Annotated in this window: 51 protein-coding genes (1 of these 51 cut by a window edge); 21 read left to right on the forward strand and 30 right to left on the reverse strand. The window is 58.9% G+C overall.

The annotated features are described in order from the left end of the window. A partial coding sequence (locus EYB53_RS14925) for a glycosyltransferase family 4 protein (RefSeq protein ID WP_254151088.1) occupies positions 1-1,326 on the forward strand: 1,326 nt, incomplete at its 5' end. 34 nt (positions 1,327-1,360) lie between these two features. On the opposite strand, the gene EYB53_RS14930 is transcribed toward EYB53_RS14925, so the two are convergent. The 5 genes from EYB53_RS14930 to EYB53_RS14950 all read right to left on the reverse strand — a co-directional run bounded on the left by EYB53_RS14930 (position 1,361) and on the right by EYB53_RS14950 (position 6,626). Next, a complete protein-coding gene (locus EYB53_RS14930; RefSeq protein WP_135479237.1) occupies positions 1,361-1,846 on the reverse strand; it encodes a CvpA family protein in 486 nt (161 codons plus the stop codon). 976 nt (positions 1,847-2,822) lie between these two features. Further along, positions 2,823-4,775, reverse strand: a complete 1,953-nt coding sequence (locus EYB53_RS14935; RefSeq protein WP_135479238.1) for a DUF4838 domain-containing protein — start codon at positions 4,773-4,775, stop codon at positions 2,823-2,825. A gap of 38 nt (positions 4,776-4,813) precedes the next feature. Further along, complete coding sequence (locus tag EYB53_RS14940) at positions 4,814-5,719, reverse strand: DMT family transporter (RefSeq protein WP_135479239.1); 906 nt, start codon at positions 5,717-5,719, stop codon at positions 4,814-4,816. Between the two features lie 130 nt (positions 5,720-5,849). Next, positions 5,850-6,065, reverse strand: coding sequence for a hypothetical protein (locus EYB53_RS14945; RefSeq protein WP_135479240.1), 216 nt, complete (start codon positions 6,063-6,065; stop codon positions 5,850-5,852). Positions 6,066-6,479: 414 nt separating this feature from the next. Next, complete coding sequence (locus EYB53_RS14950; RefSeq protein WP_167857420.1) at positions 6,480-6,626, reverse strand: hypothetical protein; 147 nt, start codon at positions 6,624-6,626, stop codon at positions 6,480-6,482. 66 nt (positions 6,627-6,692) lie between these two features. Here EYB53_RS14950 and EYB53_RS14955 point away from each other — a divergent pair, with 66 nt between their 5' ends. From EYB53_RS14955 to EYB53_RS14970, 4 genes are all read left to right on the forward strand, one after another. Then, positions 6,693-7,823 (forward strand): 5-(carboxyamino)imidazole ribonucleotide synthase, encoded by a 1,131-nt coding sequence (locus EYB53_RS14955; RefSeq protein ID WP_254151089.1) that lies wholly within the window; start codon positions 6,693-6,695, stop codon positions 7,821-7,823. Continuing rightward, positions 7,823-8,311: a 5-(carboxyamino)imidazole ribonucleotide mutase gene (gene purE / locus EYB53_RS14960; RefSeq protein ID WP_135479241.1), complete on the forward strand. Its 489-nt coding sequence runs from the start codon at positions 7,823-7,825 to the stop codon at positions 8,309-8,311. The genes EYB53_RS14955 and purE overlap by 1 nt, the downstream gene beginning before the upstream one ends. A gap of 26 nt (positions 8,312-8,337) precedes the next feature. Beyond that, entirely contained in the window at positions 8,338-9,357 is a 1,020-nt protein-coding gene (rfbB, locus tag EYB53_RS14965; RefSeq protein ID WP_135479242.1) for a dTDP-glucose 4,6-dehydratase, read from the forward strand. A 225-nt stretch (positions 9,358-9,582) separates the two neighbouring features. Next, a complete protein-coding gene (locus EYB53_RS14970) occupies positions 9,583-10,509 on the forward strand; it encodes an AfsR/SARP family transcriptional regulator (RefSeq protein WP_135479243.1) in 927 nt (308 codons plus the stop codon). Between the two features lie 3 nt (positions 10,510-10,512). Here EYB53_RS14970 and crcB (EYB53_RS14975) read toward each other — a convergent pair whose 3' ends face one another. The 3 genes from crcB (EYB53_RS14975) to EYB53_RS14985 are packed head-to-tail and all read right to left on the reverse strand — an operon-like array spanning position 10,513 to position 12,636. Then, a complete protein-coding gene (gene crcB / locus EYB53_RS14975) occupies positions 10,513-10,884 on the reverse strand; it encodes a fluoride efflux transporter CrcB (RefSeq protein ID WP_135479244.1) in 372 nt (123 codons plus the stop codon). Next, entirely contained in the window at positions 10,881-11,330 is a 450-nt protein-coding gene (gene crcB / locus EYB53_RS14980) for a fluoride efflux transporter CrcB (protein WP_167857421.1), read from the reverse strand. The genes crcB (EYB53_RS14975) and crcB (EYB53_RS14980) overlap by 4 nt, the downstream gene beginning before the upstream one ends. 10 nt (positions 11,331-11,340) lie before the next feature. After that, positions 11,341-12,636, reverse strand: coding sequence for a DUF190 domain-containing protein (locus tag EYB53_RS14985; RefSeq protein WP_135479246.1), 1,296 nt, complete (start codon positions 12,634-12,636; stop codon positions 11,341-11,343). Positions 12,637-12,780: 144 nt separating this feature from the next. Between EYB53_RS14985 and EYB53_RS14990 the strand changes: the two genes are divergently transcribed. Both EYB53_RS14990 and EYB53_RS14995 read left to right on the forward strand, forming a co-directional pair. Beyond that, a complete protein-coding gene (locus tag EYB53_RS14990; protein WP_135479247.1) occupies positions 12,781-13,296 on the forward strand; it encodes a gamma carbonic anhydrase family protein in 516 nt (171 codons plus the stop codon). 42 nt (positions 13,297-13,338) lie between these two features. Further along, positions 13,339-14,973 carry a tetratricopeptide repeat-containing diguanylate cyclase gene (locus tag EYB53_RS14995; protein ID WP_135479248.1) on the forward strand — a complete coding sequence of 545 codons (1,635 nt, stop codon included), beginning with the start codon at positions 13,339-13,341 and terminating at the stop codon, positions 14,971-14,973. Here EYB53_RS14995 and EYB53_RS15000 read toward each other — a convergent pair whose 3' ends face one another. The 12 genes from EYB53_RS15000 to EYB53_RS15055 all read right to left on the reverse strand — a co-directional run bounded on the left by EYB53_RS15000 (position 14,974) and on the right by EYB53_RS15055 (position 31,144). Beyond that, positions 14,974-15,510, reverse strand: coding sequence for an OsmC family protein (locus EYB53_RS15000; RefSeq protein ID WP_135479249.1), 537 nt, complete (start codon positions 15,508-15,510; stop codon positions 14,974-14,976). Between the two features lie 120 nt (positions 15,511-15,630). Then, entirely contained in the window at positions 15,631-16,833 is a 1,203-nt protein-coding gene (gene tsaD, locus EYB53_RS15005) for a tRNA (adenosine(37)-N6)-threonylcarbamoyltransferase complex transferase subunit TsaD (RefSeq protein WP_135479250.1), read from the reverse strand. Between the two features lie 64 nt (positions 16,834-16,897). Next, entirely contained in the window at positions 16,898-17,521 is a 624-nt protein-coding gene (locus EYB53_RS15010) for a histidine phosphatase family protein (protein WP_135479251.1), read from the reverse strand. Positions 17,522-17,553: 32 nt separating this feature from the next. Then, positions 17,554-18,603: a [LysW]-lysine hydrolase gene (locus tag EYB53_RS15015; RefSeq protein ID WP_135479252.1), complete on the reverse strand. Its 1,050-nt coding sequence runs from the start codon at positions 18,601-18,603 to the stop codon at positions 17,554-17,556. 70 nt (positions 18,604-18,673) lie between these two features. Continuing rightward, positions 18,674-20,668 (reverse strand): diguanylate cyclase, encoded by a 1,995-nt coding sequence (locus tag EYB53_RS15020; protein ID WP_135479253.1) that lies wholly within the window; start codon positions 20,666-20,668, stop codon positions 18,674-18,676. A gap of 352 nt (positions 20,669-21,020) precedes the next feature. Further along, complete coding sequence (locus EYB53_RS15025) at positions 21,021-22,175, reverse strand: VWA domain-containing protein (RefSeq protein WP_135479254.1); 1,155 nt, start codon at positions 22,173-22,175, stop codon at positions 21,021-21,023. A 104-nt stretch (positions 22,176-22,279) separates the two neighbouring features. Continuing rightward, a complete protein-coding gene (locus EYB53_RS15030) occupies positions 22,280-24,532 on the reverse strand; it encodes a DUF5682 family protein (protein ID WP_135479255.1) in 2,253 nt (750 codons plus the stop codon). A 6-nt stretch (positions 24,533-24,538) separates the two neighbouring features. Next, a complete protein-coding gene (locus EYB53_RS15035) occupies positions 24,539-25,618 on the reverse strand; it encodes an ATP-binding protein (protein WP_135479256.1) in 1,080 nt (359 codons plus the stop codon). A 130-nt stretch (positions 25,619-25,748) separates the two neighbouring features. Further along, on the reverse strand, positions 25,749-27,326 hold the full coding sequence (locus EYB53_RS15040) for a DUF5691 domain-containing protein (protein WP_135479257.1): 1,578 nt from the start codon (positions 27,324-27,326) through the stop codon (positions 25,749-25,751). 60 nt (positions 27,327-27,386) lie between these two features. Continuing rightward, positions 27,387-28,700 carry an SWIM zinc finger family protein gene (locus EYB53_RS15045; protein WP_167857422.1) on the reverse strand — a complete coding sequence of 438 codons (1,314 nt, stop codon included), beginning with the start codon at positions 28,698-28,700 and terminating at the stop codon, positions 27,387-27,389. Positions 28,701-28,885: 185 nt separating this feature from the next. Next, positions 28,886-29,923: a sigma-70 family RNA polymerase sigma factor gene (locus tag EYB53_RS15050; RefSeq protein ID WP_135479259.1), complete on the reverse strand. Its 1,038-nt coding sequence runs from the start codon at positions 29,921-29,923 to the stop codon at positions 28,886-28,888. Positions 29,924-30,211: 288 nt separating this feature from the next. Next, positions 30,212-31,144 (reverse strand): pseudouridine-5'-phosphate glycosidase, encoded by a 933-nt coding sequence (locus tag EYB53_RS15055; protein ID WP_135479299.1) that lies wholly within the window; start codon positions 31,142-31,144, stop codon positions 30,212-30,214. A 462-nt stretch (positions 31,145-31,606) separates the two neighbouring features. On the opposite strand from EYB53_RS15055, the gene EYB53_RS15060 reads away from it, so the two are divergent. The 3 genes from EYB53_RS15060 (at position 31,607) to EYB53_RS15070 (ending at position 37,090) form a co-directional block, all read left to right on the forward strand. Further along, entirely contained in the window at positions 31,607-33,148 is a 1,542-nt protein-coding gene (locus EYB53_RS15060; RefSeq protein WP_135479260.1) for a hypothetical protein, read from the forward strand. A 317-nt stretch (positions 33,149-33,465) separates the two neighbouring features. Then, positions 33,466-34,728 carry an ArgE/DapE family deacylase gene (locus tag EYB53_RS15065; RefSeq protein WP_135479261.1) on the forward strand — a complete coding sequence of 421 codons (1,263 nt, stop codon included), beginning with the start codon at positions 33,466-33,468 and terminating at the stop codon, positions 34,726-34,728. A gap of 139 nt (positions 34,729-34,867) precedes the next feature. Next, positions 34,868-37,090 carry a 3-hydroxybutyrate oligomer hydrolase family protein gene (locus tag EYB53_RS15070; RefSeq protein ID WP_135479262.1) on the forward strand — a complete coding sequence of 741 codons (2,223 nt, stop codon included), beginning with the start codon at positions 34,868-34,870 and terminating at the stop codon, positions 37,088-37,090. Positions 37,091-37,231: 141 nt separating this feature from the next. On the opposite strand, the gene EYB53_RS15075 is transcribed toward EYB53_RS15070, so the two are convergent. Both EYB53_RS15075 and EYB53_RS15080 read right to left on the reverse strand, forming a co-directional pair. Continuing rightward, the gene (locus EYB53_RS15075; protein WP_135479263.1) at positions 37,232-38,059 is read right to left on the reverse strand and encodes a DUF92 domain-containing protein; all 828 of its coding nucleotides are present in this window, start codon (positions 38,057-38,059) and stop codon (positions 37,232-37,234) included. A 132-nt stretch (positions 38,060-38,191) separates the two neighbouring features. Further along, complete coding sequence (locus EYB53_RS15080) at positions 38,192-38,671, reverse strand: SRPBCC family protein (protein WP_135479264.1); 480 nt, start codon at positions 38,669-38,671, stop codon at positions 38,192-38,194. A 353-nt stretch (positions 38,672-39,024) separates the two neighbouring features. Here EYB53_RS15080 and EYB53_RS15085 point away from each other — a divergent pair, with 353 nt between their 5' ends. The 6 genes from EYB53_RS15085 to EYB53_RS15110 are packed head-to-tail and all read left to right on the forward strand — an operon-like array spanning position 39,025 to position 45,138. After that, the gene (locus EYB53_RS15085; RefSeq protein WP_371879117.1) at positions 39,025-39,774 is read left to right on the forward strand and encodes a (Fe-S)-binding protein; all 750 of its coding nucleotides are present in this window, start codon (positions 39,025-39,027) and stop codon (positions 39,772-39,774) included. Positions 39,775-39,786: 12 nt separating this feature from the next. Next, the gene (locus EYB53_RS15090) at positions 39,787-41,961 is read left to right on the forward strand and encodes a sensor histidine kinase (protein ID WP_135479266.1); all 2,175 of its coding nucleotides are present in this window, start codon (positions 39,787-39,789) and stop codon (positions 41,959-41,961) included. Positions 41,962-41,974: 13 nt separating this feature from the next. Then, positions 41,975-42,967, forward strand: coding sequence for a homoserine kinase (locus tag EYB53_RS15095; RefSeq protein WP_135479267.1), 993 nt, complete (start codon positions 41,975-41,977; stop codon positions 42,965-42,967). 42 nt (positions 42,968-43,009) lie between these two features. Then, positions 43,010-43,564, forward strand: coding sequence for a Uma2 family endonuclease (locus EYB53_RS15100; protein ID WP_135479268.1), 555 nt, complete (start codon positions 43,010-43,012; stop codon positions 43,562-43,564). A 24-nt stretch (positions 43,565-43,588) separates the two neighbouring features. Beyond that, entirely contained in the window at positions 43,589-44,104 is a 516-nt protein-coding gene (locus EYB53_RS15105; RefSeq protein ID WP_135479269.1) for a hypothetical protein, read from the forward strand. Further along, on the forward strand, positions 44,101-45,138 hold the full coding sequence (locus EYB53_RS15110; RefSeq protein WP_135479270.1) for a CehA/McbA family metallohydrolase: 1,038 nt from the start codon (positions 44,101-44,103) through the stop codon (positions 45,136-45,138). The genes EYB53_RS15105 and EYB53_RS15110 overlap by 4 nt, the downstream gene beginning before the upstream one ends. A gap of 292 nt (positions 45,139-45,430) precedes the next feature. Here the strand turns inward: EYB53_RS15110 and EYB53_RS15115 are convergent, their stop codons facing one another. Next, the gene (locus EYB53_RS15115) at positions 45,431-46,318 is read right to left on the reverse strand and encodes an NAD(P)-dependent oxidoreductase (protein WP_135479271.1); all 888 of its coding nucleotides are present in this window, start codon (positions 46,316-46,318) and stop codon (positions 45,431-45,433) included. A 337-nt stretch (positions 46,319-46,655) separates the two neighbouring features. Between EYB53_RS15115 and EYB53_RS15120 the strand changes: the two genes are divergently transcribed. Genes EYB53_RS15120 through EYB53_RS15135 form a run of 4 tightly spaced genes read left to right on the forward strand, consistent with a single transcriptional unit; the run spans position 46,656 to position 51,285 of the window. Continuing rightward, on the forward strand, positions 46,656-48,194 hold the full coding sequence (locus EYB53_RS15120; RefSeq protein WP_135479272.1) for a B12-binding domain-containing radical SAM protein: 1,539 nt from the start codon (positions 46,656-46,658) through the stop codon (positions 48,192-48,194). Next, positions 48,187-49,110 (forward strand): class I SAM-dependent methyltransferase, encoded by a 924-nt coding sequence (locus EYB53_RS15125; protein ID WP_167857423.1) that lies wholly within the window; start codon positions 48,187-48,189, stop codon positions 49,108-49,110. Before EYB53_RS15120 ends, EYB53_RS15125 begins: the two co-directional genes overlap by 8 nt. Continuing rightward, positions 49,082-50,134: a lipid II:glycine glycyltransferase FemX gene (locus EYB53_RS15130; protein ID WP_167857424.1), complete on the forward strand. Its 1,053-nt coding sequence runs from the start codon at positions 49,082-49,084 to the stop codon at positions 50,132-50,134. Before EYB53_RS15125 ends, EYB53_RS15130 begins: the two co-directional genes overlap by 29 nt. Positions 50,135-50,142: 8 nt before the next feature. Then, the gene (locus EYB53_RS15135; protein WP_167857425.1) at positions 50,143-51,285 is read left to right on the forward strand and encodes a glycosyltransferase family 4 protein; all 1,143 of its coding nucleotides are present in this window, start codon (positions 50,143-50,145) and stop codon (positions 51,283-51,285) included. On the opposite strand, the gene EYB53_RS15140 is transcribed toward EYB53_RS15135, so the two are convergent. The 3 genes from EYB53_RS15140 to EYB53_RS15150 all read right to left on the reverse strand — a co-directional run bounded on the left by EYB53_RS15140 (position 51,282) and on the right by EYB53_RS15150 (position 53,749). Next, a complete protein-coding gene (locus EYB53_RS15140; RefSeq protein WP_135479276.1) occupies positions 51,282-52,388 on the reverse strand; it encodes a DegT/DnrJ/EryC1/StrS family aminotransferase in 1,107 nt (368 codons plus the stop codon). The genes EYB53_RS15135 and EYB53_RS15140 overlap by 4 nt on opposite strands. An 86-nt stretch (positions 52,389-52,474) precedes the next feature. After that, positions 52,475-53,290, reverse strand: coding sequence for an alpha/beta fold hydrolase (locus tag EYB53_RS15145; protein ID WP_135479277.1), 816 nt, complete (start codon positions 53,288-53,290; stop codon positions 52,475-52,477). Between the two features lie 90 nt (positions 53,291-53,380). Next, positions 53,381-53,749 carry an ArsR/SmtB family transcription factor gene (locus tag EYB53_RS15150; protein WP_135479278.1) on the reverse strand — a complete coding sequence of 123 codons (369 nt, stop codon included), beginning with the start codon at positions 53,747-53,749 and terminating at the stop codon, positions 53,381-53,383. 59 nt (positions 53,750-53,808) lie between these two features. Between EYB53_RS15150 and EYB53_RS15155 the strand changes: the two genes are divergently transcribed. After that, on the forward strand, positions 53,809-55,959 hold the full coding sequence (locus tag EYB53_RS15155; RefSeq protein WP_135479279.1) for a hypothetical protein: 2,151 nt from the start codon (positions 53,809-53,811) through the stop codon (positions 55,957-55,959). Between the two features lie 115 nt (positions 55,960-56,074). Here EYB53_RS15155 and EYB53_RS15160 read toward each other — a convergent pair whose 3' ends face one another. The 4 genes from EYB53_RS15160 to EYB53_RS15175 form a co-directional block, all read right to left on the reverse strand. Beyond that, on the reverse strand, positions 56,075-56,488 hold the full coding sequence (locus EYB53_RS15160; RefSeq protein ID WP_135479280.1) for a gas vesicle protein K: 414 nt from the start codon (positions 56,486-56,488) through the stop codon (positions 56,075-56,077). 81 nt (positions 56,489-56,569) lie between these two features. After that, entirely contained in the window at positions 56,570-57,268 is a 699-nt protein-coding gene (locus EYB53_RS15165; protein ID WP_135479281.1) for a GvpL/GvpF family gas vesicle protein, read from the reverse strand. A gap of 21 nt (positions 57,269-57,289) precedes the next feature. Further along, complete coding sequence (locus EYB53_RS15170; RefSeq protein WP_135479282.1) at positions 57,290-57,514, reverse strand: gas vesicle protein; 225 nt, start codon at positions 57,512-57,514, stop codon at positions 57,290-57,292. Beyond that, on the reverse strand, positions 57,507-57,671 hold the end of the coding sequence (locus tag EYB53_RS15175; RefSeq protein WP_135479283.1) for a GvpL/GvpF family gas vesicle protein. The gene runs 708 nt beyond the window's last position; only the last 165 of its 873 coding nucleotides appear in the window; the start codon falls outside the window, past its right edge; the stop codon is at positions 57,507-57,509. The genes EYB53_RS15170 and EYB53_RS15175 overlap by 8 nt, the downstream gene beginning before the upstream one ends.

A 57,671-nucleotide genomic window follows, 5' to 3' on the forward strand; every position in this document is an offset into this window, starting at 1 on the left:
GAGGAGGCGTCGCCACGGCACCGCCGACGGAGGAGGCGTCGCCACGGCACCGCCGTGGTTCTACTGATGCGTATTCTGCTGCCAACAGATGTGTTTCCGCCCGATGGCCGTGGGGGAGCTGCCTGGAGTAGCCACGCCCTGGCGCGTGCGTTGCTAGCCAGGGGTCATCAGGTGACAGCACTGGTGCCTGTGCGTGGTCGGCGAGGTGTGGTTCACGCTGATGCACTTGGGGTGCCTGCCGTGCGCATCGGGTATACTGCCCCTTCGCTTCCTGTTGTTCAGAACTATTTCCGGCACGAGCGCTTCTGGCCCGTGCTGGCTAAAGCTATTGTCGCCGAGGCACGCCGTGGGCCGCTACCACAGGTGTTGCATGCCCAGCATGTGCAGACTGCTCCCGGTGCCGTGCTGGCGGGCAAACAATTGGGGGTTCCAGTCGTGGTCACGGTGCGCGACCACTGGCCCTGGCACTATTTTGCCACTGGTCTCCACGGTGATCAGGTCCCCTATGGTCGCCCCGGCTGGCCTGGGCTGGCCACCGAGCTGCCCGCACGCCTTGGGCCATTGCGTGGGATTCTGGCCCTGGCGGGGCTTCCCTATATGCTGGCGCATCAGCGACGACGGGCACAGTATCTCGCCCGTGCCGATGCCGTTATCGCGGTGAGTACCTATATTGCCGAACGCCTGGCCGGGATAGTACAACCTGAACGCTTGCATGTCTTGCCCAATATGCTTGATATGGCGGCAAATGAAACGATTGCAGCTGCCCCGCCAGAAACGAGGTGGGAAGGTGGACTGCTGCTCTTTGTGGGTAAGCTCGAAGCCAACAAAGGGGCAGGGTTGCTTCCGGCGATCTTTCGTGAACTGCGCGCACCTGGCATGCCCAACGTACCACCTTTCACGCTCGTTATCGCAGGTGATGGGGCACTGCGTGACCGTCTGACGACTGAACTAGGTACACTGGGCCTCCAGATGCAGATGCTCAACTGGGCCAGCCATGATGAAGTGTTGCGTCTGATGAAACAGAGTACGCTGTTGCTCTTTCCGTCGACCTGGGGCGAACCGCTCAGTCGGGTCTTGTTGGAAGCCTCGGGGATGGGCACGCCGATTCTGGCGATGCCAACTGGTGGTACGCAAGATATCATTCATCACGGCATCACGGGGGCAATCGCCGCGACACCACGTCTCTTTGCCCAGCGTATGGCCGAACTTTTGCTTGACCCCGTTGCACGGAACAGGCTCGGCGAGGGTGCGCGTGCTTTTGCGCACACCCATTTTGCGTACGAGGCGGTGTTACCGCGCTACGAACGACTCTACCAGGCGTTGTAGGTATCGTTTTTTCGACGAACGAAGCAGCGGGTTTTTAAGCAAGTGATGGTAGGACAAAGGGCAAGAAGACTTGAAAAATACCGCCGATACGTAAGAGATTTTCAGCCAGAAGCGAACCCTCGATGGCGTTTGACCAGGTCGGCAGGGGGAAGGCAACCATCGCGACAATGATGATGGCAGCAGCTAGGATCGCCTGGATGAGGCCGAGAACGCCACCAAGCAAGTGATCAAGCCAGCCAAGAAAGAGCAGGCCAACAAACATGCGGAGAACCGAGGCAAGTAGACTTGCCAGGCTACTCACGAGGAGCAGAACACCAACAAAGCCGAGCACACCTGCAACGAGCGGATCGGCGATAAATGAGGTGAGCCAATCGGCAACCTCGGGGCCGTAGCGCCCGGCCATCGCAATGCCAACGACGAGACCGACAAGCGAGAGAACCTGCCTGATCAAGCCCCAATAGATTCCAAGCAGAACAAAAACACCACTTCCAAGCAGAATTGCATAATCAAGCGTATTCATAGGTGTATCCAGTGATCATCTATGCCTTATATCAATGACGATTGAAGATACCCCTTTCCTGCGCCACGATCCTGCGCTGCGCTCGGGGTGACAATCCGATATGGGCCACGGTAACATGGTCTTAGATTGTACTAAACGCCAACTGCGCTAGCATTTGGCACAAGCTAAGACACAATGCTAGGGAACCAGAGGCTTCAAAGGGTTTCGCAATGGCAACATGCGCTCAAAGGGTTGCACCTGTTCAGGCACGGGCGTTCCCGTGCGGTTCACCGCTGCGTGGGTACGTGCCAACCCATGCGCCTTGCGGAGAACGGGAGCGCTCCGTCAAACCTGCCAGGTGGACGGCCTCCTGCGGGTAGCGGAGGATCCCTGCGACCCCTGGGATTCCTGGGTGCCCGCATGCGCGGGCATGACAGCGGGGGGCCGCCGTTTGGGGGCCCCCTTTGATGGAGGTGACGCCATCCTTGGATGCGTGCGTATCCGTCACGACGACCGGAGGGCCGAAACACCGCCCCATGGCCGTGCATGCACGTCCGTAGGGGCGGTGCTTCGGCCTTACGAGGGGCATGACGCCAGCGTGGGGCATGACGCCAGCGTGGGGCATGACGCCAGCGTGGAGCATGACGCCAGCGTGGGGCGCCGCAGCACCAGGGCAGGGGAGGGCGATAGCGGTCGCGGTGCGCCGCGCAGCCTGGACAAACGTCTTGACCCACCGAACGCGCTTGCTGGCGCCGCTGTATCGCATCAGCAAGCGGTGTCGCAAAAACGCTCTACCTGAGAGGGGCCGTGGGTGCCCGCGTGCGTGGGCATGACAGCGGTGCGCCCCGCCATCTGGTGACACTCGTTGACAGATGGCGGGATCCTCCACGGAACGGCCTGGACATCCCCGGGTGCCCTAGGTGCCCGCGTGCGTGGGTATGACAGCGGTGGGCCGCCGTTTGGTGGGCGGGTGCAGAGGCATTGCGGCAAGACCATGTTAGGGCCGGATGACACGGGAGAGCATGAGGGCAAGGTCGCTGGCACGGCGAGCGCGTAGCCCGAGGCGGTGCCAGGGCTTGAGCAAGTGCAGATCGGCGATATGGTCGAGGTGCAGTTGAAAGATAGTGCGGAGCAAGCGATGCCCTGGTTGTGCTGCCGGGGGCACGTGTTGCTGAGCCCAGGCATACAGGCGATCGAGGCTTGCCTGGGCTTCATGCACCGTTTCGTAGAGGGTCGCAGGGGCAGCTTTGCGGGCCGCGAGCACATAGAGTTGGTGACGGAGACGAAAAAACTGGAGTAACTCGGCCGCCAGTTGCCATTCGGCGGCTTCGGCAGCGAGATCAGGGTCAGACACTGATGCGAGGCTGGCCCAGGCTTGCTGGCCTTGTTGCAGCTGGCTTGCGATGGCAAGCATTGCTTCAAGGCGTTGCTCGGCGGTGCGCTGCGGCTCGGTGAGCATATCAAGGACATCCATCGGCGGTGCATTGACGGGATCACGCGATGGGATGAGGTTCAGGCGCATCGCATGGTCGCTTGCGGGGTCGCGGGCAAGCACTGGTTGCCAGGCAGCTTCGAGAGCGTCATAGGCCTCAACAAGATGGGTCGCCAACGCGGGCGACGTGGTACGCGCTAGGGCGTAGGTTTCACGGAGGGCGAGGGGATCGCTATCGGGGGCCCAGGCGAGCCGGGCAAAGAGGTAGGCGTTGAGAGGCGTCCAGGCAAAGGGACGATCACCAGTGAGCAGGGCATGCACCGAACTCACCCCGTTGGCACGGTAGGCTTGCAGGTCAGCGGCAATGATCCTGGTAAGCGGGGGCGGGCTTGCTTTAAAAAGAAGACCATCGAGATAATATTCAAAGACAGCCTGGTGCGCAAAGAGCGGACGATTGCCAGTCAGGTGTGCGGTGACAATCTGGTTGACCGGGGCATCAATAGCAGCGGCATAGCTACGCAAGCGCGGCGCGGTGAGCAACTGGATGGCGGGATGGGGCGAGGCAGATGTCGGGGGAGCCTCGGTATCGTGATAAGCCAGATAGCTAACCATGGCCTGGGGTTGGTGCGTACGAACTGCTTCGGCCACAGCATTCGTCGCGATCAGGGCCTGATCAGAGGGCGTGAGCCGGGCACAGGCCGGACAGTGGCACCACCCCCCGTCACGCAGATCATCAGGCCAGAGATGGTAGATCTCGGCTTCGGGATACGCGCGGGCGAAAGCCGCGGCGGACTGTTGCACATAGGCAAGCGCCTGGGGGCTAGAGACGCAGAAATTGTAGTCGGGGGTACGACGGGTGCCATCGTAGCGAAAGAGCTCGGGGGCCTTGCGAAAGAAACGGCGGGGCAAAAGATCGCGCAAGTGATGGCCGCCAATTTCGAGGCGCAGCGCACGATCATGGATCAACGGCAACAGTTGGCGACGGCAGGCACGCCAGGTCGCAAGGCGGCAGGCTCCAAAAGCCGGTTCGTGGATCGTAGTATGGATAAAGAGCGTGTTGAGGCGATTCCGGACAGCCCAGATGATCCATGCTTCGGCCTGAGCCAGGAAGAGATCGTGCCCAATGATCAGGCTCCGGTGGGCAAAAGCGGGGCGATCAGCAACAGCGAGACCGGGGAGGCAAACGGTAGAGTGAGCGGGAACGTGGGTACCGTCCGGATCAGGCGTCAGCCAGCGACAACCGAGGGCCTCGAGGAGATCGTAGACCGCGTAGAGCAAGCCGCGAGGACCATCGCCACGCAGGCGAAGGCCGTGGGCATCGGTGGTACGGACAAAAGCATCGCCCGAGGGGCCATGATCGAGCAAAATACGCGAGCCATGGGGGGCAGATGTGACCGGCAACGCGGGGGCACCAAGCTGCACAAGGAAGGTCTGCAATTCTGTTGCCGCGAGACGGGCCGTACGATGGTCACTGGTCAATTGAAGTGACCAACTAGCATCGAGGCAGAGATCGAGCATAATTTCTTCCTAGCGAGCAAGCGAGCGCCAGCGGCACCTCAGCGGCGACTGAGCAGCACACCCGCCACAATCAAGATAGCACCAAAGCCCTGGAGATAGGTTGGGGTTTCGCCGAGGACAGGCCAAGCGACGAGGGTTGCGACGAGAGGGATGGCGCAGCCATAGATGGCGGTTCGATTACTGCCTGCAACGCGGACACTATTATTCCAGAGCACATAGGCGACCACGATACCGAGCACCATTGAATAGGCGAGGCCAGCCCAGACATTGAGACTAACAGTTGACCAATTGGTGCGTAGCATATCAGGAAGGGCGGCCAGGACCAAACCGGGCAGACCGGCAACCATTGTCCAGGTTGTAATTGCCAGGGGCGACAGGCTTCCACCAAGGGTACGTACCCCGAGGGTATAGATCGTCCAGGCGATCGCACAGCCAATCAAGAGCAGATCGCCAACGATGCTCTCGCTACGAAATTGGAGGCCTTGCGCAACAAGGATAAGAGCGACACCACTGATCGCCAGCAAGATCCCAATGACCCCGATACGGCGCACGCGCTCGATGCCAAGCAGCGCACCAAAACCAGCGACGAGGGCGGGGGTCGTCGCAATAATCAGCGACGCATTCGCGGCAGTCGTCAACTTGAGGCCATAGGTGAACGCGACCTGATAGATCGTATTGCCGGCAATACCGACCCAGGTAAGTTTCCAGAGCAGCCCTCTGGGGAGAGACTGGGGGCCTTCGCGGAAGCGCAGAATGAGCCAGAGCAGGATGGCGGCACCAGAAAAGCGCAGGGCCGCAAAAGGGAGCGGAGGGATCTCTTGCAAGACAATTTTCACAACGGTAAAGTTAATGCCCCAGATCAAGACCACCAGCAGCATGGTGAGATCGGTGATGGGGAGACCAAGGCGAGTAACGGGTTGTTCAACCCTGGTGGAGACTGCCATAGAGATCCTGGTATGCGTAGACATTGATCACAAGATTGTTATTATACAACTGATTGCAACGTAGGCAACAACAGCCAGCTAAGCTGGCTGTTGTTGCCTACGTTGCAATCAATCTGTGTCTTGGGGTAGTCTACAAGGAGCGACGTTGACCGTTATGTGCGCTGCGGTGAGGTGCATAGGCGAGTTCCTGCTCGTCACGCTCGTCTAATGACATGCGATCGGTAGTAGGTGTCTGGCTCTCGAGGGTTTCATAGGCTTCCCAGAGCTCAAGAACCAGGCTATCGGGTAGCTTCCAGCCTCGCCGCAGGTGGCTAAGAATACGCTCGCGCTGACTGGCGGTAAGCATGGCGATGTACCTCCTCGTGTTCGTCGCAGTAACAGGCGACTGGCACGTTATACTTGCATAGTAAAAGCGACCTTGTTTGACGCAGTGCGCTATTTTGTCTCTACAGGAATAGTGTAGCGCCAGGAGTTACAAGGAGTTATCAGAAGTTACCAGAAATTACCAGGAGTTACATTTCACACAGCAGGACGTGAGGTTTACCAGCAATTGCTGGCAAACCTCACGTCCTGCGCTGTGAAAGCTGAGATGGTGTTGATATCAGAGGGTTTACCGGCGGATAACAAAGGGAAGGTAGACGCGGTTGGAGAGTTCGGCGAGATTGGAAGTAGCAACAGGAAGGAGGGTAAGGGGCGTATTCGTGGCACGCGATCCCATTGCACCGGTGAAGAGCACGCGTGTTGTAAGTTTGAAGGTGAGTTAGCTTGAGGCGTGATTATCCTGCATGTTTTCGCGGAGGCGGTAGGTTGCACTGGTGCCGCCTGGCCCATACATGATGCCGCGCAGCGTGCGCTCACTAGTCGGCTTCTTGCTCAGCCGACTGAAGTCGGCACTCCCTGATTTCATTCTTGCAAACCATTAGCTTCGGGGCTGAACTTGCACCGAGAGACATGTACCGGTATCATGGCCGGCATGATGCGCATTGGAATTTTTGGGGGCGGGCAACTCGCCCGCATGCTGACACAAGCAGCGATTACGCTGGGGCTCGAGACGGTCATTTTTGAGCGATTCGCAGACAGCCCGGCCGGGCGCCTTACACGGCGTGAGGTTGTGGGAGCGTGGGATGATCCCGAGGTACTGGCCCACTTTGCCGAGCAGTGCGATCTAGTAACGCTAGAAAACGAATTTGTTGACGCGAGGATTCTTGCCACGCTGGAAGACCGGGGCGTCCCGGTTTTTCCCACCGCAGCGACTGTTGCCGTGGTGCAAGACAAGCTGACGCAGAAAGAGCGGATCGCGGCAGCGGGGCTGAGTGTGCCTGCTTTTCAGGGAGTCACATGGCCTGACGAGGTGTTGCAAGCTGGCAAAATCCTGGGCTGGCCAATGGTCTTGAAGGCGCGGCGGAATGGCTATGATGGTTATGGCAACGCAACCCTGCGCAACGCCGAAGATATCGGGCCAGCGTGGGAACGTCTGAGCAAGGGAGGGAGCGCCTTGCTCGTTGAAGCGTGGGTACCATTTGTGCGGGAACTTGCCGTCATGGTTGTGCGTGGGCGTACGGGTGAAACAAAGGCGTACCCGGTTGTCGAGACGGTGCAACGTGATCATATCTGCCATGTGGTGCGCGTGCCTGCACCGCTTAGTCTAGCCGAAGCGAATAGAGCGACGGAACTGGCCGTGAATGCGGTACGTGCAGTTGATGGAATAGGCATTTTTGGTATCGAACTCTTTGCGTTGCCTGATGGTCAGATGCAATACAATGAAATGGCACCACGACCACACAATTCGGGGCATTATACGATCGAGGCATGTGTTTGTTCACAGTTTGAGAATCATGTACGTGCGGTCCTTGGGTGGCCGCTGGGCGATGTGCGTCTCCGTGAGCCAGCGGCAGTGATGATCAACCTGCTTGGGCAACGTAATGGGACCGTTGAACCTGAAGCACTGGAAGCGGCGCTGGCGATCCCGGGGGCGCATGTACACCTGTATGGCAAACGTGAAGCACGGATCGGGCGAAAGATGGGCCACGTCACGGCATATGGAGCAACGATGGCTGAAGCCGAAGCCCGTGCACGACAGGCCGCAGATCTGGTGGCAATCTAATGACAAACCTGGTTGGCATTGTAATGGGAAGCGATAGCGACCTGCCAACGATGCAGGCCGCCATTGACATCTGTGCCGAATTTGGAATAGCCACCGAAGTGCGCATCCTTTCGGCCCACCGAACACCGCGGGACATGATTGAGTATGGCGTGACCGCCCACGAGCGAGGCTTGCGGGTAATTATTGCGGGTGCAGGCGGGGCAGCTCATCTACCAGGCATGCTTGCAGCCTGCACGGCCCTACCTGTGATTGGTGTACCGGTGCAAACGAAAGCACTCAGCGGGCTCGACTCGCTGCTCTCGATTGTGCAAATGCCAGCCGGTGTACCGGTAGCGACGGTCGCCATTGGTGGCGGACAGAATGCAGGCTTGCTGGCCGTACAAATACTTGCAACAAGCGATCCAGTTTTGATGACACGGATGAGTACCTACAAAGAAGCGCTCGCCGCAACTTCCCGTGCAAAGAATGAGCGTCTGGAGCAAGGGTAGGGTTCACTCTTTCTAAAGAAGGGCTTATGCATAACTTACTTGTGACCGGAGGGGCAGGCTTTATCGGGTCGAATTTTGTTCACTATATGCTAGAAAAGTATAGTGACTATCGGATCATTGTTTTTGATAAACTTACGTATGCCGGACGGCTGGAAAACCTGGCACGCGCCGAAGCGTTCGGCCCACGGTACGCTTTTGTTCAGGGCGATATTTGCGATATGGCAGCGGTGCGTCAGGTGGTGCAGCAGTATGCAATCGACACGATCATCAATTTTGCGGCTGAGACCCATGTTGATCGCTCGATCATGACCCCGGATGCCGTCATTGCCACAAATGTGAATGGGACGTGGGTACTCCTGGAAGTAGCGCGTGAGCAGCAACTTGAGCGGTTTCACCAAATCAGTACCGACGAAGTCTACGGGGCCATCCCGGTACCACAACGGTCGAAAGAGGGTGATCCGCTCGAACCACGGAGTCCCTATTCGGCGAGCAAGGCCGGGGCCGAGCATCTGGTGTATGCGTATTTTGTAACGTACGGCTTGCCGGTCACGACGACCCGAGGCTCGAACAACATTGGCCCGTTCCACTACCCCGAGAAGGCAGTGCCACTCTTTACGACCAATGCGCTTGACAACCTCCCGGTGCCGATTTATGGCGACGGCCTGCAGGTACGCGACTATCAATATGTGTTTGATCATTGCGAAGGCATTGATCTGGTGCTGCACAAAGGTGAACTGGGCGAATTTTACAATGTTGGCACCGAAGTCGAGACGGCGAACATCGCGATGGCCCACAAGATCCTCGATCTGCTGGGCAAACCACATAGCCTCATTACCTACGTAACCGACCGGGCAGGCCATGATCGGCGTTACGCGCTCGATTGCAGCAAACTGCGTGCCCTGGGCTGGCAATCGCGCCATACGTTTGATCAGGCCCTTGAATTGACCGTACGCTGGTATGTTGACAACGAAGCCTGGTGGCGACCAATCAAATCAGGGGAATACCTAGAATACTATCGGAAGCAGTACGATGAGCGCCAGGGCTAGAGTTATGTTTGCCTACCCCTGCCAGCAATGCTGGCAGGGGTAGGCAAACTGTAAGGGCATCGAGAGTTTAACCAGTTTGTCATTGACTTTCTTTTGTATCAACTGCTATACTGATCGCGTCGCACCCCCTCAATCTGCTTCTGGCTCCTACGAAGGGTGACATCCACTTCGCTTCCTGATGCGGCAAAAGGCATTTCCAGCTTCTAGCCTCAGTGAGGAGGTGGCATGAGCAACATTGCTGTGCAGCTCTTTGGCCGTTTGCATGTGCGTTACGACAATATTGAAGTAACGGGCCTGGATGTGCGCAAGGTACAGGAATTGCTCTGTTACCTGCTGATCCATCGCCGACGGCCCCATGCACGCGAAGGGTTAGCGAGTATCCTCTGGAGCAACACGAGCACCGCGCAATCGCGGGCGAATCTGCGACGCACGCTCTGGCAATTGCAACATCTGCCAGCCGAGCCCATCGCTGCCGAGCTTTTGGCGATCGAGGCTGACTGGATTCAGATCAAACCGCATCTTCCGCTGTGGCTGGATGTTGCTGAGATCGAGACAGTCTTTGAGCAGACGAAGGGGCAGCCTGGGGAGCAGTTGAGTCATGCGCATGCAAGCGCTGCCGCGCAGGCCGTGGATCTCTATCGGGGGGATCTCTTTGACGGCTGTTACCAGGATTGGTGTTTGGTCGAGCGTGAGCGGTTGCAACAGATGTATCTAGCGCTGCTCGATAAACTGATGGCTTACTGTGAATACCACGGTGAATACGAGCGGGGGCTGGCCTATGGCGCAGCTTTTCAGCAGTACGACAACGTGAATGAGCAGTGCTATCGGCGAATGATGCGCCTGTACTGGCGTGCCGGTGATCGAAGCGGCGCGTTGCGACAGTACGAGCGTTGCGCCACGATGCTTGCGGAAGAGTTCGAGACGACCCCAGGCCCCCTGATGCAGGCTCTGGTTGAGCGTCTGAAAACCAACCAACCCATTGATGCGTTAGCACGCGCAACCGATCACGCCCATGCTGGAGAGGAAATCAGCCTCAGTGAACTCGCGCTGCACTTACGGCAACTCCAGGTGTCAGTGGATCGTCATGGACAGGCGGTGAGTCATGCGTTGCGCATGGTTGAGCAGGCCTTGCGGCGCGGGGGATCGTCGTAAGCCTCACACACTCCCCAAAAAGATGCCAAGCCAGGCAAAACCGAACCCGAGGATGGGTTGGCCGCAGAGGTTGAAGATAGCGCTGCGCTGGTTGCCCTGGCGCCAGAGTTGAACCGTCTCGAAGATAAAAGACGAAAAGGTGGTATAGGTGGCACAGAAGCCGACGCCAGCAAGAGCTTGAAGAGAACGGATCGGCCAGTCGGGATGGGTGGCAATGAGCCCGGCAAGGATACCGAGCAACAGGCTCCCGCTAAGGTTGACAACAAAGGTGCCCACAGGAAAAGTACTACCATAGCGGGCTTGCATCGCACGTACCAGATGGTAGCGGCTCAATGCACCAACAATCGCCCCCAGGCCAAGCAACAGGTAGCTCATGGCCGCCCCCGCGCACTCACGAGGCGATGGAGGAGACGGGCGAGGACGATCCCCACCAACGCGGCCACGACACCCCCGACAAGCGAGCCAAATTGATAGGCTGCGGCAGTGGGCAGCGCCCCCGCCTGGATCAGCCGTACCAACTCGACGCTGACCGAAGAGAAGGTGGTCAGACCACCAAGAAACCCGACGGTCACCAACACTTGGATCTGGCGGCGCACGCTGATCAATTCGAGAAAAAGCGTCTGGGCCGCACCGATGAAGAAACAGCCGATCACGTTGACGAGCAGGGTTCCGAGAGGCAACCCGGCAGGATGCAAGGGCGCAAGCAGACTGGTAAGCGTAAAACGGGTGCTGGCCCCAAGCACCGCACCGAGCGCAATGGCAAGTTCAGTGGACGGCAAGAGCATTCCTGCCGAACGAGGCCAGTTAAAAAAGGGTTTCATGCGCGCATCACTACTCGGCTTCGTGCTGGCCTTGCTCAAGCGCCCGCAGCACATCGGCGCGCCCGATGATGCCAACGACGTGGCCTTGCTGGTCAATCACTGGTAGACGCTTGATCTTGTAGCTAATCATCAACTGGATGGCCTCGGTGGTTAGCGTATCGGTGGTCACGGTAATCACCGGACTCGTCATCACATCGGCGGCCGTTCGGCCTTTGAGATCGAGTTCAAGCCCTTCGGGGCGATTGCCGCCACTCAACAGCGTCGCCAGGCGTTGCAGCGCACTACCCGGGACAGGTCGCGTTGCGCGACGCAGAACATCCCCATCGGTGATGATGCCAATAACCTGTTTGTTATAGTTTACGACCACAATACGGCGCTTGCGCGTAGCGAGCAACTGGTCAAGCGTTTCGGCAAGTGAGGTTATCTCGCGCACCACAGGAATCGGGGCAATTGAAAGGCTCCCTACGGTTGAAAGCTCGCCATTAGAGCGGCGCAACTGCTGTTCGGGGCGCTGACGGAGTCCTTCGGTGACCGTCTTGAGCAGATCATAACGACTGACCATGCCAACAAGTTTGCCCGCCGCATTTACCACCGGAATGCGCTTCATATTATGTTTCGCCATCACCTCAGCGGCATGCGCGAGCGAGGTCGTCATGGTGAGAATGACCGGGTCGAGCGTCATCACATCGGCGGCGCGTTGGGGCTGTTGAGCAAGAGCAGCAACCTGAGCGGCACGTTCATCAAGGGGAAAGAGCTTCTGGAGACGCAAGGGCAGCGTCGTACCACCGCGGGTCAGCAGATCGCCATCGGTAATGATCCCGATCACACGCTGATCATCGTCGACAACCGGCAAGGCGCGCAAGGCGCGATCAATCAAGAGGCTCACGATCTCACTGACCGGCGCATCGGGGCCAACCCGGGCAACATCACGACTCATCACATCAGCAACGGTGAGGTGACGCGGAAAGGGACCACCCTCGCGATAGCTATGCTGGATCACCTGGATCGGGCTAACCGCGATCATCCCTTCAGTCACCAGTTCGCGGAGGGTTGGCAGCACCAACTCAACGCGATCGGTTCGATCAATAAAAGTAATAATCACAGGAAGTTGGCCGGGCGCATCCACAATAAGATCGCTGCGCATCATGCCATTGACCCCGTATCCACCAATGCCACGAAGCACCGTTGCCCCCGGGCATCCCGCCGCACGGAGGGCATCAAGAACCCACTGCGTCAGTGACTGCCCATGCCGACTATCGCCCTCGCCGATATAGATCCAGACCTGCTGCGTTGTCGCGGTATCCATATGTGACTCCACCTTGATCGCCAGGCGTTCGTCGCTCGCCTGAACCTGCCGTATAGTTGCCAGGATACCATAGATTTGGGGGGTTGAAGCACACGGCAAGAGTATTGTACAATCGAACCTATCTATATCTATGCAAAGGCAGATATGAACGATCAACAACCAGTCTTACGCGACGAGTTTGACATTCACCCAACCGCTTTTATCTTTCCCAACACCTTCCTTGCCGGAACCATCACCATTGGTGCTGAGAGTAGTGTCTGGCCGATGAGTGTGCTTCGCGCAGATACGGTGCCGATCACCATCGGGGCTTACTCGAATGTCCAGGATGGCTGTATCATTCACGGCGACCCGGGCTTTCCAGCCATCATTGGTAATTGGGTCACCCTCGGGCATGGCGCGATTGTTCATGGCGCAGAGATCGAGGACGAAGTCTTGATTGGCATCGGGGCCGTGGTGTTGAATGGGGCGCGCATCGGGCGCGGCTCGATGATCGGGGCACGGGCACTTGTGACTGAGGGCATGGAGGTTCCGCCCGGCTCGCTGGTGCTCGGTATTCCAGGGCGCATCCGCCCCCTCAGCCACGAACAGGCGGCGCGCATCCGTACACCTGCTGAGCACTATGTGGCACGCAAAGAGTTGTATCGGCGTCGGATGACGTGAGGCCGCGAGGCGCACAAATTTTCGTCTCACCTAAAAACGCACATGATCAAGCATATCCAGCAACTGGAAGAACGATTAGCGGCAGTACGCGACCGTTGCGAACGGATTGACCTGCTCAACAAACTGGCCTGGGTGCTACGCATTGTCGATACCAAGCGTGGCGCACGGATTGCGCAGGAGGCGTATGATCTGGCGCGGGCTGAAGAGTATACGAAAGGCCTTGCCGACGGGCTGATCTCGCTCTGCGAATACAACTTCACCGATTATGTGCTTGCCCTCACTCAAGCCCTCGAAGCCCTAGCGATCTTTGAAGAGCTAGGAGACATCGCAGGGCAGGCACGTGCCTGCTACACCCTCTGCTGGGCCCATTGGAGTCTCGATAATTTTGCTGAAGCCGTGGAAATAGGTCAGCGGGGCCTCGAACTAGCATGTTCCGCTGAGGATCATCGGCTCACAGCGGATCTTTGGAATAATCTCGGGCTTGCTTATAAACGTTCAGGCAACTATGAAGCGGGGTATGCAGCGTACCACCAGACCCTGAGCCTGTGTCGGGCACACGGTGATGAACTGACCGAAGCGAAAGTGCTGACCAATATCGCGCTGGCGTATGTGACGCAAAGCGAATATGAAAAAGCGCTCGCATATGCAGAGGCAAGCGCACACCTCAACATTGACATTGCTATCATCAACGGATACACCTTGCTCGCCCTTGGTCAGGCTTACTGTGGGCTCCAACAACGAGCAGCTGCGATTGCATGCCTCGAACAAGCGATGGAGATCGGGCAGAACCACGATATTGCGCAGTTATCACTGGTGGCGCTGCATACGCGCAGCCAGATTTGCGTTGAACATCAGGAATTTGATCAAGCGATCATCCTGTTGCAGCAAGGGTTGGCCTTCGCAGAACAGTCTGGCAGCTATCTGTATGGGGCACGCTGTCACGAGACGTTATCGCAGGTGTATGAAGAACGGGGCGAACTTGCCCAGGCGTTGCAGCACTATAAAGCGTTTCACCGCATCCGCGAAACGCTTTTCAATGATACGAATAGTAGCCGTGTCCAGAGCCTGGAGATCTACCATCGCACCGAGATGGCACGCCGCGAGGCTGAGATTTATCAGTTACGGAATATCGAACTGGAACGAGAAATTGCTCAGCGCAAAAAAACCGAGGAACTGCTCGCGCACCAAGCAAGAACCGATGGCTTGACAGGCATTGCCAATCGTCGCCACTTTCTCGGTGTCGCCAGGTATGAAATCGGACATGCCCAGAGCCAGGGCAACGCGCTCGCCCTGGCCTTGATGGATCTGGATCATTTCAAGCAGATCAATGATCAGTACGGGCATGCCGTAGGCGACCAGGCCCTGATCGCTTTTACACAGACGGTGCAGAAGAATGCGCGGACAATGGATCTCTTTGCACGTCTCGGGGGCGACGAATTCGCGTTGCTCTTTCCAACGACCACAGGCGAACAGGCTTATCAGGTGCTCCAACGCATTGTGCAGGAACTGGACACAAACCCGATCACGTCAGGCAGCGCCCAGATATGGATCACGCTCAGTGGCGGCATTGCGGGTGTGATTGCGCCTGAAGAGACCGTTGAGTCGTTAATGAGCCGTGCCGATGACGCGTTATATCGAGCCAAAGAAGCAGGGCGAAGGCAAATCCAGCTTGCCTGATTATGGTGCAACAACTTCGGTACGACCAGTCACCGAGGTCGGGTTGGTCAGCGCACGCAAGATCGGGCAGAGCTCGGCAATATCACGTTCGAGCATCGCCACCTCTTCGGGGGAGAGTGAGCCGGTGACCCGTAGCAGATAAGCCAGATCAGTCGGGGCCACCGGGACATTGTCGGTCACTGCAAGCGTACCCCGGTAGTCGAGTTGGCCGGTGACCTCGATCTCAAGCTGTTCGAGATGCAGCCCACGGTCAGCAGCGATCACCAGGGCCGAATGGGCCAGGCAACTTGCGAGTGCGCCGAGGAGCAATTCGGGGGCGGTTGGCCCAAGCCCGTGGCCACCAAGTATCGCACCGGCGTCGGTCATGACGATGTGTTCGCGCATCTGGATCGGGCGGGCACCCGTGCCTGCGGCGACCTTGACTGTGGCCCGCAGGGGGGCCGGGGCCGCGTCGGGACTGCGCAGTTGTTCGCGATAGGCTTCGACCAGATCACGTTTACGTTCAAGATACTCGGGCAAGTTCCACGTCGGAGGCATGCTACGTCTTCCTTTCTTGGGCAAGGTCTCAGGCTGCTTTACAGTTCAGAGGCGTGCATCGCTTCCTGATGCGCTCGGCCTCTTTCCTCTTTTCTATCGTCGAAAGCCTTGTTTTACGCTCTACTGGCCAAGGCGAAGCGAGGGCACAACATCGAGATCCCAGCCACTCTGGATGCCGGCGTGAAAACGGTAAAAGGCAGCAGCGGCGACCATGGCAGCATTGTCGGTACACAGGGCGACTGAGGGGACAAAGACCGGCACACTGGCGCGCCGGGACAACTCTTCGCGCAGGCGCACATTGGCAGCAACGCCTCCAGCGACCAGAATGGCCGTGGCGTTATACCGGGTGGCCGCTTCAACGGTCTTGGTCGTAAGCACATCAACGACCGACTCCTGGAAGGCGTAGGCCATCTGGCCGACAAAACGGGGGTCAAGTGACGTCTTTGGTGAGGGCGTAGCTGCGGTCGAACTCTCGGCAGGCTCGCGTGGCCGTTCCAGCGAGCGCTTACCGCGCAAGATCTGCGGTTGTGGACGACTGGTTGGTGTAGAGGGCGACTGCTGGTCAGGTGAAGAGGCCGACTTTTCGGATGATGGGCGAGGCAACTGGGCGTCGCGCTCGCGCCGTTCCTGCACACGATGAAGCACGGCTGTTTTCAAGCCGCTAAAGGAGAAGTCAAAACTATCGCGCAACCAGGCACGCGGCAGCGTCAGCGCCGAGGTTCCGCCCTGGGCGGCATGCTGAATGGCCGGACCACCAGGGTAGCCCAGGTCGAGCATCCGGGCCACTTTATCAAACGCCTCACCGGCGGCATCGTCACGGGTCTGCCCCAGAAGTTCATAATCGCCGTGATCACGCAACAAAGCGAGCAACGTATGCCCACCACTGACGACCAGGGCGACGAGCGGAAATTCAGGTGCGGGCACGTCGGTGCGTGGATCTTCAAGCAACCAATTCGCATAGATATGGGCTTCGAGATGATTGACGCCGACAAACGGCAGGCCGCGGTGCCAGGCCATCGCCTTGGCCGCATTGAGCCCGGTCAGCAGCGCCCCACTGAGCCCGGGGCCATAGGTCGCAGCAACGGCATCGATGCCTTCCCAGCCACCGGGGACAACCTCGAGGGCCCGTTCGACCACAGGCATCAAGCTCAGGATATGTTGACGCGAGGCAACCTCGGGCACAACGCCACCGAAACGCTGATGCATCGCCATTTGCGAGGCAACCACATTCGAGAGCATGCGGCGCCCGCCCTGAACAACGGAAGCCGCAGTCTCATCACACGATGTTTCAAGCGCCAGGATGGTCTTTGGTTCAACTAGCATTAGATCGGCAACTCGCTGCTACAGGCACCACACCGCAGAGATACGGGGGGCCAGCGGGTAAGGCTCAGGCCTCGACCGGGGGAAGAGGCGGCACATGATTCACCATACGCACAATGACCCCGGCAGCATAGGCATCAAGACTCGTCAGGCTGCCCGTATCAATCCGCCAGTGCCAATGACTTCCGGGGGCAAGGCCAAAGCATTCACAGAGCACAAGTTGAATCGGCGTCGCATGGGTCACGACAAGAATCCGTCCACCGGGATGATCGTGGAGCAGCGCACGCCACGCGGCAGCGACGCGTGCATAGACCTCAGCGAGACTCTCGCCGCCTTCAGCGCGACCATTGATTCCGGCGCTCCAGCGAGCGCGAGCTTCGTCGGGAAACTGTTGCAGCACCTCGCGATAGGTCAAGCCTTCCCAGCGACCATGGTGCAACTCGGCCCAATTTTGATCGAGGCGCACCGTCACACCACGCCGCCCGGCGAGGATCGCCTGGGCAGTCCGCTGCGTCCGTTCGGCAGGGCTCACCAGGGCGACATCAAACGGAATGCGGCGCAGGCGCAAGGCAACAGCACGACTCTGGCGGTGCCCATAGGCAGTGAGCGGGCTATTGCTCCAGCTCTGATAACGGCGCTCGAGATTGAATTGCGTCTGACTGTGACGCACAAACCAGATGCTCGTTCGCAATAATCTTCCTCCGGTCACACTTCATACCCAGCCTAGACCTGTTGAGCCAGCACATCGGCGAGCACAAGAATCGCGCGCTGATATTCTTCCAGGTCAAGATGTTCATCGGGGGTATGGTCAAGGCGTGAGTCGCCAGGACCATACGCCACAATTGGACAACGCCAGGCTGGACCAACAACATTCATATCGGCGGTACCGGTCTTGTGCAAGAAACCGGGCTGACCGCCATGCTGACGGATCGCCCGCACAAACGCCCCGGCGAGCGGGGTCGTCCGCGGGCTACGAAAAGCGGGGCATCCACCTTCAAAACGCAGGCGAGCCGAGCCAGCGAGCGACGCGACATGGCTGGCAAGTGCATCAGGGTCAACCCCTTCAGGCAAGCGCAACCCGATCGTCGCCTCACACCAATCACTCATGCCATCACCGCCACTGGCGACGTGGCGCAACGAAGGAAGTAACTGCTCAAAGAGGCGATCGCGCCCGACATTAACCGTAGCGCAGTAGGCTTCCAGTTCACGCCAGAAAGCAACCATCACCTGGGGGGCCGCAGGTTGCTCGCCGGCGCTATGGGCCGCATCTTGTTCGAGGTGATAGTGAACAAGCAAGCGCCCCTTATAGCCAAGGGTCACCCGATCCCAGCCACTCGGCTCGCCGATAATGCAACTCGTGGGAGCATACTGTTCGCGGGCATAATGAGCCCCACGAGAACTGGCGGACTCTTCTTCAGTCGCGCCGATCAAGACCAGGCGACAACGCAAGCGTCCGGTCAACTCGAGGTGGCGTGCAGCCTGGACAAAGGTTGCAAAAGGGCCTTTCGCATCAACGGCACCGCGCCCATAGAGGCAGCCATCCTGAATGCGCACAGGGATCATCCCGGGCACCGTATCAATATGCCCAAGCAACACCACGAGCGGGCCGGTTGTCCCGAGTTGACCAACGGCATTGCCGGCGGCATCAACAAACGCATACCAGCCAAACTCACGCATCCGGGCCGTCAAGAACGCGGCGGCTTCACCCTCTTGCCCCGAGAGCGACGGAATCCGCAGCAAGGTTTCAAGAAACTCAACAGCATTCATCTGCATACGACGTCTCGCCTATCGGCACAATCTCTCTGTGGCTTGCATTATACCGCAGGTAGGGGAGAGATAACGCTCAAGCATCTGGAAACGCAGCCATCCGCCAGCAATTGCGACCCGCCTCTTTGGCCTGATAGAGGGCGTCATCGGCGAGGTCAACCTGCTGGTCAAATGAGACGAGCGCAGGATGAAAAGGCGCAATGCCAAGACTGGTTGTCACAGATATGACAGCGTCTTCAAACTCAAAGGGCGAGGAACTGACCGTCTGTAAGAGCCGTTCGGCAAGTTGAGGGATATTTTTTTGATCAGGAATCATCATGAGCACAATAAATTCCTCGCCGCCATAGCGGGCCAGGATGTCACCAGGACGAAGATTGGCACGAATGCGACGGGCAAATTCACAGATGACGAGATCGCCAACCGAGTGCCCATAGGTGTCATTGACAAGCTTGAAGTGATCGAGGTCAAGCATAAAAATCGCCCCGCCGGGATCACCAGCTTTGGCCCGCAGAAAAAGCCTGCTCCCATGCTCAAAAAAATAGCGCCGGTCATAGACCCCTGTGAGGGCGTCGGTTGTCGCGAGGCGTTCCAGTTCAGCCTGAATCTTCTGCCGCTCGGTGATATCGCGGATCGAGACAATATGGACATTCTCGCCGTCCCATTCAATGAAACGGGCGGTGAGTTCAACGGGGAAGACCGTGCCATCGCGGCGGCGATGCCAGCGCAGAGGGATGCGCACAATCTCTTTGCTGGGCTGCACATCGGTTGACCGTTCGTGCGTTGCTTCAGGCTCAGCCGAGAGATCGACGTTGCGCATCTGTTTCAGTTCATCTTGTGAAAAACCGTAGAGTACCGCCGCCGCACCATTGGCCTCAAGGATCTTGCCGTCAGAACTGCGCACCACAAAATTAGCGTCGGACTCAAATTCAAAGAGATCACGATACTTTTCACTGGCATGCACCAGGGCAATCGTGCCAACATTGATGCGCTCTTCCATCTGCTTGATCAGATAGTTCCTTTCGTGATCAAGCCGATTGATCTCGCTCGCTAAAGATCCGATTTCATTATTCAAATGCACTGTAATTTCGGTATTCATTTGACCCAAGTTCCACTGTTGCATACCTGCCAGCAATGCCCTCAGTGAACGAATGATGATCATAGCAAAGAGCAACGGCAAAGCCACGATCAGACCAAGGTTGACCAGCACCGTGGCAATGGTTAGTGACCAGAGTTGATTATGGAGCAAGAAACGAATATGCACATCTTCCTGGTCTTGCCCATACTGTTCAACGTAATTTGGCGAAATAAACCATGCAAAAAGCGCTAGAATTAACATGATGATCACGAGCAAACTCGCTGACAGCGTTACCGTGAGTGAGGTTGGTTCGCGGAACAAGGTGAGGCTGGCGATCACAGCAAAGAGCAGGCTGAGCATCAAGGCATACGTGACCAGGACATGGTAGACAGGCAAGGCAAGCAGATCCCACGCAAAGGCCAGGCGCAACCCAACGACCAGGGCAAGAAGAGCCAGCACGAGCACCTGGAGTCGCTGGGCAGGCGCATAGACCTGGCCCTGCCGCATATGATGCATCAGCCGCAACAACACCCAGAGCAGACCGACAAGCGGGATAAGCTCAAGCCACCCCGGGCGCAGAACACCTGCGGATGCTGTGCGCCACAACGCTTGCAGCGCCAGAGCACCTTCCAACCCCAGATAGGCAAGACTCGCCACAGCTACGATTGAGCGTTCACGCTGCAACGGGGGTGATCGATCATCATCCGCCATGGTCACAAACTGGATCCAGAGGGCAACGAGAAGGGCCACCGCCACCGGTTGCAGCGCGACGGCAATGAAGCGTGGCGAGGCCAGGAAAGAAACCTCAACGAAAGCCAGGCCAGCAAAAAGGGCGGTGCTAAGACTAAACCCAGTGACATAGAGCAACTGACTATTCAGCGCACGGAGTTGGGTACGGAACAGACGAAAGATCAGATACGCCGAGGCCAGGATCGCTAACATAAACAGGCTAAGGCAGCCCGACGAAGCCGGAGTAAGAAAGAGGGTTTCGGTCATTATTTATACAGAACCTTGAGCGAAAAGATAATCAAAGTCGATTCGATCTGCATTACCTTTTCCGTAAATACAAAGGTTAGTATAACACAGCCAGCACATGTACCGGTACAAAGACATCCAGCATCTGCGCCCCTCTGCGTCACTCTGCGGTGAACAAAACAAGCTTTTGGCGTTGACAGACTACTCCGTTATTCTTTGAACGCAGTTTTCCGGTCTTTTCCGAGCCTGGGTGTGCGCCGCATGGTAGCGCGGGCTTCCAGCCCGCACGCAGGAAAGTAGCGCGGGCTTCCAGCCCGCACGCAGGAAAGTAGCGCGGGCTGGAAGCCCGCACGCAGGCTGGAAGCCCGCGCCACTATATCTCACCCCGCGCCGCAACGAAGCCTTGCGCCGCCGCCCATTGTCCAAGGTCGCGGCGGTTAATGGCAACGGCCATGAGATCAGGGAAAAGGTCGGGCGTACAGGCAAAGGTTGGGACTCCAAGGGTAGCCAGAGCCGAGGCGTTACGCTGATCGTACGCTGGTGCGCCCTGGTCGCTGAGCGCAAGCAGGGCGATCAGTTGAACACCCGAGGTTGTCAGGTTCGCAGCACGCTGCAGCATTTCGTTCACGTTGCCACCTTCGTAGAGGTCACTGATCAGCACAATGATCGTCTCTTGCGGGCGACGTACCAGGCTCTGACAATAGGCGAGCGCCTGGTTGATGTCGGTGCCGCCCCCGAGTTGCACACCAAAGAGCAATTCTACAGGGTCGTTGAGGTCGGTGGTGAGGTCAACCACGGCGGTGTCAAAGACAACCATACGCGTTGACACAGCGGGCAGCGAGGCGAGCACAGCCCCAAAGACGCTGCTGTAGACAACTGATGGCCCCATCGAGCCGCTCTGGTCAACACAAAGGATGATGTCGCGGAGTGAGCCACGCTTGCGACCGTAGCCAATCAATCGTTCGGGGATGATCGTGCGATAGGCCGGCTGATAGTGGCGCAGATTGCGGCGAATCGTGCGCCCCCAGTCAATTTCGTTGTGGCGCGGGCGGAAATTCCGCGTTGCGCGACTGAGGCTGCCGACGATCGCCTGGCGCGTCGGGGCTTCGAGCTTGCGCGAGAGTTCTTCAACAACCTTGCGCACCACCTGTCGTGCTGTGTCAATGACTCGGTTCGGCATGACGCTGCGCAGACTGATCAGCGTACTCACCAGATGCACGTCGGGGGTGACACTATTGAGCAGTTCAGGTTCGAGCAGCATTCGTTGCAAATTGAGCCGCTCGATAGCGTCGCGTTGCATCACCTGGACAACCGGCGAGGGGAAATAGGTGCGAATATCACCGAGCCAGCGCGCCACCGATGGCGACGAACCACTCAGACTCGCGCTGCGCTCACGGTCGTACAAGGTCTCCATGGCACGATCCATCGCCAGGTCGTTGCCCTGCAAGGTATAGCCAAGGCTCTCATTGGCACTCTCACCGAGGATCAAGCGCCAGCGTCGTTGGCGTTCAGTTTCTGTTATAGGCATTTTTTCTCCCCAAACCTGCCAGGAGTGCGCTTGCAGCGATCTTTGGTGGAACCGAGACATGCGCCAGCGCACTCCTGGCAGGTCTCATTGCGACCTCAATCTTCCTACCTCCTCGTTACGATCAGTTGAATCCGTGCTAACGCTGCTTCGGCGCGAGCGACATCAAAGCGCAGATGCTCTTCACGTGGGCGTGCGCCAGGTGCCTGTTTGACACGTTCGCCAAGGAGGTGCCGTTCGTGCGGTGTGAAGGTAGCAAAGGTGCGCCGTAAGAGCGGGACGATGGTCTGGAAGGTTTCGTCGTTGAGCGTGCCAAGCCAGGTATCGACGAGACGCCAGAGTTGTTCGTCATGCACGATGAACATGCCACTACCCTGAAGCAAGCCCTCGATCCAGGCAGCCGCCGCCGTGGGTGGCTGGGCCGATGAAAGGGCCTGGCTCAAGAGGCGCGCTGCTGCGTCGTTGCTCAGGCGTTCAGCGTCGAGCAACAGACGGCACGCCTGGCCGGCGATCAGGCCATGAATATGCGGTGCTTGCACGAGTTGGGCCAGAGCCGTAAGCCATTGCTCGCGTTGCGCAGGCTGCCCAAGCAGACCAATGGCCGCGTTGGTCGCCGCAATGCGCCGACTCATCGTTACCGCGGCTTCGTCGTTGACATTGGTGCAGACATTGATTAAGCCGATGCAGATCCGCGTGACCATGCCGTCAACAACGATGGCAATGAGACTCGTGTCAAGCTCGCGCACGCTGCCGTACCGCAGGCTGTTGACGAGGCTGCTGCGTGTCTGCCCATCTTCGCTCGTCAGCGCATCCATCAACGCTCCGGCATCGTTTGTATGCGTGGCCCGCCGCTGGAGCATATCCATCAGCGGCGGTATTGCGTCAGGAAGATCGGCAAATAAGGCTTTATTGACAATCGAAATAAGAGTGCTCAGCACATCACTCTTGCTGGCGCGGTCGAGCGTGCGTGCCGTGGCTGCCCCGCGTACCGTTGTGCCCCAGATGGCGGCTTCGATCAGGGCGACGTCAAAAGCGGGTTGCCATTGCAGCCACCAGGTCTCACGGAAGGTTCCGGTGCCCGTCACGTCGCCCGGTTCACCCCAGGCCAGGCCGAGCAGATTCAACTGGCGCACCAGGGCGCTCTGTTCGCGGTGGTTAGCTTTGCGCAGATCCAGTTCGACCAGGCGTCGCTCGGCGGTTGGCTTCATGCGGAGCCGCCGCTGTTGCTGGCGGAGATCTTGCTGCAAGGGGACGAGCGGGGTTTCGTCGGGGATGCTGCCGATGCGTTCGCCAACAATCAGTTGCTGGTGAATGAGGTGCATCGGCGCGTCGTTGCCGGTGCAGAAGACCGCCCGCGCTGCTTCTTCAAGCTCACTCAACCCTGGCACAGGGTGTTCGCGCAGCGCCGCTAGCGCTTCGGCGAGGCGCACTGCTTCGATGATATGCGCCGATGAGGCGTCGAGATCGTGCTGCCGCAACAACCGGGCAACGCTGGTCATCCATTGGATCGTGACCGCCGTTGCATCGTGCGTGCTCGCACTCATTGCCCAGAGATGATCGTACCACCCTGGCGAGGCAATGCCGGCGCCATACCCACTGGCAACCGTGAGTCGTCCGTAGGTCCACGGGGCGAGCGTCGCCGCCGTTTTGATTTTTGGCAGCCCTTTGAGCAGTTGGTCATCAGTACGGGCAGCGTCAAGTGAGACCAGGGCTGGTGCGTGCCATGCCCCACAGACCACCGCGATCCGCTGAAAGCCCTCGCGGCGTGCCTGGCGGAGCGTACGGCGCATCCAGGCTTCGCGATAGGCCTCGTGCGGATCGGTTGGCGTCGGTTGATCCTCGCGCAGCGCGCTCATCGCCTCAAGGACCGCGCTGAAGATCGCCGCATCATCGCGGCGCTGCTCGACCAACTCCTCCCACCAGCGTTCGCCATCGCTATAGCCTGCCGCGAGCGCCAGGGCACCGAGAGGATCGTCGGCAGGGTGCAAGATCGGTGAAACACCAGCCTCCCTGTGAGCCTCCCCGGTTTTTTCCAGTGCGAGCTGATGGAACTGCGGCAGATCCATACAGCGCACAGGAATCTGCTGGTGCAGGGCGTACGTAATCGCCTGAAACTCGGGCGAAAAGCGGGCAAACGGATAAAAGACGGCCTGATCGGGGCGCTCGGTGGCATAGATGAGCAGAGCGATGGGCGGTTTGAGCTCGGGATGGGCGAGCAGGGGCAAGATCGGGTCGGCCTCGGGCGGCCCTTCGACCAGAACAAGATCGGGGGCAAGTTCCGTCAAGGCCCGGCGCAGACTGCGCGCCGAACCAGGCCCGTGGTGGCGAATACCAAAGATGTGGTGGGTTGCGGGTGCCATAGTGCCTCAGGCAAGTTCACGGCAGGCGCGGTAGAGATCTTTCCAACCTTCGCGTTCTTTGACGACGGTTTCGAGGTATTCAAGCCAGGCAACGCGGTCTTGAACCGGATCTTTGATCACGGCGCCAACCAGCACGGCAGCCACATCGCCCGCTCGCAAGGCACCATCACCAAAATGGGCCGCGAGCGCCATGCCGCTATTGACCACCGAAATCGCCTCGGCGGTGCTGAGCGTGCCGCTCGGTGATTTGAGACTTGTCCGGCCATCGGCGGTCATCCCGGCGCGTAATTCACGGAAGATCGTCACAATCCGGCGGATCTCTTCGAGGGCTGGCGGTTCGCCTGGCAACTCCAGGGCACGCCCGAGACTCGTCACGCGTTGCTGCACAATCTCAACCTCTTGTTCGAGGCTATCAGGGAGCGGCAGCACGACCGTATTGAAGCGGCGCTTGAGCGCACTCGAAAGCTCGTTGACGCCACGGTCGCGATCGTTAGCGGTCGCGATCAGATTGAAGCCCTTGACGGCCTGCACTTCGCTACCGAGTTCAGGAATGGGCAAGGTTTTTTCGGAGAGGATCGTAATCAACGAATCCTGCACCTCGGCAGGAATGCGCGTCAACTCTTCGACACGGGCAATTTTGCCTTCTTGCATCGCCCGCATCAACGGGCTAGCGACGATTGCAGCGGCACTTGGGCCATCGGCGAGCAAGCGGGCATAGTTCCAGCCATAGCGAATCGACTCCTCGCTGGTGCCAGCGGTGCCCTGGACAAGCATGGTCGAATCGCCGCTAATCGCCGCCGCCAAATGCTCTGAAACCCAACTCTTGGCGGTTCCGGGCAACCCGATCAGCAACAGGCCCCGGTCGGTGGCAAGGGTAGCAATGGCTGTTTCGATCAGCCGACGTGCCCCGATATACTTTGGCGTAATCGTCGTCCCGTCGGGCAACTGCCCACCAAGCAAGTAGGTCGCCACGGCCCAGGGTGACAAGCGCCAGCGTGGCGGGCGCTGGCGCTGATCATGGGCGGCCAGCGCGTGCAACTCATCTGCGTACTGCTGCTCGGCATGTTCACGAAGGAGTGAGGTCATATGTGTGTTTCCTTGTTGTGCTGACGCACGAGGGAGATTCTTGGGGGCTACGCCCCTAAACCCTGTTCTGTTGTGCGGTGTTGGCGGCAAAGCCGCCAACACCGCACAACATGTCCATGGGTGCGCAGCCCTAAAGTGCATGTTCAGGGGCCTGGAAGACTTCGGCGATGCGATAACGGAGGCGTAACCGTTCGCCAAAAAGCACCATGATCTGTCGCCAGTAGTTATGTCCAACAAGCGCAAGGGGAATTATATCGTCTACTTCATCAGCTATTTCAGGGGGGACTGCCTCGACGAGCAGATCAAGCGTTAGCCGCAATTCATAGAAGGCTTGGGCGTTGGCTGGTTGTATATGAGCCAGTTCACGGGCGACTTGCGCAAGCATAGCCCTGGCGAGTTGCGGGCTCCAGGGCGTGATGCTGGCTTCAAGCAACTGGCGGGTCAGGCCATGCTGCGGGGCTTTCTGATCGGCCTTGAGCAACGTGAGGACGAGGATTTCGCGCTCGACCGGCGGAATCAGGGCCAAAAGAGGGAAGACATCGACGGCATCAGGGTTTTTCAGACCATAGGCAACCAGCGCCTGCGCCCATGCCTGATCGCGAAAAGCGAGCGTTGCCGTAATCCAGGCTTTGAGCATCGGCTCACGCCATTCTTTGGGCATCCGTGTTTCGAGCAGGGTAGAGGCCGAACGCGACCAGGCGTCGCACCAGGCCGATGGTGGCGTTCGGGCGACGATGGCGATCAGCCACCAGGTACGCTCGCCAAGCCCAAGCGGAGGTGCGAGGCTAATGCCATCACGCTGCATCGCCTCGTCACACACCGTAGGCAATTCAATGCTCAACTTAGCGAGCAAGCCGCCGCTATACCGCACCAGCGCCAGGGCTCGCTCGGTCATACGCTGGGCCAGGCGCGAGGTTGGCAGGGTCGCCAGCAACGCGGCGGCTGTCTGGCGAACACCTTTGCTTCGGTCGTCAAGCGCCGTTTCGAGCAACGGCTCATCGGCGCTGCACAAACCGACCCGCAGCGCCTCAAGCAACGCCTGGCGATCATCGGCCTTCTCTTGCGACCAGGTCGTCTCGATGAGCGAGCGGGCGAGAGCGGGGCGTTCGGGACGCACAGCCTTCAGCAGCGCCAGCCGCTCGCCACGAGTACCCACGTCCCACGCAGCCTGGAGCGCTGCCGCATCCTGCGCGGCCACCGCTGTCTCACTGACCGACGCAAAGACCCATCCGGGATGAAAGGTTGCGAGCCAGCGGCCCCGTTCACCAACCACCTTCAGCACCAGAGGTTGCAGATCGGGCGAGGTTCGAGCGCGTTCAAGCAATGCAGGCAGAAATTGCAGAGGAACCCGCACCCCGTGCGCAACGGCCCTGGTCAACCACTCGCGCAACAGGGCCTCGGGCTGACCCTCAAACACCTGCGCCAACAGATCTGCCGCCTCGGGCGTACAGATTGATTGGGTCTCGTCGGGTGCAGGCGCAACGGGATCAAGCGCAAGCACCGGCGGCAACACACCAGCGCGCACATAGAGCGTCGCTGCCGCAGCGGCATCAAGGAGCCGCGCCGCCGGGTCGTCCTCACCGGGCAATTCGGCGACCAGATCGGCCAGCGCACCAGCAGGAGGTTGCGGCAACTGTGGACGGCGTGCCGTCCCCAGCAGCGCCACCGTCGCCAGATCATGCCAATAATGCTGCGGATCACTCATCATACCCACCACCCCCAATGCCCCCTCGCGTGTAAGGAGTGTGGAGCGCAGCGCCCACACTCCTTACAGGCAAAAAAATCCCCCCTCGCATTGCACACTCAACGGCAGCAACATCCCCCCATCCCATTCGCCCACGATGGTGAAAGGATGGCCGCCTGTCAAGGCCAGCAATTGCCAGATCTGCGTAGAAGTACGCGACAGGGGCAGCGTCTGGTCATCAGCGTCACACAGATACCAGCGGTCTTCTGCGCAGGCAAGACGACAGGGGCCAATGATCAACAGATGGCGTTCAAGCCAAGGCTGCTGTGCCAGCGCCGCCGCATAGATCCCAATGGCAGCATTGATTGACCAGCCTGGCAACGGGCCGGGTTCAGGCACCAATTCCTCGCGAGTTCGTACGAGCGCACGTTGCGGCACCGAACCCGGATAAAAGACAAGCTCGCCGGCAAAAAAACTCCCCGGTACCAGGCTCTGGTCAAAAGGTTTCTCGGCCACACTAAAACTGAGCACCAGCGCCGGACGCTGTTCTGTCATTCCCCAGAGCCAGGTACGTTGCACACGCAGGCGCTCTTCATCTTCAATGCGCCGCCCAAGCACCAGCCACTGATCGAAGATACCCTGACCTGCCAGGAGCTCCTCCTGGCTCTGCGTAAAGCCAATGGTTGTTCGCACATCGGCCTGGAGATCGGGGGGCAGATCATCCAGGTGCGCATAGGCACGCGCAAGCAAGTGCAAAAGACTCAACTGATCAAGCAGACGGCCTTCCCAGCCGACGCCAGATCCTGGCAACAGGGCCGCCTCACGCAGGCGACGGGCCACGCCGGGGGCCTGCGCATCAACCATCCGGCTCGCAAATGGTGCAAAGAGGCCCAAAGCCCCTTCTTGCAACCCAGCGAGGCCCGTTCTGACGCGATCTTCAAGCCAACGGTCAAGCTCGAGCATACCCGCTGCCACACGCTGTTCACGCGCTGTCGGCGTACGCGAAGGTGGCGGTTCAGGCGCGGCAGATGCGGCGATAGGCGCAGCCTCGGCGGATACCTGGCGACGCTCGGCGGTACGGGCACGCTGTGCGAGCCACTCAGCCACCCAGTCGGGCAACTCGGCCACTGGCACCTGATCAGCCTGGTTTGCCAGCAGCAACATCAGCGCAAGCGTATGTTTACAGGGGAGCTTGCGGCTCGGGCACGAGCAACGAAAGGCCAGGGTCTCAAGGTCAACCTGGACGCGATACGGATTGGCCCCACTGCCCTGACACTCGCCCCACAGGGCGCGGCTATGCGTGCCAAGGTTTGGCCAGAGCTTTGGCAACGCCAGTTTCCTGGCCGCCGTCAACGACGCCGCATCAGGGGCCATGGCTGCAATCTGATCGTCGTGCAAGGAAGCAAGCCTCCGGCTGAGGGTTCGGGTGCGCCCCGTCGCCCGGTAGGGGCGAAGCACCCGCCCGCGAGCACGGTGTACCTTCGGCATGCGGCAGAGGTAAGGGGCGAAGCACCCGCCCGCGAGCATGGTGTACCTTCGGCATGCGGCAGGGGCGGGTGCTTCGCCCCTACGACTATCGCCCTCTACTCGAGATAATCACGCAAATGCTGCCCAACATCGGGGCTACGGAGGCGGCGGAGCGCCTCGGCCTCAATCTGACGTGCGCGTTCACGGGTCATGCCCAGGGCGCGCCCAACCTCTTCGAGGGTGCGGCGGCGGCCATCGAGCAGGCCGTAACGGAGATCAATAATGCGGCGTTCGCGGTCATTAAGATGGTTGAGGGCCGCCGAAAGATCGCGGCGCAGGAGTTGCGACGAAGCAAAATCGGTTGGCGAGGGCACATCATCATCAGTCAAAAAATCGCCGAGCGTATGATCGCCCTCATCACCAACCGGCGTTTCAAGCGAAACCGGGCGGCGGGCGGCCTCAAGCACACGCTGGATACGCTCAATCGGCTGCCCAAGGGCCAGCGCGATCTCTTCGGCAGTTGGCTGACGTTCAAGCGATTGCGCCAGGCGCTCGGTCGTACGTTTCACCTGACCAACCGACTCACTCATATGCACCGGCAAACGGATCGTACGACCCTGTTCAGCAATTGCCCGGGTCACGGCCTGGCGGATCCACCAGGTCGCATAGGTGCTGAAGCGATTGCCCTTGCGGTAATCAAACTTCTCCACGGCCCGCATCAACCCGATATTGCCCTCCTGGATCAGATCGAGCAACGAAAGACCGCGTCCCACATACTTCTTGGCAATGCTCACCACGAGGCGCAGATTCGCCTGGATCAAATGACGCCGGGCATCATTGCCACACTGAACATCACGTTCGAGGAGGCAACGAAACTGGAAATCAGGCTCATCGCCAGCCTCCAGATGAGCCTCGGCTGCATTGCCACGCTCAATCCGTTCAGCAAGTTCAACCTCTTCACGTGCTGTCAACAGGGACACACGGCCAATCTCCTGGAGATAATGCTGCACGGCATCGAGCGAAGGCTCGCCAACACGCCCGCCATTCACCGCAGGAGATTGCTCATCAATATCGTTCAGCACCTCGGTCTCATGCTCCTGCTCCAACGTCTGCGGTTCGGCTAACTCCCAGATCGGGGTTGTTCGCTTGAGCATTGATCCGCGCTCCTAGCTAGGTTCTCAGAGTATGGCAGAGGTGCCATGCATGACAGAAAAGCGACATCTGCCTATCCAAGCTTCAGGCCCAACAGATCGAACCAGTCTCCGGTAATAGCGCCACATCGAACTATTCCAGGGGCCAGAAGTCATTTTTCGTTGCACGTAACAGTGCGGGGGCAACCGCGTGTGGGTGAATTGATTTGGGGTTCAAAGCAACTATCTACGATGTTGAGTATAGTTGCGATACCATAACTTGTCAAGGGGGTTTCACCATTTCTGGTGGAATTATCTTGCGAAAAGAGGAGGAAGGTCGGCATACGCCATTGCAACGAGCCCGGCGACGCGGGCATTCTGGGTAAGCAGCGCCACATTCGTCGCAATGCTTTCGCCCTCGGTCTCAACGGCCATCGCGCGCAGCAAAAACGGGGTGACCTCGGGGCCACGGACAGCGGCGGCTTCAGCGGCAGCGAGGGCGCGCGCCACCGCCGCTTCAACCATCTGGCGCGGCAACGCGGTTGCTTCAGGTGGCGGCACGCAGAGCAGCATCCCGCCTGGGGCAGCCATCGTCGCCATGGTGCGCTGGGTATGCCAGAGTGCGGCAACCTCGGCGGCATCATTGGCGCAAGCATTCAGGCGCAGACCACTGCTGATACTGTAGAAGGCCGGAAATTCATTGGTTGCCAAGCCAACCACCGGCACACCCAGAGTTTCAAGATATTCAAGGGTTGCCGGCAGATCAAGGATCGCTTTGGCCCCGGCGCACACAACGAGCACCGGCGTACGGGCCAGTTCAGTCAAATCAGCCGACACATCCCACGACAGACTCGCCTGACGGTGAACCCCACCGATGCCGCCGGTCGCAAAGATAGCAATGCCAGCCGCCGCAGCGAGCGCCATTGTTGCAGCGACGGTCGTGGCCCCATCGGCGCGTTGCACCGCTGCCAACGCCAGATCGCGTCGCGTCAACTTGCGGATTTGCTCGCCGCCGGTCGCAAAACGCTCCAGTTCGTCAAGAATGAGCCCGACCGTCGGCACGCCGCGAACCACCCCGATCGTCGCAGGGACTGCACCAGTTGCCCGTACCTCAGCCTCGAGCGCCTGCGCCACCTCAAGATTCTGTGGATACGGCAACCCATGACTGATCAGCGTACTCTCGAGCGCCACGATTGCCCGACCCTCTTCGAGCGCCTCACTCACTTCATCAGCAACTCGTAACAGCATAATGGCTCCCACCTTAGATATTTGACGCAAAGGCGCAAAGGCGCAAAGGGCGTTAAGACCACATCTGGACGCCAAGCGTGCGACGGATGGCTGTGCGAGCCTGGATACGCGGGCGTCCCAGGGCGATTGCATCTTCCGTGTATGCACCCCCACCAGGGCACCCGCAAGGGGTGCCCGTACACCGGGCCCGGCCCTGTAGGGGCACCCCTTGCGGGTGCCCGTACACCGGGCCGTGGGCCGCCGTGTGCGCCGCTAGTTGCATGCACATGCTGCCACATAGCGCGTATGTTTGTATCCGGTTTCGTAAAATGCAATCGCCCTAGCGGGCATCTCGCCCGCTGTTGCTGTGGCGAGGTATTGGGGCTAGTATAACATGCCGCTTCGTATGGCTTGCAAAACGGTGTATCATGGTAATGTTGCTTGCAAAACAGTCGTTTCATAATATAAGGATTGCAAGATATGATGGTGCCTCTTGTTTCACGCATACGCACAGGCAGTGCGTTGCTGTTGTTGTTGACGCTGATGCTGGCGCTGGTGTTGCCGTTGCAGGTGCAGGCAAATGTGCCGACGGTAGCGCCTGGTGAGCGCATTCATTTTTATGCCGATGGCTTTAATCCGGGTGAGCGGGTTGATTTCTGGGTGACTGGCCCTGATGGAAGAAGCCGCCCACGGTTCCCGGCAGTTTTTGCCGATGATGACGGGGCTGTGCTCTGGTCGTGGGATGTTCCCACCGATGCGCCTGGCGGGCGTTGGACCGCTGTGGCGCGTGGAATTCGTTCGAATCGCCAGGTGCCCACCGATTTCATTGTGGTTGCACCAGAAGCGCCAACTCAGGTTGCTTCTGTTGCGCCCGAGGCAGGTGCCCCAGGGACAACGTTCCGCTTTGCGGTGACGGGCCTGACCCCCGGGGATCGTTTTGCGCCCTGGGTACGTGGCCCCGATGGCCGCGACCGCAATATTGGCCCTGATAGCGAGTCACTGCGCGTCGAAGTTGATCGCGAGGGCCGCCTTGCCTGGACATGGACCGCTCCCGAAGGCACGCTCCCTGGGGCATGGCGTTCGCTGGCCCGCGCTGAACGCGGTGGAACCGTGCTTGAGGTTCCCTTTACCGTGACCGGCCAGGCCCCACCAGCGCCGGTGCGCCAGGTGCAACCAGTGGTCGGGGCACCAGGGACGCGCTTTGAGGTGACGGTGGGCGGCCTGACGCCAGGCGAAGTGGCTGGCAGTTGGCTCAATACGCCCTCGGGGGCGCGGGTTGACGGCACGCCGTATATGATCGTGGCACGTGATGGCACGGTGCAGTGGACATGGACGGCGCCTGCGAATGCGCAAGCTGGGCGCTGGCAGGCGATTACCCGTGGCGCCGATAGCCGCATCGAGGTTGTGCTTGACCTGACGATCACCGGCGCAAATCCTGAACCAGCACCGCGCCCTGACGGTGACGGCAGTGTCACTCCGGCCAGTGGCAAACCCTTCGACACCTTCACCTTTACGGCACGTGGGTTCAACCCCAACGAACAGATCGCCTACTGGCCCACTGATCCCACCGGCAGTTCGGTACCAGTGCTCGAAAAGCTGCGCGCCGACCACAACGGCCAGGTGACCTGGACCTGGCAGACGCCTCGGCTCGTCACGACGGGCACCTGGATCATGACGGCCCGCGGCATGACGAGTCGGCGTGAAGTGCAGATCCCCTTTACGATCGAAGCCCCGTATGTGCCCTTTGCAACCGTAACCCCCGACATTGGCCCGCCAGGAACGACGTTCCAGTTCAAAGCAGTCGGCTTCAATGTCCACGAACGCCTCGACACCTGGGTTGAACGCCCCGATGGCGTCGTTCTGCACGGCACCCGCGACGTCAAGGCGATCGGCGATAACAGCGCAAGCTGGGAATGGCGTGCGCCCGATGACGCCCCCGAGGGAACCTATATCATGGTCGCAGTCGGACGCGAAACTGATCTGACTTTCAGAATTGAATTTCGGGTACGGGCCAATCCGTAAGAGGCTGTCTGAAAAGGATGTCAGCATCGTTCGCCACCACGTGGTGTGCCCTTGGAGTAGGGGCACCCCTGGCGGGTGCCGCCGGGCCGGTAGGGGCAAGGGCACCCGCCGGGCAAGGGCACCCGCCGGGCAAGGGCACCCGCCAGGGGTGCCCCTACCCTGGCGGGTGCCGCCGGGCCGGTAGGGGCAAGGACACCCGCCGGGCAAGGCCACCCGCCGGGCAAGGGCACCCGCCGGGCAAGGGCACCCGCCGGGCAAGGGCACCCCTGGCGGGTGCCGCCTGGTTCAACGAGCCTTCAAGAAAAGAAAGTGTAAGAATGAACGCAGATGAACGAGCGATCGTCGAAGCGATTGATCAACAAGGCTTGCTTGCGGCCCTGAGCGAACTGGTGGCGATCCCAAGCCTGGGGGGGACACCAGAGGAATATGCGGCGCAAGAGGCGGTCGCCGCGTTGATGAAACGTTGCGGACTCGAGGTCGAACAGTGGAACCTCGATCTGCCGACGCTCTATGCCCATCCGGCGTGTAGCTGGGAGTTGCCTCGCGAACGAGGGCTCGGGGTTGTTGGCAGCCTTGGGAGTCCAGGCGCAGGGCGCGATCTGATCTTCAATGGGCATGTTGATGTCGTGCCCGCAGGCGACCTGGCAAACTGGACGTATCCACCCTGGCAAACCACGCTCACCAACGGGCGGATCTATGGGCGGGGCACCACCGATATGAAGGGCGGGCTCTGCTGTGCCATCTTTGCCGCCAAGGCGCTTCGCGATGCAGGCGTTGCCTTGCATGGTCGCCTGGTGATCCAGAGCGTCATCGGCGAAGAGGATGGAGGACTGGGAACCCTGGGCGCCATCCTCCACGGCCCTCAAGCGGATGGAGCGATCGTGATAGAGCCGACCGAATTAAAGATTGCGCCACTACAAGCCGGTGCGCACAATTTCCGGTTGACCGTCTATGGGCAGGCAGCCCACGGCTGTGTCCGTGAAGAAGGGGTCAGCGCGATCGAGAAGTTTTTTCCGCTGCACCAGGCGATCCTGCACCTCGAACGCGAACGCAACCAGCGCTTCCGCCATCCCCTTTATGCCCGTTACAACACCCCGTACCCAATCTGCATCGGTACCGTCCACGCAGGCACCTGGGCCTCTTCGGAAGCCGAGAGTCTGGTTGCCGAGGGGCGTTATGGCATTGCGATCGGCGAAGATCCGCTGGTCGCCCGACACGAACTTGAAGCGGCGATTGGCACAGCGGTCGCCGCAGATCCGTGGTTACGCGAACATCCGCCGCTGCTCGAATGGTGGGGCGGCACCTTTGACCCCGCCGCAACGCCGCAGGATCACCCGTTGGTGCAGACCGTCGCCGCCAGTTACACCGATGCCACCGGCAACCCGCTGCGCTTCGAAGGAATGACCTACGGGGCCGACATGCGGCTGCTCGCCAATACTGCCGGCATCCCGACGGTGCTCTTTGGCCCCGGCGACGTACGCATCGCCCACCGCCCCGATGAATATGTCACGCCCGATGACCTCCTCAGATGCACCCGCACCCTCGCCCTCACTGCCCTGCGTTTTATTGGCAGCGCCTGAGCAGAACTTCTCTTGCCAATCGGAAAAGGTGACGCGTACGCGTCACCTTTTCCGATTGGCAAAAATCCCCTCCATGGCATAGAATTTCTCTGGCGTACCAAGCCATGTATTGGATCAGAGTCATGGAAGAGAGAGGTCGATGAAGACACACCCTCCGAGCACTCATTGCTCAACGCGACGCCGTGGTCTGTTCGCTCTGTCGGGTCTGCTCGTACTTGTTGTTGCCCTCGTGGGGTTCGGGGTTGCCGCCCCGGTACGTGCCATCAGTCCATCCCAGGTTGGTTCCGAGAATGTGTTGCCCGCCTTTGTGCGTGGCGAGATCATCCGAGCCACGTATGACGGTGACACCGACGATCTGCTGACGGCCGGGCTTGGACAAACCGGGTTACAGGGTGCGGCACCAGTTGCGGCTGATCCGCTCAATCCGACCACTGCCGAGTTGCGCCGGTTGGCAATCTACACCAACTACCGGGCGATTGTTGATGTCACCCCCGGCTCGGGCTATGGCACCCTCTATGGACCTGCCGTTGGCCCCGGGGCCACCGAGAGTGGCAAAATTGCCGGTAAAGAGTATCTGGCCTATGCCGATGATGGCACCGGTGCCCAGAATGTCACGATGATGGTGCAGATCCCAACAACCTTTGATCCCCAGAATGCCTGCCTCGTCACAGCACCTTCGTCGGGTTCGCGTGGTGTCTACGGGGCCATTGGCGGGGTCGGCGAATGGGCCTTGAAGCGCGGATGTGCCGTCGCCTATACCGATAAAGGCACCGGCATGGGCTACCACGATCTGACCGCTGGCACCGTCAATCTGCTCACGGGCGAGCGGAGCACCGTGGCCGATGCGGGGCTGAATGCCAATTTTGTTGCCACGTTCGACCAGGACTGGGCCACAGCCAACCCCAACCGGATCGCCGTCAAGCATGCCCACTCGCAGCAAAATCCCGAAGCGGACTGGGGTTTGCACGTCCTGCAATCGATCGAGTTCGCCTTCCACATCCTCAATCTGCCCGAGAATTACGGCACCGATGACGGTGGCACCAATCGGCGAGCCCTCGTACCCGACAATACGCTTGTCATTGCGTCCGGTGTCTCGAATGGCGGCGGGGCCTCGTTGCGCGCCGCTGAACTCGACACCCAGGGTTGGATTGATGGTGTTGCCGTCTCTGAGCCGAATGTCAACCCAACGCAACGGCGCGACTTACGCATCGAAGCGGGCGACGAGCTCTGGGCACTGCCAAATCACAGCCGAGGCTTGCTCGACTACTACACCTTCTTGACCATCTATGCCCCGTGTGCCGTGCGTGACGCATCACTGGCGACAGCGCCCTTTAATATTGTCACTCCGGCTCTTGGTGATGCGCGCTGTGCCAGTCTGGCGACCCGTGGCCTCGTGAACGGGGCAACGGTCGAAGAGCAGGCCGCCGATGCGCTGACCCGCATTCGTGCCTATGGCATGGTCGAAGAGCAACTGGTGCTCCTTCCTTCCCACCATGCCTTCACCGTCTTCGAGAGCATTGCGTTGCTCTACACCTACAGTTACGGCAGGTTTAGTGTAAGCGACAACATCTGTGGGTTCAGCTACGCCGCCGCCGATCCAACCTTTGCGCCGACGGCACCCGATGCAACGCTGCTGGCGAATATTTTCAGCACCGGCAATGGCATTCCACCGACCAGCGCGATTGCGATCATCAATGATCGTTCGTTGGGCGGGCCACTGGTTAGCCGCGTCTCGCTCGGGCCAGGTGGCGAAACCGACCAGAACCTCGCTGGGGCGCTCTGTCTGCGTCGGTTGGCAACGGGTGTCGACGAAGCAGGCGAAGCCTTGACCGGTGACGAGCTCGCCCAGAGTCAACAGGTTCGTGACGGAGCCGCCGCAGTACGTGCGAACGGCAATCTTCAGGGCAAACCAACGGTGATTGTCCACGGGCGGGCCGACTCGGTGATTCCGGTCAATTATGCCGGACGAGCCTACTTTGGGCTCAATCAACTGGTGGAAGGCGAGGCGAGCAAGCTGCACTACTACGAAATATTGAACGCGCAGCACTTTGATGCCTTCAACGGGTTTGCTGGGTTCAATACGCGGTACATCCCAATCCACCACTACGCCCTTGAAGCGCTGGATCTGATCTATGCCCACCTGACGACGGGGGCGGCGCTCCCACCGAGTCAAGTCATTCCTGCCATCCCGCGCGAGCCAGGCGAGGCTGCGGGCACAGCCGTACCGATCACGACCGCGAACGTGCCGCCGGCGCTGGAAGATCCGCTGCGCACCAACCGCATCATCTTCCTCGAGCAAGACAAACTTGTGCGCATCGGCGCAACCATTCGTAGCGTCTATCTCCCCTTGCTTGCCCAATAACAGGCCATCATGCCATACGAGGCGGACAGCAAAGCTGTCCGCCTCGTTTCGTAGCGTCTATCTCCCCTTGCTTGCCCAATAACAGGCCATCATGCCATACGAGGCGGACAGCAAAGCTGTCCGCCTCGTATGGCATAACATCTACCAGGCACCAAGGGCAAGACCAGTGAGGATCGCCAGCAGGGCACCGGCAACCGAAGAGATCAGGTTCACCATATCGTTATTGAGCCATTGCCAGCCGCGGAGGAACGTGGTAGGACGGCCATCGCGGGCCACGCGGCGCTCGGTTTCACGGCCATCGGGGTAGGCATAGATCGCCTGCACCGTTGCGCCCATCAGGCTATCAATGAGCGCACCGCCCACGCCACCAATTAGCGAAGCGGGGATCACCCACCAGGTTGAAGCAGCGGGTGCACCCTCGATCACCAGGAGGACAAAGAAGATCGTCCCGATGAGCAAAGCGCCGATCGCTGATGCACTGGTGCCAAAGACGGTAACGCCACCTGAGGTGCCAGGGTCAACCGGGCGACCATTGGTAATCAGGCGAGGCTTGTGCGGGCTGAGCACACCAAGCTCGGTCGCCCAAGTATCAGCTGTAACCGTTGCCATAAAACCAGCAAACGCAGCAAGCAGTGTCACTGGCTGCCCAGTCAAAGCATAGGCTGCAGCACACAGCGCACCAAGCCCACCGTTTGCAAAGGTTTGCCAGAGATCACGGCGCCCTCCTTTGGCAAACTTCTCGGCTGCCTTGCGCTCTTTGAGTGACTCTTTATAGTGCGACAGGATCGTACTGGTCACAAAAAAGGCAATCAGGGTTAAGCCCCACGACCAGCCACCAAAGCCAAACGTCAGCGTACCAACAATAATCGCGCCAAGCCAGCCACTCTGCGTAAGAGAGCGACGCCAGTAGGCGAGCCCGCCAATCCCGACACTGAGAACCAGACCAAGGCCCAACTGTGCTATGTCCATAACGTCTGCACTGCTCAATCCAGCCGCACAAGAGGGTTCAAACCAAGCGACACATCAGACCTGCTTTGTGCGCGGCACACAAAACGGGGTGTCACCTGAGTGACACCCCGCGATTATACCAGACCTCAGCAATCAGGCTGCAACAGCCTGAACTTTGAGTTCGGTCTCATTCATTTGCTTTTTAATCGATTTCAGAGCGGCATCAAGCTCGGCGATCAGCATATCGGCAACCTGCTGGGTTGGCACAAAGGCTGCCATTGGGCCAAGCATCGGAGCAAGGTTCAAACCCATCGTTGTCTTGATTTCAGTACCATTGATTGCCGGCACAAGCTCCCACCGTGTTTCAACGGGGACGGGCGTGCGCACATTGAAGACAATCTCCTGGTTATCAGTCCACGTCAGATCGCCTTCACAGCGGATGGTTCCAAAGATGCCACCGAGGCTCATATAAGTGACCAGACGAGCTTTGCGTGCAACTTCATCACGGCTGAGCAATTCAACTTTTTGCACCCGGGGAAGAATCATCGTGATGCTGTTGGGGTCAGAGAGGGCTGCAAAAATCGCCTCGGGAGTCGCATTCTCAATGTGGGCGCGGCGATGTACCTTGATCATTATCTGTGTCCTCTCTTCTCGTGCGCGTCTGTCGTATGTCTGTGCTCTTGCACAACTAGCGTAAAATCTTTGTCCACCCTTTGCACAACTAGAGTATACAACCTTTTGCACACCTTGTCAATGGTTTTGCGGGGCAAAGCTATGCAATCTATCCAAGCGGTCATCATGGGCACCGCGGCTTCCGTAACCATTCGCACTTGGGGTAACAGGCAAGCCTGGGAGCGCGAGCGGGATGCCCTCGCTCCCAGAAGAAGAAGAAACACGTACCGGCTTTTGCGCCTCATGGCAAGTATCCGTGAAATGGTATAATGGCGGGGGCGATCCCCTTTACAGTGCGGTTAAGGAGACCAGACGTGACAAGCGCAAACAACAACCGGCGGGCAACACTCTTTGTAACCTGCATTGTTGACCAAGTCTATCCTTCAATTGGTCAAGCAACAGTAGCGCTCTTAGAGCAACAGGGGGTTGAAGTTCATGTCCCACCCCGGCTCACCTGTTGCGGTCAGATGGCCTTCAATGCAGGGTTTCGCGATGAAGCCTATGCAATTGCCGGACGTACCATCGAAGTATTACGGGGTCAGGGCGACGTTGTCTTACCGTCAGGTTCCTGTACCGCCATGATCCGGCACCTCTACCCCGAGTTGTTTGACCATAGCCCCTATGCTGAGCCAGCCCGCGAACTAGCTGGTCGTACCTACGAACTAACTGAATACCTCGTTGATGTTCTCGGCATTACCGACGTAGGCGCACACTTTGCGGGGCGCATCGCCTACCATCATGCCTGCCACGGTCTGCGTTTTATCGGGGTCAAGGCGCAAGCTGAAGCCTTGCTGAGCGGGGTTCGCGATGCTGAACTGATGCCACTCGCTGGTTGCCAGGAATGCTGCGGCTTTGGAGGGCTCTTTGCGATCAAACAGGCAGCCATCTCTGAGGCTATGCTCGAGCGGAAACTCGCGGCGATCGCAGCAAGTGAGGCCGACCTAGTGGTCACTGGCGATGCTTCGTGTATGACCCAGATTGCCGGCGGTCTTTCCCGTGCTGGAAGTTCGATCCGTGCACGCCATCTTGCCGAAGTCCTGGCAAATATGGTCGATGTGCGCTGAGGAGTCACGTCTATGAGCGAGACGGGCAGCGCCAGACCAGGTGATGGCGATCTGCGCACAACAGCGCTGCTACAGCTTACAGCAGCCATTGAGACAGCAACGACGCTTGATGAATTGCTGATGCTCGGCCTCAATGAGTTCACCCGCTTGCTTGAGGTGAGTGATGGTGGTGTCATCTTGCTCGATGAGGCTGGCACGACGGCGAGCCTGGTCATTACGATCCCGCTGCGCACCAGTCTGCCTCCTGCATTTCTCATCACCGAGACGACGTTTCTCTGGCGGGTCGTTGCCAATCGCGAGGCTATGCAGGTTGGCGATGTGGCACTCGCGCTGGGGGCGGCTGATGCTGCCGCCGCAACACGCCAAATTCTGCCATTGCTCAACGCCGAACAGATCCGTTCGCTCCTCTTTTTGCCCCTGGTAGCTCAGGATCGGGTCATTGGCGTGCTTGTCTTTGGTAATCATACGGTGCCGCGTCAGTTTGATGAACACGAAGTTGCCCAGGCACGCCTGATGGCAGGGCAATTTGCCGCTGCAATTACGTCGTTCCGGATCGCCGAAGAAGCCATCCGTCGTACCGCAGAACTCGCGACCCTCAATGAGATTGCCAATACCGTCACCTCTTCGCTCAATTCCCGCGAGATCTACCATCTGGTGATGGAGAAGATCAATACCTATTTCTGTGTTGATGCTGGCTCGCTCTTGATGCTTGATGAAGAGCGCAATGACCTCGTGTTTGTGATGACCCTGGAAGCCGGTGAAGAAAAACTCTTTGGCGTGCGGGTACCCTATGGTCAAGGCATTGTCTGGAGCGTCGCCGCGAGCCAACATTATGCCGTGGTCAACGACGCACAGGCTGATCCGCGCTTTTTCCGTGAGGTGAGTGATGCCCTCGGGTATACCGTCCAGACGATTCTCTGTGTGCCAATGGTGGTCAAGGGGCGAACTATCGGGGTCATCGAGTTGTTGAATAAGCTTGAAGGCCCTTTTACCGAGGAAGAAGCGACCCGCCTGACGCGCATGGCGGCGACGATTGGGATTGCGCTGGAAAATGCGCGTCTCTTTCAAACAGTGACGACGGTGCGTGATCGCTTCGAGGCGATCCTGAATTCGACGAACGATGGTATTTTGATGGTGGATATGCGTGGGATCATTATGACGGCCAATCCCAGGGCGGCACAACTGCTCGATCGACACCGCAACGAGTTGATCAATCATCCGCTCGATCAGGTGCTCAACGATCTGCGCAGCCGCGCCGTCAGTGTCAGTCTCTCGTCACGGCTGCCCCACGAGGCCACCTCTGAAGTGCTCGAATTTGAACTGCCCGCCCTGCAGGGGCGCTTCCTCCGCCACTATATGTTGCCAGTACGAGAAATGAACGGTACCGAGATTGGACAACTGGCCCTCTTCCAAGATATATCGCAAGAACACGCCCTCGATCAGTTGCGCGAAGATTATGCCGGGATGCTTGTCCATGATTTGCGCGCTCCCTTGACAGCGATCATCAATGGTATCCTCATGGTGCAACGTGGCCTCGGTGGGCCAACGACCGAGCAGCAACAAGAGTTGCTGTCGATTGCGCACGAGGGTAGCCAGACGATGCTGGCGATGATCAATACGCTGCTTGATATTTCGCGGATGGAACAGGGGCACATGAATCTGAATCGTGAGCCCCTCTCGCCCTATGCTGTCATTGACCAGGCCCTCGATCGCCTGCGGGTCTCGGCCCAAAGCCAGCGTATCCAGTTGAAACAGCACCTCGGCGCTGGCCTGCCCTTGATCGAGGCCGACCGCGAGAAGCTTGTCCGTGTCTTGCAGAATCTGCTTGATAATGCGATCAAATTCTCACCGTCAGGGGGCGAAGTTGTCCTTGGGGCTGGCGTTATGTCAATGGCAAGCCGCGAAGATCAGGGAATACTGCCGCTCGATCTTCGTATGCCCGATCCGGGGCCGGGTGAACACCTGATCTTCTGGGTACGCGATCAGGGTCCAGGGATTGCCGCCCAGTACCACGCCCGTATCTTTGATAAATTTGGTCAGGCCCACCACGGGCAACGCATGCGCGGATCGGGCCTCGGGCTGACCTTCTGTAAATTGGCCGTTGAAGCCCACGGAGGCCAGATCTGGCTCCATAGCAGCGAAGGCCATGGAAGTACTTTTGCCCTGGCTCTGCCGGTCAGTGCATGACAGGACGTACGTGATGCTCACACAATTTGATGTCGAGCGTGCTTTGCAACACTATGACCTCGGGGAGGTTCGTAGCGTCCGCCCGGCGAGCCACGGGGCGGTCAATGAGACGGCGTTCGTCGAGACGAGCATGGGACGCTATGTGGTGCGCCGTAATCAGCGCAAACAAGGGTTGAGCGCTGTTGATCTGCGCCATCGCTTGATGGCCTGGCTGCGTGCGCGCGGCTTTCCTGCCCCACGACTTATTCCGGCACGGAATGGCGACCAGGCCATTGATTTTGACGGGCGCTTCTTTGAAGTCCAGACCTTTATCGAAGGTGACGAGTTTAACCGCGACCGCCTGGCCCACCTCGCTGGCACCGGGTCGATCCTGGCCCACTATCACAATGCTGTTGATGGCTTCCCTGATCCGCCCCTATCACAAGGGCCACGCTATAGCACGTCATCGCTGTCAGGGCTGATCGAGCGCATTATGCAGCGCGATATGATGGGCGATTTGACCGTCCAACTCAATTGGTATGATCGACGGGCCGCCGATCTCAAACGCTCACTCAGCGAGCAAAGCTATGAGGCCCTGCCGCACGTGCTGATCCACGGTGATGTTCATCGCGATAACCTGATTTTTCGTGGTGATACCGTCGCCGCCCTGATTGATTTCGATCAGGTGACAGTTGATGCCCGCCTCGTTGATCTCGCCGATGCCCTCGTTGATTTTGCCGTCGGGATGCCTCCAAAAGATTGGTATCCCTGGGGTGTCTATGCTGGCCCCCTTGATGCGCAGCGCGCAGCCCAGTTGCTCAATGGCTATGACCAGATCGCGCCCCTCTCATCCTATGAGCGCAAGGCGTTGCCACTTATGATTGAGGTGATCTGGCTTCAAGGCAATCTGCGCCGTGTCCTGACGACTCACGATGCTGATCCTGATTATCATTGTGAAGTCCTGAGCCAGGGGCAACGCCTCGCCGAGTGGCTGCACGAACACCTCGAGGCGATGAACCTCGGCTAGGAGCCTACCCTGGCAACGAAACGCAAGCCAAAGGAGCACGCTATGGTTGTCGCTCGCCGTCAATTTACCGTCCAAGAGTACCATCGGATGCGCAATGCGGGTATTTTTGCCGAAGATGATCGCGTTGAATTACTTGACGGAGAGGTCGTGCTTATGAGTCCGATCGGGCCCCTGCACGCTGCGATTGTTCGCCGTCTGAATGCGATCTTGAGTCAGGCTGTAGGCCATCAGTTTCTGCTAAGTGTTCAAGATCCCATTCAATTATCAGATTTGAGTGAACCACAACCAGATCTTGCGCTTCTACAATATCGTGCTGATTATTATGGATCATCACATCCACAACCCGCTGAGATTGAACTGCTGATCGAAGTGTCAGATACCTCGCTTGACTATGATCGCGAACAAAAACTTCCACGGTATGCCGAGTCAGGCATCCGTGAAGTGTGGCTTGTTGATCTCTCTCATCAGCAGATTGAACAGTATATCGATCCTGCCAATGGATCGTATCGAACCAAACAGACATGGATCCACGGCCAGACGTTGACGAGTCCGCATCTTGCGATGCTGAGCATCCACGTTGATGATATTCTTGGGTAACGATGCCAAAAAGGAGACGAAGTAATGACGGAACGAGCCGAATATACGGATGAGGAATGGGCAACCGTTCTCGCGGCACCGGTGGCGGTGATTTCAGCAATTATTGGCTCGAGTCTCGGTGGGCCGGTGGGCATCATGAAAGAGGTCGCCGCGGCGGTGAAGAGTTTTGAGCAAGCCGCCGAAACGAAGCGCGATAATCCGTTGATTGTTGCTGTACTCTTGAGCCTCAAAGAGCGTTTTGAGGCGTTTGGCGGCGGGCTTGATGATCCGGCACTCCAACAGATGAATATTCTTGAACTAGGCCAGGATGTGGATCGTGCCGTGGAAGCCTGCCGCATCGCCCGCGAGTTGCTTGAACAAAAGGCCCCCGCCGACATGTCAGCCGAGTTGCGAGCCTGGTTGCTTGAGATCGGGGTCAATGTCGCCCACGCGGCCGTCGAAGGTGGCTTTTTTGGCATCGGCGGTGAACGCGTGAATCAGGCCGAACGCGATATGCTGGCTCGCCTCGCCGAGGCCTTGGATGTGCCGTCACCACTATGATCTTTAGTTATCCTGGTGCGCTCCATATTCATTCAATCCACTCCGACGGCACCGGTACCCTCCCTGAGATCGTCGCCGCGGCATGGGATGCCGGTCTGCGCTGGATCATTGTCACCGACCACGATACGCTTGCCGGGCGCTCGTATGCCGGTTGGCACGATGGCGTGCTGGTAATTGTTGACCACGAGATTACGCCTGACCGCAATCATTTTCTCGCCCTGGGGGTTGACCAGGTCATCAGCCATCAATTGCCGCCCCAAGAGTTCATTGACCAGACCTATGCGAGCGGTGGGTTTGGCATTATTGCGCATCCCGACGAACAGGTCGTCAATCGGTTCAAGGATTGTTATCGCTGGGACGATTGGAGAATTGATGGCCCACGCGAGCGTGTCAGCCAGACGGTCGGGCTCGAATTGTGGAATCTGATGAGCGATTGGGGGGAACACCTTACCCCTCGCAACCAGTTCCTCCATTTTTGCGTGCCCGGACTCGGGCTCACTGGGCCGTCGCCCGCCACGCTCGCCTGGTGGGATCGGCTCAATATGACCGGACGGCGTACGTTTGGCGTGGGTGGGGTTGATGCCCACGCCTTTCGCCGTAAGATCGGCTGGTACGAGATCGAAATCTTCCCCTATCGGTGGCTCTTTCAGACCCTGACCAACTATCTGCAACTCACCGCGCCGTTGAGCAACGATGCCACCGAGGCGACCCAACAGGTCTATGCCGCCCTGCGCCAGGGCCAGAGTTATTTCATCAATCGGCGTGAAGCCGATCTGCCCGCCTTGCATTTTGTGGCCCGGCGCAATGGTCACTCGTATCGCAGCGGAGACACCGCCTCGCTCGCTCAGGGGCCGCTGCACATCGAGGTGGACGTGCAGCGCAATGCCGACCTCCGCCTCATCGGCAACGGACACATGATCGCCCAGGGGGTCCGCCAACTGCGCCACACGATCACATCCCCCGGCGTCTATCGCCTCGAAGCCTACATCGGTAGTAAAAGCTGGCTCTTTGCCAACCCGATCTATGTCGCATAAAGACACGGTAGGGTTGCCACCCTACGTTGATGGTGGCGCCTACCATGAAGATGCCACATCGTCATCCTGAGCGCAACGAAGCATCTCTGCCGTCGGCATGCCTGAGTAGTCTGTAACGTACATTTCCTGATATTCTGGAGTGCGGGCTTTAGCCGGCTGAAGCCCGCACTCGCTTCGACAGCAGAGTAGAAAACGTACGTTACAAACTACTGCGAACCTCACCCTAAAACCTTGACTTTGCGCCTCTGCGCCTTTGCGTCAAAAAAACCACCTTCTTTGACAAGTATTGCCCCTACGAACCACCAACTTCGACGCCGGCAAGACGCTCAATCGCCTTGATCAGCGCATGATTGCCCTCTTCACCCAGACCGTCGGCTTGCAAGGTGCGGTAGAGTTGAAAGATCATGCCCGTGCCAAGCATCGGCACCCCGATTTGATCAGCCGCCTGGAGTACGAGGCGCAGATCTTTTTGCTGCAAATCAATCGTGAACCCAGGACGCCAGTCACGGTTGACGCACTGCGGTCCGCGATTCGTGAGCATCCAACTCCCTGCCGCCCCACCCGACACGGCAGCAAGCGTGCGCTCGAGATCGACCCCACTCGCCTGCGCAAAGACAAGGGCCTCACTCACGGCGAGCATCGTGCCAACCACCAGAATCTGATTGACGAGCTTGACCGTCTGACCATCACCGACGCGCCCAACATGGGTGATCGTCTTGCCCATCGCCTCAAAATAGGGGCGGGCGCGTTCAACATCCTCGGCGGCACCGCCAACCATGATGCTCAGCGTGCCCTTTGCGGCGCCCTCGCTGCCCCCGCTGACCGGTGCATCGAGGAACGCAATGCCCCGCGCCGCAAGCGCCTCGGCACAGACCCGCGCACCCTGCGGGCTGATCGTGCTCATATCAATCACTAGGCTCCCAGGTTGCGCCGACGTCAACACATCGCCAAGCAAGAGGGCGTGTACATCGGGCGTATCACTGACACACGAAATAATCACCTGGCACTGGGCCGCCAGTTCCGCCGGGCTCGCCACCAGGTTCGCGCCCTGGGCCACCAACGCTTCCGCACGCCCGCTCGTCCGATTCCAGACCGTGAGATCAAAACCTGCCTTCAGCAGATTAGCGGCCATCCCGCGCCCCATAATGCCCAACCCGATAAAGCCGACTCGCTCTGTCATCTTCTTGCCCCTCTATAATCTCGTCTTCGTCGCGATAGCAGCCCGCGATCATTTGTGAAGACCTGGGTGCTTGCTCACGGCTACACCGCGAGCAAGCACCCAGACGCTTGGACAAACCCGTTAGGGTTGCGATAGCACGATCTTATCCCAGATAGCGACGATCTGCAAAAGCTGGTCAGGTATCCAACCCCGCCATAGCAAAATGCAATACAACTCATTCGAAGTTGCGCTTTCTTTACTATATTAACAAGTTTTATTCGTTACTATAGGTAAAGATTGGCACATCCTCAAAGAGGGTAAAAATCGGACATAAAACATCGCGAAGGATAATCCTTCTATGCACATCGTTTTGATCAGCCCCTACAGTGGCATTGAGGCAACCGGGTTGCGTGTCCTATCGTCATGTCTCAAAGCGGCAGGGGCGACGACCAGCATGATCTTTCTCCCCAATCTCGAAGAGGCCATGGCGGGCGACCATTTCCACGTGCGCAATGTGGAACCCGAGTTGGTGCAGCAGATGACGACCATTTGCGCCAGTGCGGATCTCATTGCCATGAGTGTGATGACGCCGAGTTTTCATATGGCACGCTGTTTGACCGAGGCCATCAAAGCGAACCTGTCTATCCCGGTGATCTGGGGCGGTATTCATCCAACGGTACGCCCCGATGAGTGCCTCCAGTGCGCCGATCTGGTCTGTGTAGGCGAAGGTGAACAGGCGATGGTTGAACTCATGCAGGCCCTCGCCACAGGACGCTCGTATGCCTCGATTAACAACCTGGGGTACCTCGACCAGGATGGTCATCTCGTCCTCAATCCGCTGAATCCACTGCTCACCGATCTTGATGCGCTGCCCTTCCCCGATTATGCCTTTGAAGACCATTATCTGCTGCACGAGGCGAAGTTGACCCGTGCAACAGAACGACTGATGCACTACTATATGACTGACCTGGGAAGTTGGGCTTCAGGCCCCGTTTATGGCGTGTTGACGATGCGTGGGTGCCCGTATCATTGTACCTATTGTGCCAATAATGCCCTGATGGACATCTATGACCATTGGAGCCATCTGCGACGGCGGAGTCCCGCCAGCGTGATCGCCGAGATCCAGGCGATACGCGAGCGCCTCCCTCAGATCGAGGCAATCATTCTGCGCGATGATACTTTTCTTGCCAACGCAACCGACTATATCGCCGAATTCAGCCGCCTCTATCGCGAAGAGGTCGGGTTGCCTTTTCGTGCCTATACGACAGCGCAAACCGCCGATCCGGTCAAGTTGCAGTACCTCGCCGACGCAGGGTTGCGTTATGTCATCATGGGCATCCAGAGCGGCTCACGACGCATCCAGAAGCTCTACGAGCGCAAGGCAACTAACGAACGGGTGTTGCAAGCAGCCAGGGTGATCCACCAGTTTGCAGCCTGGGCGCCGCGACCAACCTATGATGTGATCACCGATAATCCCTATGAAACACTGGAAGATCGTTGGGTAACGCTGCAACTCATCCACCAACTTCCCCCTCCTTACCGCCTTTCCCTCTACGCGCTGACCTTTTATCCAGGCACCGACCTCTATCACCGGGCGATCGCCGACGGTTACATCACCCCTGATGACCAGCGTAGTTATGCCTACAATTTCCAGATCATCGCGTCAACCTACTATAACTTTGCCCTCTTTTGCCATAGCCTCAATCTGCCACGTATCTTCTTGCGCATACTCGCCACCTATGAGGTCTTCCGTCTCATGAGTCTCGAACCACTGGATCGGTTGGCAGGGCGCTTGCTCGATGGCTTGCTGGCGTTACGGCTCTGGCGCAATACAAGGCTCTATGCCCGCCGCCATGTTGCATGGCTGGAGACCGAAGAGGTTGAAGCCCATGGCTGAGATGGTCGCCTGCTGGCTGTGTGGCGCACGTCAGGCCAACCGGTGGAAGACCACCCACGACTATATGGTTCCTTCGGCAGAAGAGTACACCTATGTGCGCTGCAAGCAGTGTGGTCTGGTTTATCTCAATCCGCGCCCAACCTGGGCAGAGCGTGACGCCCATTACACCACGAGCTACCGCGGGTACCATCGACTTGCCACTGAACCCGCACCGGATCAACGCCAGTCTATGGCGTACGGCCTGCGCAAGCGTTGGCGCATCCTGACACGCCATAGTACCGGGGGGTGCCTGCTTGATGTCGGTTGCGGGGGCGGCGATTTCCTCCACTGGATGCGCCAACAACCAGCCTGGCAGGGCTATGGGCTCGAGCGGGTGACAACGATGGCCTACGCCGCCCGCGCTACCTATGGGCTGAACATCGTGCTTGGCGATCTGCTTGAGGCTGGCTTTGCTCCAGCTACCTTTGATGCGATCACGCTCTGGACGGTGCTCGAACATCTTGCCGATCCCGCTGCCGGCCTAGCCGCCTGTGCCCGCCTGTTGCGTCCCGGTGGCATTTTGATTGTGCGGACAGTCAACGACAACAGTCTCGGGCGCAGGCTCTTTGGTGGCTGCTGGGTAGGTTACGATGCACCACGTATCACGGTCGTCTTTACACCCCACACCCTGCGGATGATGCTCGCGCAAAGCGGCTTTACGGTCATCGAGATGGGTTGCTGGTTTCACGATTTCTATCCCTTTCTCTGGAGTTGGCGCAATCTTTGTGCAGCGCGCGGCTTCCCTGCTCACGTATGCGAGGCCAGCCATGCGCTGCTGCGTTCGTGGCCGGTTCGCCTGGCGAGTTTGCCCTTCTTTGCCCTGCAAACAGCCCTGGGAGGAAATAGCTTTGTCACTGCGATCGCCCGCAAAGCATGAGTCGGCGCTCACGATCCGACCAGTTGCTCGCGCAACCTGGGACCAGTTCGTCGCGGAGCATCCGGACGCACTGCTCTTTCATACCAGTGCGTGGCTTGACCTGCTTGCCAGAGTCTACGGGCATACCTGGCATCCCCTCGGCATCTGGGCGAGCGGCGAACTGGTTGGCGTGATCCCAATTCAGCGACGCCGCCTCGGGCCATTTGTGCTGGCTGGGTCCCCGCTCATGCAGACGATTGCCAGTACCCCGTTTCTCGGGCCACTGGGCAGGCCAGGGCAAGCAGCAACCATCGTCGCGGCACTGGAGCCATGGTTCCGCCAACAGCGCATTGCCCACAGCGAGTTGGCCTTTCCCCAGATGATCGAAGCGACCGCTGCGCTCAAGCACCTCGGTTACCAGAGCGAAGTTTGTGAAACGATTGTTGTACCCCTGGCTGGCCGCAGCCGCGCTGAGGTCTGGCAGAGTCTGTCGCCCGCGTGCCGACGAGCTGTCCGCAAAGCCGAAGCAAACGGCATCGAGATTGTTGAAGCCGAGAGCAACGCCTTCCTGCAACCCTACAACCAGATGTGTCAAGAGGTCTATCGCCATGCGGGAAGGCCGCCCCATCTTGACCTGAACTTTTACGTAGCGCTCTGGCAAGCCTTGCATCCTCGTGGCAACCTGAATGTGCTGCTCGCCTATCACCAGGGGCACCCCATCGCCGGAGGCATTTTTGTCACTGACCAGCGCACCATCTGGTATCTGAGTGGGGCTTCGTTTGACCAGGGCCAGCCCCTGCGCCCCAACAATTTGCTCCATTGGCACGTGATCACATGGGCGCTTGCGCAGGGCTATCAGCGTTACGATATGGGCGGTGCAGTCGTGCCTGGCATTACACGCTTCAAGCTGAGCTTCGGTGGACAGCGTCACCCGTACACCCGGATCTATCGCGCCCACACACCACTCGCCCGGCTCGGGCGCACCATCTACCAGCAAGCAATCCCGTGGTGGCGACGCTTCCTGCACACACGCCAGAAAGGGTAAAGCAAGCGATGCGGATCTGTCTTGTGAGCCTTGACTATTGGCCCCACCGCAGTTCGGGCCTGACGATCTATGCCGAGGATCTTGCGCGAGGCCTGAACGAACGGGGCCACACGGTCAGTGTGATCGCAGCCCACCGAAGCGGCACGCCCCGTGTAGCAACAATCAACGGTGTCACCGTCTACCGGGTTGCGCTCGGCGTCACTGACTGGATCGGGTATAGCCTCCGATCAGCCAGAGTAGTCACACAACTACGACGTACCAAAGAATTTGACATCGTCCATTTTCTCGATGTTCACTTTGCTTATGCCTACAACGGGCCATATGTTGCCTCGCTCTGGCAATCATTTCGCCAGCGGCTGCACGCAGATGGCGGACATCCGTACGCCAGCAGCCGACGCAACTATCTGATCAGGCGCACCTACTATGCCGTGGCCCGGCGCGTGATGGAACCAATCAGCCTGCGGCGAGCTCGGTGCCTGCTCGCCGCATGTACCTCGACTGCCCAGGAATTCATCGAACACTATGGTGTTGCGCCAACCCGGATCAGACACGTTGTACAGGGTACAAACCTGGAAGCGCTGCGTCCCATCCCAACCAATGCACTCCGCGAGCGCCTTGGCTTGAACGGCAAACGCATCATTCTTTTTGTCGGCTTTGCGACGGCCCGCAAAGGTCTCGAACATCTGGCGGTTGCGTTACGCCAACTTCCACCCGATGTCGTCTGGCTGATCGTCGGCCAATGGGAAGCAGGCTATCGCGCCAGAGTGATGAGCGCACTTGGCGACGCCTACGAGCGGGTCATTGAAATTGGATCGATTGCCGACGACGAACGCGCCGCCTACTACTCGCTCGCCGATGTCTATGTCTCGCCGTCGCTGCTCGAAGGCTTCGGGCTCACCCCTATCGAGGCTCAGGCGTGTGGCACACCAGCCATCGTCACCGACGCCTCCTCGGGCCTTGAAGAGGTTGGGGCCTACGGACTTGTTGTGCCAGCGCGCAACCCCGACGCCCTCGCCGTCGCCCTTCGGCGGCTACTCGATGACCCAGCATTGCGCCAGCACCTCGGCACCCAGGCCCGCGCCCGTGTGCTTGCCAGCTTCAGCTACCAAGCCATGGCCGCCCAGACCGAGTCCGTCTACCGCGCAAGCTAAAGCACCGTGCGCAGCGCATCCTCCAACGCAGCACACACCTCATCCTGCTCATCATCGCGCATCCCCACATAGAGCGGTAGACTCAAGACATGGGCGGCCATATGTTCGGCAACAGGAAAACGCGAGCACGAGACAAGCGCCTGATAGCATGGCTGCCGATGCACCGGCAGCGGCCAACTCACCCGCGTCTCGATCCCGCAGGACGCTAGGGCCGCCTGGACGTCATCACGGTTTGGCACCAGCACCGAATAGAGAAACCAGGTCGAGGTTGCGCCGGGCAAGAGGCAGGGCAACTGAATCGGCAGATGCGCCAGGTGCGCCTGATAGCGGGCCGCCAGACGCGCCCGTTCAGTCAGGCGCGCCTCGAGTTGCGGAATTTGCGCCAAACCAATCGCAGCGTGCAGATCACTCAGACGGTAATTGTTGCCAATCGCAAGATGGCAATACTTCTGCTGCGGATCTTCGCCCTGATTGCGCAGCAGCCGGACACGCTCGGCCAGTGCTTGATCATCCGTAAAGATCATGCCACCTTCAATTGAGGTCAGAATCTTGACCATATGAAAGCTGGTGATCGCCACCTGGCCGTACGCAACCGTCTGACGCTGCTTGAAACACGCCCCAAGCGACTCGGCTGCATCAACGACGAGCGCAAGACCATGCGCCTCGGCCAGTGTGGTAAGGGCTTCATGATGAGCCGGCGCACCACCATAATCAAGCGACAGCATGGCCCGCGTCGCCGGGGTAATGCGTCGCACAACATCAGCAGGATCAAGCGTCCAGGTCTTCGGATCAACATCGGCGAGCACCAGTCGCGCCCCCTGATAGCTGACCGCATTGGGCGCGGCGATATAGGCCATCGCCGGCACAATCACCTCATCACCAGGGCCAATTCCGAGGGCGGCCAGGGCAAGATCGAGGGCAGCCGTACCCGACGACACCGCAACAGCATAACGGCGGCCAGCCAGCGCAGCAAGTTGCTGCTCAAATGCAGCAACCCGTGGCCCCATTGTGAGCCAGTTGGAATGGAGTGCAGCTACCGCCGAAGCAATTTCGGCCTCGCCAAAGGCTGGACGTGCCCACGGGATACGTACAGGTATAGCCATACGGATTGAAGGATCGGACACGCTTTTGTTAATAAAACACCTTCAAAAGTTACGGCAATAGTATACACCACTTTTCCCACGTGTTTTCAAGTTCTCAACCAGCGTAACAAAATGGGCATGGTGACAGCATAATCATGTCCACGCAGCATATTGTGGCTCGTGCCTGGTACCTCCTCGATCTGCGCCTGACGACCCTCAAGGCGCTGTTGTGCCATGGCGCGTTGTTCGGGCGAAACAACGGTCAATGTAGGATCAGCGACCAGCATCAGCAGCGGTACATGAACCTGCGCAAACCGATCAAGCAAATCCCATGCCGCCGGTGGGCAAAAAAGACCCTCGACCTGCGCAACACGGCACTGCTCAAGGGCAATTGCTTTCCAATAAACATCCTCATCACGCCAGGTTGGATTATTGGCCCGCACGGTGACAAGCCCCTGCTCGACCGGATCACCAACACCCGCCCCATAGGTCGACTTGCGCTCGCTGGCCCACCCTGGATCAAGACCCAACAATGGATCAACCAGGACAAGCCGCTTCAGTAACCTGCCATAGACCGAGTGGCTGGCAAGCGCCAGCGCGGTCGCCCCACCCCACGAATGCCCGAACAGCGTCACCTCGCTGAGCCCAAGTTGCTGCATTGCCTCGCCAATCAGCCGCGCAATCGTATCAATGTTATGCTCAGGACTCACCTCGCTGAGACCGTGGCCGGGCATATCAAACGAGATCGGGTGCAAACCAGCCGCACGCAATGCACCGGCAACCTGCCAGAGGGTCGCCGCACTACTCGTAATGCCGTGCAACAACACTGCTGGTGGCCCGGCACCGCCCCAATCAAGGTAGCTTAGCCGCGTCGCCTCAACTGTGATCATCCGGTGAACCGCATCGGAAGGAAACGAATGCATACAACTTCCTCAGATAGAGTCAGGAAACTGATCAATGAAGCAGACGTGATGAGAGCCAGCGACGCTGGCTCTCATCACGTCTGCTTCACATCACACCTCAACAAGCTCAATCACAGATGGCAATGACGATGTACAATGTGGACATGGACATTGCACCGCATCAGGGTAGACTGGCTCGTCACTACCAGTCATCTGCCGCGCCGTCTCAAGCAGGTGCAAAACCTCGGGTCGGGTCAAGCGATAGAAAATATTAAGACCATCGCGACGATCTTCGATCAAGCCAGCTTTGCGCAAGACGGCTAGTTGCTGCGAGACGTAGGCCTGACGCTGACCAAGTTTGGCTTCCAGATGGCAAACACACGCTTCGCCGTCGCGCAAAAGCGTGAGGATCGCCAGACGCACTGGATGTGCCAGCGTTTTGAAGATTTGAGCCTGTTGCAAGGTGGCTGAATCTTTCATACTGTTAGTATAGCAGATGCTGTACCCAATATGATCGGAGGACGACAACTGTCGGAGCTATGTTTGTACGCGTTATTTTTGTTGCCTGGGTGATCCTGGCCCTGACTGGTTGTGCCCTTACACCAGGGTTGCCAGCACCCTACGATCTCGATGAGCCGTTTTTGAGTGCCTGGCGCCGGGCCGGCGGTGAAACGCTTGGCCCCCCTCAGACCCCTCCGCTCTGGATTGACGAATATCAGGTGCAACTCTTTGGCAAGCACCGTATCACCGCCGTTGATCCCCGTCGTGCGGTGGTCGAGGCGCTGGAAGAAGGATGGAGCACCGGCTACCCCACCCTGCTGCGCGACGCCCCGGCGGCAGTCCAGCGTGCCTCGGTGTTGCTCGGCGAGGGCGCCGAGAGTCTCGCGGGGCCGCTTGCCCCTCTCAAGGTGACGGTTCGGGCACCTGGCTATAACGGGCCTGCCACGTTGCACCTCTTTGATGCGGCGGTGCAGCCTGCCGGTCAGGTGAGCCTGGAACTCGCCGAGGGCTATGCCCACGTCACGATCGACCCGCGTGGTGTCCCTGGTTCACAGTGGGCCGTCGTATTGATTGATGGGCAGGTGGCCGGGGCGCGCAGCGCCCTCTTCACGCTCCATCCTACGACCGCATTGGAAACGGGCGATCCCGAGCTTGATGCGCTCTATCCGCGGCTCCGTGGTTTTATGGAACGCGCCGTTGTGAACTACGAGCTCAATGGGCGAGTCATTCGCGGTTATCGTTCGCCCGACAATCCGCTCATCTGGCTGCGCGATCACGTCTATCAGGGGCGCGGCTTCCGCTATTTCGAGACCGATGTCACCAGCGTGCTCGATGCCTTCCGCGACGCCCAGTTGCCCGACGGTAGTCTGCCCGATGTGCTCGACTATCCCGAACGCATGGTCAAAGCCCACCGTAAAGAGGTTGAAAGCGACCTCGAATTTCTCTATGTTCAGGGCGTCTACGAAGCTTGGCAAATGACTGGAGACAATGAGTGGCTCCGTGGGCATGTTGAGTCAATGCGGCGTGCGCTGAACTACATCACCAGCGATCCGCTGCGCTGGGACGCCCAGCGCCAACTCGTGCGCCGGCCTTACACGATTGATATGTGGGACTTTGCCTATGGACCAACAACGATCAGTCCTGATGGCAAGCCCGCCCCCCGTCACTGGATCGAACCGGATACTATCTGGGGCACGTTCCACGGCGACAATACCGGCGTCGCCCACGCTATGCTCGTGATGGCCCGCATCGAAGAACACGTTGGCGACCCGCAAATGGCCCCGGTATGGCGCAGCGCAAGCAAAGGTTTGATGGATCGCCTGAACGATCTGAGTTGGAACGGGCGCTTTTTCACCCACTTTATGCCTGAAGATCCAACCTTTGCACCGGCTGGCGTTGACCCTGCCACCCAGTTGAGCCTCTCGAATGCCTATGCACTCAATCGGCTCGGCGTCGATGGCTATCAAGGGCAACGCATCATCGAAGAATATTTCAACCGACGCGACTTTGCCCGGGCCTTTGCCGAATGGTACTCGATTGACCCACCCTTCCCGGCGGGCAGCTTTGGCATGGCGGGCGGCAAAGGCGAAAATCCCGGCGAATACACCAACGGCGGCATCAAACCCCTCGTTGGCGGTGAACTCGCCCGGGGAGCTTTTCGCCACGGCTTTGCCGCCTACGGGCTCGACATTCTCCGTCGCTACGCCGACCTCACCGAACTCACCGGCTCAACCTACCTCTGGTACTATCCCGACGGGCGCCCAGGGATTCAAGGGCCCGACACGATTGCCAACGACGGCTGGGGTGCCGGGGCGATGATCGGCGCACTCTTTGAAGGTCTGGCCGGCTTTGACGACCAGGCCGAGCGCTACCGCGACGTGATCCTCTCGCCGCGCTGGGCCAGTGACCCTTCATTGACCGAGGTACGCGCCGTTGCCGCCTACGCCGCATCAGACACGTACCTCGCCTATCGCTGGCAACGTGAAGACCGGGCTATCCACCTCGACATCACCGGAGGAAGCGAACGCATCTATGCACGCATTCTCCTCCCGCCCGAACTTGACGCCGCGACCCTGCAGGTCACGCTCAACGGCGACAGCGTACCCACCACCATCGAAGGCGTCGCCCACGACCGCTACATCGCCGTCCCCCTCGACGCTAGTAATGCGCAACTTGCCATCACCTGGTGATGAGGGCTATTGCCCTAAAAATCCATGCTTGTGCGGGCGAAAACGACCAACTGCGCTAGTCGTTTTCGCCCGCACAAGCATGGATTAGTGGGGTTCTGTGGTTCCCACCATATACTCACAGCAATTTCCCAAGCGGCCCAAGATCAATATTCAAATCCTCATCCGTCAAACCAAAGACCTCTTTCAACTCTTTCATGCGCTCGTCGAGACGCATAAAGGTCAGGCCAAGCCGTTCAATCGCTTCGTCGTCAAGCGAGCCATCCTCGATGCGATGCAAGGCCTGGCGTTCCATCAATTGACGCAGTAACTCAACGACCGTCAAGACCAGTTGGGCCAGGCCGCTCTCAACTTTGTCGGGATCTAAGGTTATCCGGCCTGAATGCGCATGGCGTGTTGCACCAAGTTCAGCCACAAGTCCGGTACGATCTTCAGGGGCGCAGAGTACCTTGTTGAGATCATCAATCTCCTGGATTTCCAGGTCGCAACGTGCAGTTGCATTATTTGTATCTGTATATTCGTGTAAACTCATGATGTTCCTTGCTTACGTGTGCCACCCGAAGAAACCGTGCGTATACTGGCAAACACGAGATTCTTGGGGCCTGTGGCCTCCTCAGTCAGAGAGTTGTCGCACAAAACTATACACCGGCCACGGGCCTGTTGCCAGAAAAGCAAGCTCAGGATGTGCTTCGCGCATCGTGGCAAGACAACGTCGTGCCTCGTCCATACCTTCACGGTCAAGCAGATAGGCGGCTTTTAACAGGGTACGCGGCGAGACCAGGAATTTCTGTTCAACCTGAACGGCCAGGGCAGCAAGGTCAGCCGTTACGTCTGTCACCATCTTCGTCAACTCGGCCCGCTCGTGCTCCTCACGCTTCGTCTCACGGAGGCGCTCGAGCATATAGGAACGTCCATCGCTCGCTGCTGGCGTGGCCCGGGGCGCTTCAGGTTCGGGCGGTGCCTCACGGTACATCACCCGCAGCGCCAGTTCCACTTTACCCGCCAGCCGTACGAGATCATCCTGATAGATCTGTGCGCCCGCCGCGAGACGATCACGAATGCGCGTGGCCGAACCGATGGTGCCAAAGCGTACCGGCAAGACCGTCCGCTTTGCCATCAATGCCTCGATCACTGTCTCGTGCCTCAGCACATCTTCGCGGGTCACTGGCAACTCGGCACGATCGATCGGACTCACAATGGCGAGCAACTCGCCCTCACGCACGGTCTCAAGTGGGCCTTGCGCAAGACCGAGGATGTCAGGCAAGGCCATCTCAGGCAAGCCTGCAATCGCATAAAGATAATACCGATCCACGCGCAGCACCTTCTCGCAAGCCTACACTTCAAGCTCACGCTGACGCTCAACCAGTTGATACCAGGCCGCATTGCGCATCTTATCGGCAGTATCAACCGAACAAATCAGCGCTTTAAGCCCGACATAGACCAGATCAACATCGGCGATCGACAGCGTGAGCTCACCCCACAAGAAAACACCCTTATCGAGGGCACGATCAAGGAGATCAATGATGGCAATTTCGCGTCCTTCGAAATCATCACCCATCAACAACCTCCTGCACATCCTCGGTGGGTTCGACAAAACTGTATGCCGGCCACGGACCGGTCAACTCAAGCCGCAAACCACGCGGCCCATACGTTGTACACACCTGCTCGACCGCCGCCGTAAAAGCTGCATACTCTGCTTCGGCCACAAGATAGGC

Source organism: Candidatus Chloroploca mongolica (genome assembly GCF_004762035.2).
GTDB classification, from domain to species: domain Bacteria; phylum Chloroflexota; class Chloroflexia; order Chloroflexales; family Chloroflexaceae; genus Chloroploca; species Chloroploca mongolica.

What these genes read in the sequence shown, in the direction of transcription:
- EYB53_RS15140 (WP_135479276.1), bottom strand. Translation starts at nt 52,388, where the DNA reads ATGGCTATACCTGTACGTATCCCGTGGGCACGTCCAGCCTTTGGCGAG.
- EYB53_RS14995 (WP_135479248.1), top strand. Translation starts at nt 13,339, where the DNA reads ATGATCAAGCATATCCAGCAACTGGAAGAACGATTAGCGGCAGTACGC.
- EYB53_RS14930 (WP_135479237.1), bottom strand. Translation starts at nt 1,846, where the DNA reads ATGAATACGCTTGATTATGCAATTCTGCTTGGAAGTGGTGTTTTTGTT.
- EYB53_RS15025 (WP_135479254.1), bottom strand. Translation starts at nt 22,175, where the DNA reads ATGCCTATAACAGAAACTGAACGCCAACGACGCTGGCGCTTGATCCTC.
- EYB53_RS15150 (WP_135479278.1), bottom strand. Translation starts at nt 53,749, where the DNA reads ATGAAAGATTCAGCCACCTTGCAACAGGCTCAAATCTTCAAAACGCTG.
- EYB53_RS15065 (WP_135479261.1), top strand. Translation starts at nt 33,466, where the DNA reads ATGAACGCAGATGAACGAGCGATCGTCGAAGCGATTGATCAACAAGGC.
- EYB53_RS14990 (WP_135479247.1), top strand. Translation starts at nt 12,781, where the DNA reads ATGAACGATCAACAACCAGTCTTACGCGACGAGTTTGACATTCACCCA.
- EYB53_RS15135 (WP_167857425.1), top strand. Translation starts at nt 50,143, where the DNA reads ATGCGGATCTGTCTTGTGAGCCTTGACTATTGGCCCCACCGCAGTTCG.
- EYB53_RS15035 (WP_135479256.1), bottom strand. Translation starts at nt 25,618, where the DNA reads ATGACCTCACTCCTTCGTGAACATGCCGAGCAGCAGTACGCAGATGAG.
- EYB53_RS14945 (WP_135479240.1), bottom strand. Translation starts at nt 6,065, where the DNA reads ATGCTTACCGCCAGTCAGCGCGAGCGTATTCTTAGCCACCTGCGGCGA.
- EYB53_RS15155 (WP_135479279.1), top strand. Translation starts at nt 53,809, where the DNA reads ATGTTTGTACGCGTTATTTTTGTTGCCTGGGTGATCCTGGCCCTGACT.
- EYB53_RS15160 (WP_135479280.1), bottom strand. Translation starts at nt 56,488, where the DNA reads ATGAGTTTACACGAATATACAGATACAAATAATGCAACTGCACGTTGC.
- EYB53_RS15075 (WP_135479263.1), bottom strand. Translation starts at nt 38,059, where the DNA reads ATGGACATAGCACAGTTGGGCCTTGGTCTGGTTCTCAGTGTCGGGATT.
- EYB53_RS15110 (WP_135479270.1), top strand. Translation starts at nt 44,101, where the DNA reads ATGATCTTTAGTTATCCTGGTGCGCTCCATATTCATTCAATCCACTCC.
- EYB53_RS15060 (WP_135479260.1), top strand. Translation starts at nt 31,607, where the DNA reads ATGATGGTGCCTCTTGTTTCACGCATACGCACAGGCAGTGCGTTGCTG.
- EYB53_RS15020 (WP_135479253.1), bottom strand. Translation starts at nt 20,668, where the DNA reads ATGACCGAAACCCTCTTTCTTACTCCGGCTTCGTCGGGCTGCCTTAGC.
- EYB53_RS15040 (WP_135479257.1), bottom strand. Translation starts at nt 27,326, where the DNA reads ATGATGAGTGATCCGCAGCATTATTGGCATGATCTGGCGACGGTGGCG.
- purE (WP_135479241.1), top strand. Translation starts at nt 7,823, where the DNA reads ATGACAAACCTGGTTGGCATTGTAATGGGAAGCGATAGCGACCTGCCA.
- EYB53_RS15000 (WP_135479249.1), bottom strand. Translation starts at nt 15,510, where the DNA reads ATGCCTCCGACGTGGAACTTGCCCGAGTATCTTGAACGTAAACGTGAT.
- EYB53_RS14985 (WP_135479246.1), bottom strand. Translation starts at nt 12,636, where the DNA reads ATGGATACCGCGACAACGCAGCAGGTCTGGATCTATATCGGCGAGGGC.
- EYB53_RS15015 (WP_135479252.1), bottom strand. Translation starts at nt 18,603, where the DNA reads ATGCAGATGAATGCTGTTGAGTTTCTTGAAACCTTGCTGCGGATTCCG.
- EYB53_RS15125 (WP_167857423.1), top strand. Translation starts at nt 48,187, where the DNA reads ATGGCTGAGATGGTCGCCTGCTGGCTGTGTGGCGCACGTCAGGCCAAC.
- crcB (WP_167857421.1), bottom strand. Translation starts at nt 11,330, where the DNA reads ATGAAACCCTTTTTTAACTGGCCTCGTTCGGCAGGAATGCTCTTGCCG.
- EYB53_RS15070 (WP_135479262.1), top strand. Translation starts at nt 34,868, where the DNA reads ATGAAGACACACCCTCCGAGCACTCATTGCTCAACGCGACGCCGTGGT.
- EYB53_RS14950 (WP_167857420.1), bottom strand. Translation starts at nt 6,626, where the DNA reads ATGAAATCAGGGAGTGCCGACTTCAGTCGGCTGAGCAAGAAGCCGACT.
- EYB53_RS15105 (WP_135479269.1), top strand. Translation starts at nt 43,589, where the DNA reads ATGACGGAACGAGCCGAATATACGGATGAGGAATGGGCAACCGTTCTC.
- crcB (WP_135479244.1), bottom strand. Translation starts at nt 10,884, where the DNA reads ATGAGCTACCTGTTGCTTGGCCTGGGGGCGATTGTTGGTGCATTGAGC.
- tsaD (WP_135479250.1), bottom strand. Translation starts at nt 16,833, where the DNA reads ATGCTAGTTGAACCAAAGACCATCCTGGCGCTTGAAACATCGTGTGAT.
- EYB53_RS15100 (WP_135479268.1), top strand. Translation starts at nt 43,010, where the DNA reads ATGGTTGTCGCTCGCCGTCAATTTACCGTCCAAGAGTACCATCGGATG.
- rfbB (WP_135479242.1), top strand. Translation starts at nt 8,338, where the DNA reads ATGCATAACTTACTTGTGACCGGAGGGGCAGGCTTTATCGGGTCGAAT.
- EYB53_RS14935 (WP_135479238.1), bottom strand. Translation starts at nt 4,775, where the DNA reads ATGCTCGATCTCTGCCTCGATGCTAGTTGGTCACTTCAATTGACCAGT.
- EYB53_RS14970 (WP_135479243.1), top strand. Translation starts at nt 9,583, where the DNA reads ATGAGCAACATTGCTGTGCAGCTCTTTGGCCGTTTGCATGTGCGTTAC.
- EYB53_RS15170 (WP_135479282.1), bottom strand. Translation starts at nt 57,514, where the DNA reads ATGGGTGATGATTTCGAAGGACGCGAAATTGCCATCATTGATCTCCTT.
- EYB53_RS15145 (WP_135479277.1), bottom strand. Translation starts at nt 53,290, where the DNA reads ATGCATTCGTTTCCTTCCGATGCGGTTCACCGGATGATCACAGTTGAG.
- EYB53_RS15120 (WP_135479272.1), top strand. Translation starts at nt 46,656, where the DNA reads ATGCACATCGTTTTGATCAGCCCCTACAGTGGCATTGAGGCAACCGGG.
- EYB53_RS15095 (WP_135479267.1), top strand. Translation starts at nt 41,975, where the DNA reads ATGCTCACACAATTTGATGTCGAGCGTGCTTTGCAACACTATGACCTC.
- EYB53_RS15030 (WP_135479255.1), bottom strand. Translation starts at nt 24,532, where the DNA reads ATGGCACCCGCAACCCACCACATCTTTGGTATTCGCCACCACGGGCCT.
- EYB53_RS15115 (WP_135479271.1), bottom strand. Translation starts at nt 46,318, where the DNA reads ATGACAGAGCGAGTCGGCTTTATCGGGTTGGGCATTATGGGGCGCGGG.
- EYB53_RS14955 (WP_254151089.1), top strand. Translation starts at nt 6,693, where the DNA reads ATGATGCGCATTGGAATTTTTGGGGGCGGGCAACTCGCCCGCATGCTG.
- EYB53_RS14940 (WP_135479239.1), bottom strand. Translation starts at nt 5,719, where the DNA reads ATGGCAGTCTCCACCAGGGTTGAACAACCCGTTACTCGCCTTGGTCTC.
- EYB53_RS15050 (WP_135479259.1), bottom strand. Translation starts at nt 29,923, where the DNA reads ATGCTCAAGCGAACAACCCCGATCTGGGAGTTAGCCGAACCGCAGACG.
- EYB53_RS15080 (WP_135479264.1), bottom strand. Translation starts at nt 38,671, where the DNA reads ATGATCAAGGTACATCGCCGCGCCCACATTGAGAATGCGACTCCCGAG.
- EYB53_RS15090 (WP_135479266.1), top strand. Translation starts at nt 39,787, where the DNA reads ATGAGCGAGACGGGCAGCGCCAGACCAGGTGATGGCGATCTGCGCACA.